The organism is Streptomyces sp. JLBT605 (assembly GCF_058215555.1).
The window spans coordinates 1924927-1981562 of the sequence record NZ_CM177087.1; the positions used below are offsets into that span (position 1 = coordinate 1924927).

Genomic DNA, 56636 nt, shown 5'->3' on the forward strand with positions numbered 1-56636 from the left:
CTCGGGCACCGGCACGCGCAGGGCACCCTCCGCGACCGCGCGATGCACGGCGTGCAGCACGGAACGGGACAGCTGAGCGGGGGTCACGGGACAAGCGTATGGGAGAGAGGGGGTACCTCCGCGAACCGGTTTCGCTCCTCGGGACGACTCGGGGACGCAGAGGCCGACCCGAACCTCAGCCGGTGGGGCCGACGACCGGGGCCGCGTCCCCCGCCGCGGCCGCACCGGGCAGCTCGCGCCCCTGCGCCCCGCTCATCAGCTCCCGCACCAGCCGGACCAGCGCGACCGGCTCGAACGGCTTCTCCAGGAACGCGTCCACCCCCGCCGCCCGGCCGCCCTCGAACTCCGGCGGCGAGCAAGCGCTGATGATCGCCACCGGGACGTGGCGGGTACGCGCGTCGGCGCGCAGCAGCGCGGCCGTGTGCCAGCCGCCGAGCCGCGGCATCACGACATCGAGGGTGATCACATCGGGCCGGACCTGGTGCACGATCTCCAGACACTCGGCACCATCGGCCGCGGTCACGACCTCGAAACCCTCAAGCTCAAGGTTGACCCTGATCAGCTGCCGGATGACCTTGTTGTCGTCGACCACAAGGACCCGGCCGGTCATGCCAGGCACACTCGAAGAGTAGGCGCGCCGCCAGGGCCGCGTCCGGGTTTTGCCCACTTCCGCCACGTGCGGGGGACCTTCGGCCGACCTCGGTCCGCAGCCGCCTCGGGTGCGGTAAAGAAAGCGCTCACTGTCCGGCGGCTGCCTGCCGCGGATACACGTTCCTGATCACCCCCGAGAAGCTGGTAGTGTTCTACCCGTCGCCGCGAGAAGCAGCGACGAAGCCCCCGTAGCTCAGGGGATAGAGCAACGGCCTCCGGAGCCGTGTGCGCAGGTTCGAATCCTGCCGGGGGCACCTCGTAGTAGGTGCCACAAGACCCCGCCGTCAGCGGAAACGCTGATCGCGGGGTCTTTGCGTATGTGCGCGGCGAGCCGGTGCGCCGAGGAGCCTTCCATCCCTTCCGGCCGGCTGTCGTTCGATGGCTGTCACACTCCGCCGCCGCGATACGTCATGGCGGTGAGGAGGGCATGACCCCTTGGTGTCGGGCCGGGGGTCGGCGGACGCTGGTCGGCGTCGTCGTCGCATGCGCGGGTCCGGATCCCCCGACCGGTTTCGCGGTCACATGGGTCGACGCCGACCAGTTTGTCCCGGTTCAAGGGGAACAGACGGGCCGTCAGGTGGCGGCCCACTCATCGAAGGGCCGAGGGCTTTGGGGTGGGTATGCGGGAGTTTGTCCGGGGCTCGATCACCCGGCACTCTCCAACTCATTGCCCAAATCGGACTTTTGGCACCTCATGCGCTTATGGCGGGCGCTGGTGACCGAGGTCACGGAATACCGAGTAAACCTGTGGCGGGTCGTGGCACCCCGGACACATTCCGTCAGTTTCGTCACGGGGCGCTTTTCCCTGGCGGCGGTCTGCAAGATCTCCATTTCGTTGCGGAAGAGATCCGGAGCGCAGCGTGACATAAAGCAGCGGTAATTTCCGGAATTGATCTGCGATGGATCTTCTGCCCATGTCACGCAGCTTGTGGCGGGGAAATTCTTCTGATTACGGTGGCGCCCGCTCCCACAGCAATCACTGCTCAGGGGCCCGAAGCCGGAGCGCCTAATCCTGCCGCCGGCGGAGGAGTAACCACGACGCATCACGGCGGGAGCGGGGGAACCAGGTAAGTGCCGAACCGCGCTTCAGTGCGGCCGGCTTGGGGTGAAGACGCGTTTGCGGCGTGCAGGTTGCCGCTCGTCACGCGGCCGGGCAACTCCAGCCCGAACCCGACAGCTCACCTCGCAGGCGTAGGAGAGGAAAACCCCTATGTCTGCACGCGGACGCCATCGTCGCTATAACCCGGGCCGAATTGCCAAGGTTTCCCTCGCACTTGCCGCGGGTGGCGCCGGTGTGGCCCTTCCGTTCGTCGGTGCCACCTCGGCGAACGCCGCCTCCGTCGACACCTGGGACAAGGTCGCGGAGTGCGAGAGCACCAACAACTGGAGCATCAACACCGGCAACGGTTTCTACGGTGGCCTGCAGTTCACGCAGTCCACCTGGGAGGCCTTCGGCGGCCTGGACTACGCGCCGCGCGCCGACCTGGCCACCAAGGACCAGCAGATCGCGATCGCCGAGAAGGTTCTCGCCGAGCAGGGCCCGGGTGCCTGGCCGGTGTGCTCGGTGAAGGCCGGTCTCGCCCAGGGCGGCCCCGCCCCCCTCATCGCCCCGGACGGCGCGAAGCAGGAGGCGGCCCCCGCCCCGGCGAAGCCCGCCGCCCCGGCCCCGGTGGCCGCGCCCAAGGCCGGTCCGAAGCACGCGAAGCCCGCCGCGCCGGCGCAGGAGAGCGCGTACACCGTGGTCAGCGGTGACAGCCTCTCCAAGATCGCCACCGCCCACGACGTGGACGGCGGCTGGGAGGCCGTGTACGAGGCCAACCGCGAGGTCGTCGGGGACGACCCGAACCTGATCTTCCCGGGCCAGCGGCTGTCGCTGAACGGCCAGGGTCCCAAGCACGCGGCTCCCAAGCACGCCGCGCCGCGGCACGCGGCCCCCAAGCAGGAGGCCCCGAAGCCCGCCGCGCCGGCGCAGACCGCGACCCCCTCCACCTCCGGCTTCACCGCCCCGGTGAACGCGCCCATGGGCACCCCGTACCACCAGGCCGGTAGCGCCTGGTCCAGCGGCTACCACACCGGCGTCGACTTCCCGGTCCCGACCGGCACCAGCATCAAGGCCATCGGTGCGGGCGAGGTCGTCTCCGCCGGCTGGGGAGGCGCCTACGGCAACCAGGTCGTCATCCGGCACGCCGACGGCAAGTACAGCCAGTACGCGCACCTGTCCTCGCTGACCGTCTCGGCCGGCCAGACCGTGACCGGCGGCCAGCAGATCGGCCTCTCCGGCACCACCGGAAACAGCAGCGGCCCGCACCTGCACTTCGAGGTCCGCACCAGCCCGGACTACGGCTCGGACATCGACCCGCTGGCGTACCTGCGCGCCCACGGCGTCAGCATCTGAGCACCGGCACGCGTCACGGCGCGGCTCGACCCTGAGCGTCGCTTCGTCGAGCCTGAGCGTCGCCTAGCAGCCGAGGTTTCCTCGTCGCCAGGGGTTCCTCATGGCCGAGGGCTCCTCATGGGCGAGGGTTCCTCATAGCCGAGAAGGTGCCCGGCTTCCCGCCATCGCGCGGGAGGCCGGGCACCTTCGGCGTTTCCGGGGCCTGACAGGGGGCGGCCGAGCGCGGGCGGTGGTCAGCCGTCCTCGGGGAGGCTCTCCCAGGCGTCGCCCTCGCCGCGCAGCTCGTACCCCTCCGCCTCCGCGATGGACCGGGCGTGCGCCCGGCTGCGGAGCGGGACCTCATGGCTCTCGCTCATGACCTCCGCGTGCACGCCGGCGCGATCGGCCACCGCCTCGATCGCGTGCGTCTCATAGATGACGCGCCCCGGCTCGGCGGTGCTCCAGACCACGTACATACTCACTGCCATCGGGCTCACTCCCCGGACACGAGTCCCCTGCCATCAGGATCCCACTCGGCAGGCCCGACCTCCCGCCCGTTGCGCCATCCAGGCGTTTCGCGGCCGGCCGGGCGGAGCGTCTGCGGCGCCCTCCTGCCGCCCTGCCCGGGGGCTGCGCCCTGCCCGGGGCCGGCGGCCTCCCCGGTGCCCGGCTGCCTCCCGGGGTCTGCGCCTGCGCGGGGTCTGCGCCCTCCGGGGCAGCGTCCGGCGAGGCGGCGTCCGGTGGCGACGATGCTGCCGGTACGGCCCGGAATGCGAGTGGATCACCACCCTGAGTGGCCTGCCGAGCGTCCGGCCCCGTACCGTCCGTCATGAACAGGCAAGTCCGGCCGGGCACATGGCACCGGGCCGGAGTGAGGGGGATGTACACGATGACGAGCAACGCCGGCGCGTGGCTGCAGCGATTCCAGCCGGCCGTGGAGAGCGACGTGCGGCTGGTCTGCTTCCCGTACGCGGGTGGGTCGGCCGGCTACTACCTGCCGATGGCGCGGGCACTGGCCCCGGAGATCGAGGTGCAGGCGGTGCAGTACCCGGGGCGGCTGGACCGCTACCGGGAGCCGTGCATCGGTGACCTCGGGGAGCTCGCCGACGCCGTCTTTCCCGCGATCAGTGGCCTGACCGACCGGCGCCTGGCGCTCTTCGGCCACAGCATGGGCGCGGTGCTGGCGTTCGAGGTAGCGCTGCGGCTGGAGGACCGGCTCGGGGTGAAGCCCGAGGTGATCTTCGCCTCCGGGCGCCGGGCGCCGTCCCGCTACCGGGACGACGAGGACGTCCATCTGCGCGACGACGCCGGTGTGGTGGAGGAGCTGAAGTCCCTGGGCGGGACCAACGCGGCGGTGCTGAAGAACCCGGAGCTGCTGGAGATGGCGCTGCCGCCGCTGCGCGCCGACTACCGGGCCATCGAGACCTACCGGTGCGCGCCCGGCGCGGCGGTGAGCTGCCCGGTGGTGACGGTGACCGGTGCGGAGGACCCGAAGGTCACCGCGGACGAGGCCCGCGACTGGGAGAAGCACACCACCGGTGAGTTCGAGCTGGTGACGCTGGAGGGCGGGCACTTCTTCCTCACCGAGCAGGTGCCCGCGGTCACCGAGCTGGTCGCCGCCAGGCTGCGGCAGCGCTGACCGCTCGCCTGGGGCGAGGCCGGCCTCGGGCCGGGGCATCAGGGACGGCCTGAGGCCGCCCCCGGGGCCCCGGCGCGGTCAGGCACCGTCCGCGGTGGGCGCAGTGGCCGCGGTGGGCGCGGTGGGCGCGGGGCGGCGGCTCGGGAGGGTCGCGATGAGGAGTGCCAGGGCGGCGAGCGCGCCGCCGCTCCACATCACGCCGGAAAGCGTCGTCCGGTCCGCGGCCTGCCCGCCCAGGAGCGCGCCGAGCGCGATCGCCAGGTTGAACACGCCGACGAAGAGGGCGGACGCCGCCTCGCGGGCCTGCGGGGCGGCGTCCAGCACCCAGGTCTGGCTGCTCACCGACACCCCTCCGTACGCCACCCCCCACAGCACCAGCAGCGCGGTGGCGCCGGCCGTGGTCCGGCCCGCCACCGGGACCAGCAGTTCGGCGGCGGCGACGAGCGCGCACAGGGCCATCATGGTGCGGCGCGGATCCCGGTGCGCCGTCGAGCCGGCCAGGAAGTTCCCGCCGATGCCGGCGACGCCGTAGCACAGCAGCAGCGTGCTGATCAGGCCGGAGCCCACCCCGGAGACGTCCTCCAGTACCGGCCGCACATAGGTGTAGGCGCCGAAGTGCCCGGTGACCAGCAGCAGGGTGACCAGCAGTCCGGCCCGCAGCCGAGGTATCCGGAACAGCCCGGGCACGTCCCGCAGCCGCACCGACGCCCCGGCGGGCAGCGGTGGGAGCAGCAGTGCCATGGCCACGAGCACGGCCAGGGCGAGCGCCCCGACCAGCGCGAAGGCGATCCGCCAGCCGACGAGGTCGCCGATCAGCGTCCCGGCGGGCACGCCGAGCACCGACGCGATCGCGACCCCGCTGAAGATCAGCGAGGTGGCGGTGGAGACCGACCGCTCGGGCACCAGCCGCACCGCGAGGCCGCCCGCGATCGACCACACGCCGCCGATGCTCACGCCCACCAGCACGCGGGCGAGGAGCAATACGGCGAAGCCGGGCGCGAGCGCGGAGACCAGGTTGGCGACGGCCAGCAGCCCCATCAGTCCGCAGAGCACCAGCTTCCGGTCCAGCCGGCCGACGGCCGCCGTCAGCAGCGGTGCGGAGAGGGCGGCCACGAGGCCCGGAACGGTGAGCGCGAGCCCGGCGGTGCCGTCCGAGACGTCGAGGGTGGAGCCGACGGAGGTGAGCAGGCCGACCGGCAGCATCTCGGTGGTGACGACGGAGAAGATCCCGACGGCCACGGCGAGGACGGCCGGCCAGCCGGGGGTTCCGGTGGGTCCGGTGGTCCCAGCGGACCCGGCGGACCCGGCGGACCCGGCGGTCCCCGCGGGGGATCCGGTGGGGGATCCGGCGGTCTGCGGGTGGTCGGAGTGCGGGAGCGGAGGGGTGACATGAGGGCTGTTGGGCATGTTTCCAGCGAACAGCCGTGCGTTGGGGGGAACAACGCCGAAGCTCTCACCCTTCTATGAGTGACACTCATCGATCGCGCGTGGCGGCTGAAAGTGCCACGCCGCACCAGGAACGGCGTGGCGCCGAGGAGTGGGCAGGGAGGGCGTGTGGCAGGCGGGGGCGGCGGTCTGGAGATCCGCGAGCTGGAGTGCTTTCTCGTGCTCAGTGAGGAGTTGCATTTCGGCCACGCCGCCGAGCGGCTGTATGTGTCGCAGAGCCGGGTGAGCCAGCTGCTGCGCTCGCTGGAGCGGCGGATCGGCGCCATGCTGGTGGAGCGCACCAGCCGCCGGGTGCGGCTGACCCCGCTCGGCGAGCGGTTCCTGGCCGAGGTGCGCCCCGCGTATGCCGCGCTGTGCCAGGCGGTGGAGTCGGCGCGCGGCTCGGCGCGCGGGCTGGAGGGGCGGCTGCGGCTCGGTTTCCAGGGCACCGCCGACGAGCGGGTGCTGGGCATGATCACGGACTTCCGTGACCGCTATCCCCACTGCGAGGTGGACACGGTGGAGATCCCGCTGGGCGATCCGTTCGGCTCGGTGCGCGGCGGGGCGGTGGACGCGGCCATCGTCTGTCTGCCGGTGGCCGAGCCGGACCTGGTCCTGGGCCCGTCGTTCTCCCGGCAGCCGCAGACGCTCGCGGTGTCGGTGCGGCACCCGTTCGCCGGCCTCCCCTCGGTCGACGCGGAGCAGCTCGCGGACTGCCGGCTGATATCCCCGGCGGGTCCCGCGCCGCGGTACTGGCGGGAGTTCATGGCCCCGACCCGCACTCCGGGCGGGCACCTGGTGGAGCGCGGGCCGGAGGTGCACACCGTGCAGGAGGGGCTGACCTCGGTCGCGGCGGGCCGGGGCGCGATGTTGTTCTGCGCGCCCACCGCGCTGTACCACGGGCGTCGCGACATCACGTTCGTGCCGGTGGAGGGGCTGCCGGAGTCCACGCTGGGGTTGGTGTGGCGGCGGGCGGACGAGACCGAGCGGGTACGCGCCTTCAGCCGGGTGGTGGCCGACCGGACCGCCCCGGCCCCGACCGCCTGACGGCCCGTACGGTGCACGGCCGTGCGGCACGCGGCCATGCCCTACGCGCCCGTGCCGTACGCCGCCGGACCACACGCGGCCCGTACGGTACGCGGACCACCCCGGCCCGGGCCCGTCCCGGCCGGGAATCTCCGCGGACGGCACGTCAAGCCGCTGCCCCTGCACAGACGGCACGTCAGGCCGTCGCCCGTACGCGGAAAGCACGTCAGGCCATGGCCCCTTTTCCCGGCATAGGTGCCCCGTTCCCCGCATAAAGGGACACACGCCGCACCGCTTGCTAAATTCCCGTCATGGGCGCCACGACCACCGACGCGACCGCCGACGCTCGCCCCGCACCGCTCCGGCTGCCGTCCCACCGCCGTGGTGTGGAGCTCGCGCTGATCGTCGGGGCCGTGCTGATCCCGGTCTGCGGCTATGCCGAGGTCGGCCTGGCGACCACCGGTGCCCTGCCGCCGGACGCCGCCCGGTACGGGGCCGGGCTCGGCGTGCTGGCGCTCATCGCCCATCTGGCGGTCCGCATCCGCGCCCCGCACGCCGATCCGCTGCTGCTGCCGATCGCCGTGCTGCTCAACGGCCTCGGGCTGGTGCTCATCTACCGCCTGGACCAGGCGACCCCCGGCGAGTCGGCGGCCCCCACCCAGCTGGTGTGGTCCACCCTCGGCGTGGCGCTGTTCATCGGGGTGGTGCTGGGGCTGGGCCACCACCGGGTGCTCCAGCGGTACGCCCATATCTGCGTGGCCACCGCGCTGGTGCTGCTGACCGTTCCGATCTTCTTCCCCGCCCTCAACGGCGCCAAGATCTGGGTGCGCTTCGCCGGGCTCTCCTTCCAGCCGGGTGAGTTCGCCAAGGTGCTGCTGGCCGTCTACTTCGCCGCCTATCTGGCCGCCGGGCGGCACGCGCTGGCGTACACCGGCCGCCGGGTCTGGGGGCTGCGGCTGCCGCCCGGCCGGGTGCTCGGGCCGGTGGTGGCGATCTGGCTGGTCAGCGTGGGGGTGCTGGTGCTGGAGCGGGATCTGGGCACCTCGCTCCTCTTCTTCGGCCTCTTCGTGATCATGCTGTACGTGGCGACCGGCCGGATCGGCTGGCTCGCGATCGGCCTGCTGCTGGCGTCCGCCGGCGCCGCCGCCGCGGCCGCCGTCGAACCGCACGTCCACGGGCGGGTACACGACTGGCTGCACCCGCTGGCCCACGCCGGCGCGGCCGGTGAGGGCGCGGGCCAGCTCGCCCAGTCGCTCTTCTCGTTCGCGGCCGGCGGGGTGCTGGGGGCGGGACTCGGCGAGGGGCACTCCTCCCTCATCGGCTTCGCCATGAAGTCGGACTTCATCCTGGCCACGGTCGGCGAGGAGCTGGGCCTGACCGGCCTGACCGCGCTCTTCTGGCTGTACGCGCTGCTGGTGGCCCGCGGCTACGGCGCCGGGCTCGCGCTGCGCGACCCGTTCGGCCGGCTGCTGGCGGTGGGCCTGGCGTCCATCCTGGCGCTCCAGGTCTTCGTGATCGCCGGCGGGGTGACCGGCCTGATCCCGCTGACCGGCATGGCCATGCCCTTCCTGGCGCAGGGCGGCTCGTCCGTGGTCACCAACTGGATCATCGTCGCGCTGCTCATCCGGGTGAGCGACAGCGCGGCGCGCGACCAGGACGAGCGCCTGCCCGGCCGGCGCGGTCGCCCGCCCGGCCCGCCCGGCCCGTCCGACCGGCGCGTCCGGCGCGTCCGGACGCCCGGGCCCGGCGGACCGGGCAGCGGTCCCGGTGACGGGCACGCCCCCGGCGGCCCGCAGGCCACGCGCGGCCCCCGCGACCGCTCGTCTGCCCAGGGCACCCTGCGTGACCGCTCGTCCGCCCGGCGCACCCTGCCCGACCGCGCGCCCGGCCCGCCCGACGACCCGCCCGGCCGGCGCGGCGGCCCCCGCCGCCCGGTCCGGAAGTCGCGCGCGTGAGCCGCTGCATCCGCCGCCTGCGGGCGTTCTGCCTGTTGCTGCTGATCGCGCTGCTGGTCTGCGTCGGCCGCATCCAGGCGTTCACCCCGGAGAGCTACGCCCACAACCCGGCCGACCGGCGGGCGGCGATCGCCCGCTACAGCCAGCCGCGCGGCGACATCCTGGCCGGCGAGAAGCCCGTCACCGGCTCCCTGGACACCGGGCAGCGGCTGCGCTTCGAGCGCACCTACCGCCAGGGCCCCCTCTACGCCCCGGTGACCGGCTACTCCTCGCAGCTGTACGGCACCTCGCAGCTGGAGGCCGCCGAGGACGCGGTGCTCTCCGGCTCCGATCCGCGGCTGGCCCTCCTCCCGCTGTGGTACACCCTCACCCGCACCCATCCCTCCGGCGGCAAGGTCCGCACCACCATCGACCCGGCGGTGCAGCGGGCCGCGTTCACCGCGCTGGGCCGCCGCACGGGTGCGGTGGCCGCCCTGGAACCGGCCACCGGAAGGATCCTGGCCCTGGTCAGCACCCCCTCGTACGACCCCGGGGAGCTGTCCGGCAACGGGCCGAGGACCACCCGGGCCTGGACCCGGCTGGCCTCCGACGCCGGGCAGCCCATGCTCAACCGTGCACTGCGGCAGACCTATCCGCCGGGCTCGACCTTCAAGGTCGTCACGGCGGCGGCCGCGCTGGAGCACGGCACGGTCACCGACGCGGGCGCGCCGACCGACACCGCGAGCCCCTACCGGCTGCCCGGCACTGCCACCCGCCTTCGCGACCTGCCGCGCGGCTGCGCGCGGGCCTCGCTGCGCCGGGCGTTCACCCGCTCCTGCAACTCGGTCTTCGCCCGCCTCGCGGTCCGCACCGGGCTGCGCCGGATGGTCGCCACCGCCGAGGAATTCGGTTTCAACGACTCCCGGCTGACCATTCCGTCCGGGGTCGCCCGCAGCACCTTCGACACCCGCATGGACGACGCCCAGCTGGCGCTGTCGGCGATCGGCCAGTACGACACCGCGGCCACCCCGCTGCAGATGGCGATGGTGGCCGCCGCCGTGGCCAACGGCGGCACGCTGATGCGGCCGCGTCTGGTGGACCGGCTCACCGATACGCGCGGCTTCCCGCTGGCGACCACCCCGGCCACCGTCTGGCACCGCCCGATGACCCGGCGGACCGCCGCCGAGCTGCGGCGGATGATGGTCGACGTGGTCACCCGGGGCGCCGGTGGCAGGGCCGCCGTGCCGGGCGCGGTCGTCGGCGGCAAGACGGGCACCGCCCAGCACGGCCCGCGCAACGCCGCCCCGCCGTACGCCTGGTTCATCGGCTGGGCGCAGCGCCAGGGCAGGTCCGCACCGGCGATCGCGGTCGCCGTGGTCGTGGAGCACGCCCACGTCCGCCGCGAGGACACCACCGGCGGGACGGAGGCGGCACCGATCGCCCGCGCGGTGCTCCGGGCCGGGCTGCACGACTAGAGGGTTCCCGCCAGGGCGCCTGGGGATGTCCGGTGGGCGTCCCGGCCAGGGATGTCCGGTGGGCGTCGGGCGCCGTCAGCGCTTGGCCGGCGTGATCTCCGGGAAGCTGAATCCGTAGCCCTGCTCCTTGAGCCACGGCAGGACCTGGCGCAGCGCCTCCACGGTCTCGGCGCGAGGGCCGCCGCCGTCGTGGAAGAGGATGGTCGGGCCGTTGGGCAGCTCGCTCTTGACGGTCGCCACGATCGCGGCGCTGCCGGGGAGTTCGAAGTCCTTGGTGTCGACGTTCCAGCCGAGCGGCCGCATGCCGTGGTCGGCGGCGATCCGGCGGCTGTCGGGGGTGAAGGCGCCGCCCGGGGCGCGGTAGTAGCGGACCTTGGCGCCGCCCGCCGCGTCCTCGATCATCTTCTTCGCCTCCAGGATCTGCCGCTCCTGGTAGTCGACGGGCTTGTGGTCCATGGTGACGTCGTGGCTGATGGTGTGGTCGCAGAGCCGGTGCCCGGCGGCGACGACCTGCTTGACGAGGTGCGGGTGGGCCTTGGCCTGCGGCCCGATCATGCAGAAGGTGGCCTTGACACCGTGTTCCTTCAGCACGTCCAGCACCTGCGGGGTCCAGACCGGGTCCGGCCCGTCGTCGATGGTGATGTTCACGGCCTTGCCGCCACTCTCCGTGGCGTGTGCGATGTCGCGTGGCACGGGTCCCAGCGGTCGCTCCTCGGGGTGCGGCTTGCTCCGCTCCACCGTCCGGTCGTGCGCCCGCGGCCGCTCGGGGCCGTCATCGTCACCGCTGAAGGCGAGGGTGCCGGCGAGGGCCGCTATCAGCGCCAGGGCCGAAGCGACGGCGAGAGCGATGCGCCGCTGCGAGTCGGTCAGTCGTGCCATGTCCGTGAAGAGGGCAAGGGCGGGAGGACGGTTCCGCTCAGCGGGCTGTGGCCCCGGTCACGGCGGGGTAACGGCGACCGGACCGACCGCGATCATCCCCGGTGCATTTGAACTCATCCACGGAACATGATTGTTGACCTGGATTCCTGTTCAGGCGCCGTGCCAGGATTCAAGACACCCCCGCCGCATTTCCGTGAATTGATTTGAGTATGGCAGGAATTCTTGTGCGCAAAATACCTTCATTTGCCGTTGCCGCTGTGGCCGCGCTGGCACTCACGCTGACCGGCTGCGGCGGTGATGACGACAAGGACTCGGGTTCGTCGGGCACCGCCGAGAAGGTCGTCGGCCGGCAGACCGGCAGCGCCCCCGCGACGAAGTCCCCCAGCCCGAGCGCCGGCCGCACGAAGCCCGCCCACTCCCCCAGCCCGCGCCCGAGCGCGCCCCGCACGAAGCCCGCCGCATCGCCGAAGCCGCCGGCGCCGAAGCCCAGCCGCACCGCCAGCACTCCCCGGCCGACCGCTCCCAGCGGCGGAAACAGCGGGACGGCGGGTGTTCAGGGCACCTGGTACGCCGTCGCCTACGGCCCGTACGTCATGAAGGTCAGCGGAACGTCCTTCACCATCACCTACGGCGCCAAGACGCTCAACGGGACGATCGACGCGAACATGCGGGTCTACGCCAGCTACCAGGGCAAGTCCGCGACCGGCAAGGCCGTGCTCGGCAACGGCGGCCAGCGGCTCACCCTCGACTGGGACGACGGCAGCGCCTCCGACGTCTTCGCCCGCACCAAGCCCACGGGCTGATCGGGCTGATGGAACGCCGCGGGCCGGGTACGTCGGGGTGACGTACCCGGCCTGCGGGCTGTTCATGAGGCCGCTGCCTTACGACTTCACGCCGGCTGCCTGCTGGAACGTGGCGATGTCGATGGACTCGGCCGCCGACGGCGTCTCGGCCGGCACCGGCTTGTCGTAGTCCGAGTACAGGATCGTCGCCGGCTCCTTGCCCTCTTCCACGGCCTTGAGCACATAGGGCTTGCCCTCGGTCGCGATGTAGAGCGTCGTCGGGTTGTCGTCCTTCGAGGTGCCCTTGAGGGTGATGACCTTCTGGCCGTCGACCTCAGCCGACTCGCCCTTGACCCACTTCCGGTCCTTGGAGTCGCTGGTGTCCTTCATGGCCTCTTTGAGGTCGCAGCCCTGGACCATGCTCTTGAGCTTTTCGTCGGCGGTGGTGCCGTGGATGTACTTGCCCTGGGAGGCGGTGGCACCCTTCGGGCCGAACAGGGAGTTCATGAGTCCCCCCTGCGGCTTCAGCCAGATCTGGTCGCCACGCTTCACCAACTGGTAGGAACCGGCGGTGGTGAACGTCATGGAGCTGCGGCAGTTGCCTTCGCGGTCCATGGTGAGGTCCGCGTTCATCTTCTGGCCGGTCAGCTGCCCATCGATCTTCACATGGACCGACGTGGCCGACTTCAGCTCCTTCTTCGCCTTGTCGGCGATCTGCTGGGCCGAGAGCGTCTCGATCCCGTTGCCGCCGGACGCCTTGTCGCCGGACTTGTCGTCGTCCCCGCCGCAGCCGGTCACACCAAGCGCCAGAGCCGCACACGCGGCCGTGGCCCACACCCCGTATTTCCTGTTCATAAGCGTGCACCCTAACCAGTGCGGTGGCCGGGCACGTCCGCCGGGCGTCTGGGTCAGTCCTCCGCCCCCTGCGCGATCGCCTCCGCCACCTCCGCCGTCCGTGCCGCCTCCTCGGCGGCGAACCGCTGCGCGTCCAGGTGTTCGGCCTGCTCCTCGTCCTGGGCCATCAGCAGATCGAGGTTGCCGTCGCCCAGCTCCAGGACGCCCATGTCGACGTAGGCGCGCTGCAGCCGCTCCCCCCACAGCCCGATGTCCTTGACGCACGGCACGATCCGGCTGAACAGCAGCTTCCGGAAGAGGTGCAGGTACTCCGACTGCTCGATGTACTCTTCCGCCTCCGTCGTGGGGATGCCGAAGTTCTCCAGCACCTCCACACCGCGCAGCCGGTCGCGCATCAGGTAGCAGCCCTCGATGATGAACTCCTCGCGCTCGCGCAGCTCCGCGTCGGTCAGCTGGCGGTAGTAGTCGCGCAGCGCCATGCGGCCGAAGGCGACGTGCCGGGCCTCGTCCTGCATCACATAGGTCAGGATCTGCTTGGGCAGCGGCTTGTTCGTGGTGTCGCGGATCAGACCGAAGGCGGCGAGGGCCAGCCCCTCGATCAGCACCTGCATGCCGAGGTAGGGCATGTCCCAGCGGGAGTCGCCGAGGGTGTCGCCGAGCAGGGTCTGGAAGTCGCCGTTGACCGGGTAGAGCATGCCGAGCTTCTCGTGCAGGAAGCGGCCGTAGATCTCGGCGTGCCGGGCCTCGTCCATGGTCTGGGTGGCGGAGTAGAACTTCGCGTCCAGGTCGGGGGCGGACTCCACGATGCGGGCCGCGCACACCATGGCGGCCTGCTCGCCGTGGAGGAACTGGCTGAACTGCCAGGAGGTGAAGTGCCGCCGCAGTTCACCCTTGTCCTTCTCGGTCATCTTCGACCAGTACTTGGTGCCGTAGAGGGCGAGCGCGTCGTCAGGGGTGCCGAGCGGATCGTAGGGGTCCACTTCCGACTCCCAGTCGATCCGGGTCACCGCGTCCCACTGCTTGTCCTTGCCCTTCTGGTAGAGCGCGAGGAGCCGGTCGCGGCCCTCGTCGTACTCCCAGTTGAAGCGGGCGGCGCCGGTGGCCGGTATCTGCCAGAGCGATTGCGGCGGCTGCTGGGTGTAGAGATCTCGCGTCGACACTGACGTGACTCCTTCGCCTGTCCAGGTCCCGATGGGCATTGCATGTACAGGTCACCAACATGGGCAGGCTCACACGCCCGCGAACAACGGTCAACAAGTCCGGCGAGAACCATTGACGGCCTTGCTGACAAGCAGTCTCATAAGGAGTCGAAGCCGGGAACTCCGACCACGAGGTGCTCATCGCCATGACTTCCACCATCGAACCCTCGGTCCTGCGGGACGCTCTCGGGCTGCTCAAAGACCGCGAACAGGTGGCGATGCGGCTGCTCGACTCCTCGGCGAAGCACTCCTTCGACCCCGACACCGAGCTGGACTGGGACGCGCCCTTCGAGGACGGCAAGTGGTTCTGGCCGCCGGAGCTGGTCTCGCTCTACGGCACCCCGCTGTGGCAGCGGATGTCCGAGGAGCAGCGGATGGCCCTTTCCCGGCACGAGGCGGCCGCGCTCGCCTCGCTCGGCATCTGGTTCGAGATCATCCTGATGCAGCTGCTGGTCCGGCACATCTACGACAAGGCGGCGACGAGCGCGCACGTGCGCTACGCCCTCACCGAGATCGAGGACGAGTGCCGGCACTCGAAGATGTTCGCCCGGGTGATCAGCAGCACCGGCACCCCGTACTACCCGGTCAGCCGGCTGCACATGAACCTGGGCCGGTTCTTCAAGACCGTCTCCACCACCCCCGGCTCCTTCACCGCCACGCTGCTCGGCGAGGAGATCCTGGACTGGATGCAGCGGCTGACCTTCCCGGACGAGCGTGTCCAGCCGCTGATACGCGGGGTCACGCGCATCCACGTGGTGGAGGAGGCACGCCATGTGCGGTACGCGCGCGAGGAGCTGCGCCGCCAGATGGTGACGGCCCCGCGCTGGTCGCAGGAGTTCACCCGGGTCACCTCGGGCGAGTTCGCCCGGGTCTTCTCGGTGGCCTTCGTCAACCCTGAGGTCTATACCAACGTGGGCCTGGACAAGCGGGAGGCCGTCGCGCAGGTGAAGGCGAGCGGCCACCGCCGCGAGGTCATGCAGACCGGCGCCAAGCGGCTGACCGACTTCCTTGACGACATCGGGGTGCTGCGCGGGGTCGGCCGCAGGCTGTGGCGCAGCTCGGGGCTGCTGGCCTGAGCGTCACCGCCGGCTCCGGAACGCGGCCCGGGACCGCCCGCCCGACCGCCGAGTCTGAGGGTCACCACCGGCTCTGGCGCGGCCCGGACCCGCCGACCTGATCATGCCCGCCGCGGCCGTGACGCGGCCGCGGCCGACTGGCCTGACCGGCCGTTTCCGGCCGTCGCACGGCTCGGTCCGCTCGCCTTCCCGCACGGCTGGACGGTTACGCTGCCTGTCATGACGACAGGCAGCGCCCCGGCGGCCGCGCGGCGCGGCTCGTACCGCAGGCTCAGCGTCGAGGAACGGCGCGCCCAGCTCATCTCCGCCGCCCTCGGGCTCTTCGCCCACCGCGCTCCGGAGGACGTCTCGCTGGACGACGTGGCCGCGGCGGCGGGGGCCTCCCGCCCGCTCGTCTACCGGTACTTCCCGGGCGGCAAGCCGCAGTTGTACGAGGCCGCGCTGCGCAGCGCGGCCAAGGAGCTGGACCGCTGCTTCAGCGAGGCGCCGGTGGGCCCGCTCAGCGAACGGCTGGGGCGCGCCCTGGACCGCTACCTCACCTTCGTGGACGGCCACGACACCGGATTCAGCGCGCTGCTGCAGGGCGGCACCGTCGCCGAGACCTCCCGGACCACCGCGATCGTCGACGAGGTGCGGCGCTCCGCGGCCGAGCAGATCCTCGTCCACTTCGAGGTACCGGAGCCCGGGCCGCGGCTGCGGATGGTGGTGCGCACCTGGATCGCGGCGGTCGAGGCGGCCTCGCTGATCTGGCTGGACGAGGAGAAGCAGCAGCCCGCGGAGGAGCTGCGGGACTGGCTGGTCGACCTCTTCGTCTCCTCGCTCATCGCCACCGCGGCGACGGACCCGCAGACCGCCGAGGTGACCCGGAGCGCGCTGGCCATGGAGCCCGCGGAGGGTCCGGTCGGGCGGCTGGCGCGGCGGGTGGTGCCGGTGGTCGCCGACGCCTCCCATCTGCTGGCCGAGCCCGGGCAGGAGGGCTAGCGCCCGGGGGGGGCGGGATGGACGGGGCCCCGCCGGGGCCCGTGCCCGCCCGCGCCGCCCGCCGCGCGCGGTCTGCGCCAGACTGGTGGGGTGAGAAGCGAGAACACGGCGTTCGTGGGCGGCCCGCTGGACGGGCGGGTCCTGCCGGTCCTGGTGGGCGCCACCGGGCAGCCGCCGAAGGTCTACGAGATCCCGGTGCCGAACGACGACGGCCGCCCGCCGACCGTCCACGTCTATCTGCGGGTGCCCGCGGGCACCAGCAAGCGGCTGGGGCTGGTGCGCGGCTGGCGGTACGAGTACCAGCCGGAGGGGAAGCCGCGAGGCGGGCCGAAGTGGCCGTGGACCAAGCCCACACCCCGGTCCGAGCCGACCCCGACGGAGCCGGCCCCGCCGCAGGCGACCCCACCGGAGGCGACCCCACCGGACGAGTGACCGCGTTCATCTGATCAACCCACTCGGATGGGGCGCTCCGCCTGCCCGTGTCACGATCCACCCGAGGCATCGAGCCGGAGGTGACCGTATGTCAGGGCGCATCGTCCGCATCGTCTGTGTGGCCTCACTGGCCGCCGCGGCCGTGACCCTGCCCCGGCCGGTGACCGCGGTGGCGCGGCCGCCCGCCGCCCCGCCACCGGCGGCCCCGCTGCCCGCCGCCCGGCCCTCCGTCGCCGAGCTGCTGGCCCGGCTGCGGGCGCTGTACGTCCAGGCCGAGGAGGCCACCGAGGCGTACAACGCGATCGAGGAGAGGCTGCGCGACCAGCGGGCCCACTCGGTCACCCTGGACCGGCGGCTGGCGCGCGCCCGCGGAGAGCTGGCCGGCGCCCGCGCCCAGGCCGGCAGGCTCGCGCGCCAGCAGTACCGGGGCACCGCCGGGCTGGCGATCCCGGTCCGCTCGCTGATCAGCGGCGACCTGCGGCTGATCGCCGACGAGCGGCACGAGCTGCGCCGCGCCGCCGACCGGCAGGGACTCACCGTGCGGCGGCTGACCGCGGCCGAGCGGCGGGCGGACACGCTGGCCGGCCAGGCCCGGGCCGCGCTGAAGAAGCGGCAGCGGCTGACCGCCAAACGGAAGAAGCAGCGGGACCGGGTCACCCGGCGGCTGGACACCATCGAGCGGACCCTCGCCACGCTGAGCGACGACGAACTGCTCGCGCTGCGCGAGCGCGAGCGCCGCGAGACGGAGGCCGCGCAGCAGGCACTGCTCCGCGCGATTCCGCTGCGCGTCACCGGCAGCGGCACCGATACCGGCCCGGGCACCGGCAGGGGCACCGACGCCGGGGGCGCCCCGTCCGTCGAGGGCGACAAGGCCCTGCGGTACGCGGTGCGGCAGATCGGCAAGCCGTACGCCTGGGGCGCCGAGGGGCCGACCGCGTTCGACTGCTCCGGACTGACGCAGAGCGCCTGGGCATACGCCGGGCGGGTCATCCCGCGCACCAGCCAGCAGCAGTGGCGGCAGCTGCCGCGGGTGCCGCTGGACGAGCTGCGCCCCGGCGACCTGGTGGTCTACTTCGCCAACGCCTCGCATGTGGCGATGTACGCGGGCGACGGTCAGGTGGTGCAGGCGCCGCGCCCGGGCAGCACGGTGCGGGTGACCCCGCTGGCCTGGAACCCGGTGCTGGGCGCGGTCCGGCCGGACGCCGGGAGCCCGCCGATGGAGGGGTACGTCCCGCCACCCCCGCTGAAGACCGCCCCGCCCCCGGTCAAGACCGCGCCACCGGCCATCTCGACCGGGCCGCCGCCGCTCAGGACCGCGCTGCCGCTGGTGACGAAGACGGCGGTCCGCTCCGGCTCCTGAGGGGTGCCCGGTGGGGCGCCGTCATGACGTGGCGGCGTCATGACGTGGCGGCGTGATCGCTTGGTGGCGTCAGAGGGCGCGCAGTCCGACGAGCACTCTCTCCAGCAACGCGTGGTCGGGCTGCGCCGGGACGCGCCCGGTGCCGCAGACGCGGATCCTGCCCTGGTCGGCCAGGTCGCTGAGGAGTACGCGGACCACGCCCAGCGGGATCCTGAGCAGCGCGGAGATCTCGGCGACCGAGCGCATCCGGCGGCACAGCTCCACGATCGCCTTTATCTCCGGCAGCAGCCGGGCCGCCCTCGGGCTGTCGGCGGACGGCTCGCGGCGCCCGTCCGGACCGTCCAGCGCGGCCACGAAGGTCTCGACCAGCAGGACATGGCCGGAGCGGGTACGGCCGCCGGTGAGCGAGTAGGGCCGGACGCGGGCGGCCCGGCGGCTCGCCGCGCCGCGCATCGGCAGACCGTGCGCGATGGTCACAGTGCCGACTCCATCGACAAGCGCAGCTCCGTGCGGAGTTCGGGGGTGAGGACGTGTCCGGCCCGGCCCACGAAGAGCGCCATGTGGTAAGCCACCACGGTCATGTCGCAGTCCGGGGTGGCGTGGACGCCGAGCAGCGAGCCGTCGCTGATCGACATGACGAACAGACTGCCCTCGTCCATCGCGACCATCGTCTGCTTGACCCCGCCGCCGTCCATCAGCTGGGACGCGCCCAGCGTCAGGCTGCCCAGGCCGGAGACGATGGTGGCCAGGTCCGCGCTGGAGCCCTTCGGCCCGTCCTGGGTCGTGGGATCGTGCGCCGGCCGGTCCTTGGCCTGCGGATCGGAGGAGAGCAGCAGCAGCCCGTCGGACGAGACCACGGCGACCGAGCGGACGCCCGGCACCTCCTCGACCAGATTGGCGAGCAGCCAGTGCAGATTCCGGGCCTCGGTGCTCAGCCCGTAGGTACTAGTGGGCGCATTCAATCGCGTGCCTCCTCAACAGTGCCACCCTCGTCCTGCGCCCCCGTTGGTTCCGTTACTCCGGTTCGCTCCGCCCGTTCCGCGCGTCCGGCTCGTTCCGCTCGTTCGGTTCGCTCGGTGCCCGGTGGCTGTTCCGCTCGCTGCCAGGCCGTCGTCCCGGACGCCTCGGTGGTGCGCCCCGCCTCGGTGAGCCTCTCGGTCAGCCCGGCCTCGACCGGAAGTCCGATCCCGGCCTCGGCGTCCCGGCGGCCCTCGCGGGCGCCGCGCTGGAAGCCGCCCAGCCGGCGGCGGAGTTCCTCGGCGTCCACGCCCCGGGCGCGCTCGCGCGGGGCGGGCGTCGGCCGTGACACGGCCCGCGGGGTGCGCTTGGGCAGCCCCGTGTCGGTCATCGGCCGCTCGCTGGTCGGCCCACCGGCCGGCTGCGGGCCCGGCTCGCCCGGAGCCTGCCGCCGCGCATGCCGCGGTACGCCGCCGGAGGGGGTGTCCTGCCGCAGATCGTGGCGGAGGACGCCGCCCGACGGCGTGTCCTGCCGCCGGTCGTGCCGCGGAAGTCCGCCCGACGGTGTGTCGTCCGGGCGGGGGGTTCCGCCGGGCGGTGTGCGCTCGCCGAGGCGGCCCGCGGCGGTGGGGCCGGGACGGTCGGCGCGCCGGGTGCCCGGCTTCGGCCGGGAGGGCAACGGAGGCGGCGTGAGCGGGGCCCCCGGCCTGGCGTGCTCGTCGGGCTCCAGGACGGAGTGCGGGCCACCGGACAGCCACCGGCCGCCCCCCGGCTCGCCGGACTCGCCGGGCTGTTGCCAGGCATGGCCCGCCACGGGCACGCCGCCGCCCGGCGTCGGCTCGGGGTCCTGGTACGCCGCACCGGCCCGGCTCGCCGAGTACGCGCCGAAGGGGCCCGGCTCCCGGTCCGGCCCGGCGCTCGGTCCGTCCGCCGCCCCACCGAGCGAGGCGCGTTCGGACGTGCCCGAGTGGGCGGGGCCCGAGCCCGGGGCGGCCGCCTCGGCGGAGGCGGGATCGTACGGTGCCGGGTCGGGCAGTGCCTCGTCGTTCGGCGCCAGGTCGTCCGATGCCAGGTCGTTCGGTGCCAGGTCCGGCAGTGTCGGTTCGCCCGACGCCGGTTCGCCCGACGCCGGTTCGTGCGATTGCGGTGCCGGGTCGTTCGGTGCCGAGCCGGGCGCACCGGAATCGGAGGGCGCCGTGGCAGCCGCGTCGGAGTCGTACGAGGCGGGGCCGAGGCCGGCCAGGTCGCCCGCCATCGGACCGTGTCCGGCACGGTCGGGCGGCACGGGGCCGGACGACACGGAGTCGGACGACAGGGAGTCGCTCCAGGAGCGGCCGGGCGCCGGCGCGGCCGCGTCGAGGCTGGGCCAGTCGTCCGGGACGCACAGGTCGTCGGCGGCGGGGAGGTCGTCCCCGGCGTTCGGGTCGGCCGGACCGCGCAGGCCGTCCTGGGCACTCGGGCCATCCGCGGCGGCCGGCTCCACTGAGCTGCGCCAGCCGTCCAGGCTCCGCACGTCCTCCGGGCCACGCACTCCGCCCGAGGCGCGCACGTCCTGGGCAGCGCCCACGTCGCCCGAGGCTCGCACATCCTCGGCGGCACGCACCTCGCCCGAATCGCGCACGTCCTCGGCAGCGCTCATGTCGCCCGGGCTGCGCGCCTCGTCGGGGACGCGCGAGTCCCCCGGGCCGCGCGAGTCCTCGGCGGCGCGCACCTCGCCCGCGTTGTTCACGCCGCCGGTGGTGTTCACGTCCCCGGAGGCAGGGGCATCGGCCGGGCCGCGCAGGTCGTCGGCGATGTCCAGGCTCCCCGAGGCGCGCACGTCGTCGGCTGCGGCCAGGTCGCTCAAGGCTCGCGCGTCGTCCGACGGCCTAGGCACAGCGGGAGACGGTGCCGTCTCGGAGGCACGCTCGTCGCCCCGGGGGGGCGTGTCGTCAGCAGGCGTCGGCGCGGCCGGTGACGGAGTGTCGGCTGCGGTGGTCCCGTCCTGCGGGTACTCGGGCTCGGGGTGGGGGCCGGGGCGCAGGTCGCCCCGGATGGCGGCCAGTTGGATGGTCCGCTCGGCGGCGACGACCAGCGGATCCGTGTCCGGCTCGTCGTCGATCTCGACGTCCGGGACGAACTCCGGCTCGTCGTCGGGGTCGCCCAGGCCGTCGACCGCGCCCGGGAGCCCGGCGCCGTCCATCGGGCCGGTTTCACCGGTTCCGGTGCTCCCGGTCGGGAGCCAGGACAGCCGGGGCTCCGGAATGGCCTCTTCCGCGGCCGGGCGGGCGTCCGGGCGCACCGGCTCGGCCGCGTGCGGGCCCCCGGCGGGGTCCGTGTCCCACGACCGGGCGGCAGTCGGCGGGGCCTGCCCATCCGCGGCGCCCGGCAGACCCTGAGTGCCCTCGGCACCCAGCGCACCATGCCCACCGGCCGCACTCGGCGCGCCCTGGGCGTTCGCCACATCCGGCACCGCCTGGGCACCCTCGATGCCTGGCGCGGCCTGCTCCTCCGGGGCGTTCTCGTCGGCGCCGGGCGCCGGGGCATCGGCTGCCGCCGCGGAGGCGGCGTCCGGCTCGGTCGTCGGGGTGGCCAGCGAGCGGGCCTGGCTCGGAAGGGCGTTGGAGTTGGCCTCGGCGACCACGCCCGGGAGGCTCTGGCCGACGCCGGCCGCTCCCGCGCCGGAGGCCGACGGCACCGGAGCGGGCCCGGCCTCGGCAACCCCCGACTCGGCGGACGCGGCCCCAGCAAACCCGGCCTCGACAGGCCCGGCCGCCGCAAACCCCGCCTCGACCGCCTCGACCGGCTCGACCGGCTCCGCCTCCGCGGGTGGGGCCGAGAGGATCCTGGCCGGGAGGAGCACCACGGCCGAGACGCCGCCCTGCGGCTGCTCCCGCAGCTGGACCCGGACACCGTGCTTGGCGGCGAGCCGGGTGACGACGTACAGGCCGAGGCCCAGCGGGTCGTCGGCGTTCGGCCCCTTGGAGGTGTCGGGGACCGGCTCGGCCAGCCGGTTGTTCAGCTCCTCGTACCGGGCGGGGGCCATGCCGATGCCCTGGTCCTGGACCGAGAGCATCAGCTCGCCGGTGTCCAGCAGCCAGCCGGAGACCTGGACGGGCGCCTCCGGCGGGGAGAAGGCGGTGGCGTTCTCCAGCAGCTCGGCGACGAGATGGCTGATGCTGTCGGCGGCGTGCCCGGTGAGGTAGGAGTTCGGCGGCAGGGACTCGATCCGCACCCGGTCGTACTTCTCGACTTCGCTGATCGAGGCGCGCAGCACATCCAGCAGCGGCACCGGCCCCGGGTGCGTGACCCGGTGCTCGGAACCGGCGATGACCAGGAGGTTCTCGCTGTAGCGGCGCATCCCGGTGGCGAGGTGGTCGAGCTGGAAGAGGGTCTCCAGGCGGTCCGGGTCGGTCTCGCGCTCCTCCAGGCCCTCGATCACGGCCAGCTGACGCTCGATGAGGCTGAGATTGCGCAGCGCCAGGCTGACGAAGCTGCCGTGCACCCGCTCGCGAAGGCCGTCCAGGCGGGCGACGGCCTGGTCCCGCTCGCGGCGCAGATCGGTGCGCTCGTCGGCGAGCCGGCGCCGTTCGCCGACCAGCCGGGTGCGGTCGGCGTCGAGCTTCTCGGACCGCTCCCGCTCGCGCCGCACGGCCTGCTGGAGATCGTTGACACTGCGCACCGCGTCCGCGAACTCGTCGTTTTTCCCGCGGTACGCCACCGGTTCCTCGGTGACCGGGTCGGCGGCGACGCGGCGCGCGCCCAGCCGCAGCGCGGCCAGCGGGCGGGTCATGGAGCGGCCGGTGGAGACGCTGGCGCCCAGCGCGAGGAGCAGGCAGGCGCCGACCAGGCCGATCTGGATCTCAAGATCTTCGACGTCGTCGTCGCGCAGCTGCTCCAGCCGCTCCAGCTCGGCGGTGGCAAGGGCGGACTCGACGCCGCGCATCCGGTCGATCCGGGCCGAGAGGGCGGCCGCCACGCGCTTGTCGTCCAGCAGCAGATCGGATGCGGACAGCCGGGAGGCGTCGGTGAGCCGGTCCAGGTAGCGGTCGGCCGCGGTGACCTCGGTGCCGTTGACGGTGCTGGCGAAGCGCTCCCGTACGTCGTCCGGCGCGAGCTGCTCGAAGTCGGCGAGGGCGGCCTGTTCGCGCAGGTCGGTGCGTTGGGCGGCGCCGCTCAGCTCGGTGCGGCCGCCGTCCCCGGAGAGCGCCCCGAGCAGCAGGCCGCGGGTGGCGGACGCCTGCTCACCGGCCCGGCCGAGGGCGGCGAGGGCGGCGGCGCTGCCGGTGTCGGCGCGCTCGGGCATGTCGCGGGCGAGGGCGCCGGAGAGGTCCTGGAGGGCCTGGAGGGTGCGGGTGTAGCCCTCGAAGACGTCCAGTGCCGAGCCGTGGCCGGTCAGCGCCTGCTGCCGCAGCCTGGGGAGTTCGTCGAGCAGCCGCCGCAGCGCGCCCGGGGCGTCCGGGCGCAACTCGGTGACCTGGCGGTCGACCCGGGCCCGCTGGCTCTCGGAGACGCCCGCGCCGGAGGCGGAGCTGCGGCCGGCGGCGACGAACTCGGTCATCGCGTCCCGCTCGTCGGCCAGCGAGTGGGCGAGGACCACGGCCTCGCGGTTGGCCTCGGCCAGCTCGACCAGGCGCTGTGAGCGGTGGGTGGTGTCGATGGCCGCCGCTATGGCGGGGGCACCGGCGGCCGCGACGGCGACGGAGACCATCGCGACGGAGAGGACGAGCCGGTTACGGACGCGTGTGGACCGGCGCGCCGGGGCGACACCCGTCTCGCGCGCCTCGCCGGGGATCGGTTCCCCGCTCTGCTCGTCGTTGCTGCCCCGAAGCCGCTTCTTCCGCACCGGTGCTCACAATCTTTTCTCGCCCGATCCGCTGAGGAACCAGAAGGTGACGGGAGTTCAACTTGTGTGTGGAGCTCCACCCCTGGCACGGAATCCGACCATTCCAGTACCACTGTGAGGCGGACGCGCAACACATGCCCGGCCACCTGAACGAGTGAACATCATTGCGAAGTTGACCTTCAACTTCCGCTTCATCCCACTCCTGCCCAATCCCTCCCCACGGCTGGAAAACACTTCCCGCTCCTGGCAATATTCGCACCCCCAACTGCCAGGAATCACCCATCTCGCCCTCAACCCGGCATCCAGGGCGCTGGTCCGTACCAGATCTACCCCGTGGCGCCCGGATCAGCACCCGACCGGCCCGACTCCGGCAGACTGCTTGAATGCGCATCGAACTCGCGACCGCCCCGGGTGATCCCCAACGCCCCAATGAGGACTATGCGTCAGTAGCGCTACCAGCGTCCGGGCACGGCGGAGCGCTGGTACTGCTGGACGGGGTCACCCCGCCCGAGGGGGAGGACGGCTGCGTACACGGGGTGCCGTGGTTCACCGCACGGCTCGGCGGGGCGCTTCTCGATCTGTCCGGTTCGCGGCGGGATATGCCTCTGGCGTCGTGTCTCTCCACCGCAATCGAACGAACCGCCGATACACACCGCGAGAGCTGTGACCTTTCTCACCAGCGCACCCCGCAGGCGACCGTGGTCGCCGCCCGCTGGGACGACCACCGGGTGGAATACCTGGTGCTCTCCGACTCCGTACTCCTGATCGAGGACGCGGCAGGCACCGTGTCGCCGGTGCTGGACGACCGGATCGACCGGCTGCGCGCCGCCGGCCGCCGGCTGGCCGAGCTGCGCAACACCGAGGACGGATTCTTCACCGCCGCAGCCGACCCCGCCGTCGCGGTCCGGGCGGTGACCGGCGTGCGCCCGCGCGCGGAGACCCGCGCCCTGGCCGCCCTGACCGACGGCGCCTCCCGCTGGGTGGAGGTGTTCGGCGCGGGCGACTGGACGGAGGCGTTCGCGGTGCTGCGCAAGGAGGGCCCGCAGGGGCTGATCGACAGGGTCCGGGCGGCCGAGAACGCGGACCCGGAGTCGGCCGGGGCCCCGTACGGGAAGATCCACGACGACGCGGCGGCGATCCTCGCGGAGCTCTGACCCCGCCGGCCCGCAGCGCTTCGCGCCTTCGCGGTTCACGCCGGCCGGGCCGGCCCGGCGCCCGGTGGCGCCGCCCCGGACCCGTCGCGCCGGGTTCACGCCGGACCCGGAGGCTGCTCCTCGGCCTCCTGGGCGCCGTTCAGCCGGTGCAGCAGCCGGGCCAGCTCGGCCACCTCGCTGCGCTCCCACGCCGCCAGCCGCCGCGCGTACTGCGCCCGCCGGGCCGTCCGGACCCGCCGGAAGCGCTCCCGGCCCTCGTCCGTCAGCTGCACCAGGAAGGCGCGCCCGTCCGCCGGATCCTGAGCCCGGGTCACCAGCCCCAGCGTCTCCAGGGCGCGCAACTGACGGCTCATCGTCGCCTTGCCGACCCCGAAATAGGCCGCCAGGTCCGTCGCCCGCTGCCGCCCGCCGTCCTCCAGACGCAGCAACAGCCCGTACGCCGCGGGTTCCAGATCGGGGTGCACCTCGCGGGCCATTTCCCCCGAGGACGCCCTGGCCCGGCGGAGAAATACCGCCAATTCGCGTTCGAGAGCCAGGAATGCGCGGTCCACACCCATGGAACCCTCGACGTGTGAGCCTCCCGGCCCGGGCGGCTCGATCCCGGTATTGTGCACGTCAGCGCCCTCTCCGGATTTTCAGCGATACGAAATTTTCCTTCAGTCGCGGTCGTCGCCGCAGCTGAGTCAGTATTTCGCAGGATTAGACCAACGGCAGCACCCGGACCCTCTTCTCCCCCGCTATCTACGCCCGTAGCGTCGAAGATGACATGGCCACACCAAAACCCTGGCCCAACCTCTCCCCCCTCGAGGCTCTCGGAGGCAAGCCATGCCTGTCCTCAGACCTGGATCCGCCCGGCGACCCGACCGGCGGTCCACCCGGCGCGCGCTGACCGCGATCGTCGCGACCCTCGCCGCGCTGCTGACCCTCTCCTTCGCCCTGTCCGGTACGGTCTCGGCCGCCGACCGGCGCCCGCTGCCCGGACCCGACGACCACTGGGCGGGCTCGCAGATCATCAAGCACGAAGGCGGCGCCCCCCGGGGCACCGGCACCGACGAGGACGCCGCCGCGGACCTCGCCTCGGTGGAAGGCGTCGACGTCAGCAGCCACAACGGAAACGTCGCCTGGTCGACCCTGTGGAACAGCGGCGTCCGGTTCGCCTATGTGAAGGCGACCGAGGGCACGACGTACGAGAACCCCTACTTCGCCCAGCAGTACAACGGGTCGTACAACGTCGGCATGATCCGCGGCTCGTACCACTTCGCACTGCCGAACGTCTCCAGCGGCGCCGCCCAGGCCAACTTCTTCGTCGACAACGGCGGCGGCTGGTCGCGGGACGGCAGGACGCTGCCCGGCGCGCTGGACATCGAGTACAACCCCTACGGCTCGACCTGCTACGGCAAGAGCCAGAGCGCCATGGTCAGCTGGCTGAAGGACTTCACCAACACCTACCGGGCACGCACCGGACGCGACCCGGTGATCTACACCTCCACCGGCTGGTGGAAGACCTGCACCGGCAACAGCGGCAGCTTCGGCAGCATCAACCCGCTGTGGATCCCGCGCTACGGCACCTCGGTCGGCGAACTCCCGGCCGGCTGGGGCTTCCACACCATCTGGCAGTACACCTCCACCGGCCCGACCGTGGGTGACCACGACCGCTTCAACGGGGCCTACGACCGGCTGCAGGCCCTCGCCTACGGCTGAGCCGCTCCTCCGCACCGAACCCCCCACACCGTCAGAGCGCCGCGCCTCCCCGGCGGGCATCGAGCCCACCGGGGAGGCGCGGCGCGCGGCCCGCGTCAGGCCGCCAGCGGGACCTCGCGCTCCACGGCCGCGGGCTGCAGCGCCAGCTGAAGCACCTGCCGGACGTCCGAGACCGGGTGGACGGAGAGCTTCTCCAGCACCTCGGCCGGGACGTCGTCCAGATCCGGCTCGTTCCGCTTGGGGATGATCACCTCGGTGATGCCCGCCCGGTGCGCGGCCAGCAGCTTCTGCTTGACCCCGCCGATCGGCAGCACCCGGCCGGTCAGCGAGACCTCACCGGTCATCGCCACCTCCGGCCGCACCTGACGGCCCGACAGCAGCGAGGCCAGCGCGGTCGTCATGGTGATGCCGGCGCTCGGACCGTCCTTGGGCACCGCGCCCGCCGGTACGTGCAGATGGATGCCGCGCTCCTTGAGATCGGCCACCGGCAGCTCCAGCTCCGCGCCGTGGCTGCGGAGGAAGGAGAGGGCGATCTGCGCGGACTCCTTCATCACATCGCCCAGCTGGCCGGTGAGGGTCAGCCCCGCGCCGCCGGTCTCCGGGTCGGCCAGCGACGCCTCGACGAAGAGCACATCGCCACCCGCGCCGGTGACCGCCAGGCCGGTGGCCACGCCCGGCACCGCGGTGCGCCGCTCGGCCGGGTCCTGCGCCGACTCCGGGGTGTGGTGCGGCCGCCCGATGAGCGGGCGCAGCTCGTCCACCCCGATGGTGGACGGCAGCTCGCGCTCGCCGAGCTCGGCCTCCGCCGCCACCTTGCGCAGCAGCCGCGCGAGGGAACGCTCCAGGGTGCGTACGCCCGCCTCGCGGGTGTACTCCCCGGCGAGCTTGCGCAGCGCGGCCTCCTCCACCACGACCTCGCCGGGCTCCAGGCCAGCCCGCTCCAGCTGGCGCGGGAGCAGGTGGCCACGGGCGATGGTGACCTTCTCGTCCTCGGTGTAGCCGTCGAGGCGGACCAGCTCCATCCGGTCCAGCAGGGCCTCGGGGATGGCCTCCAGGACGTTGGCGGTGGCCAGGAAGACCACGTCGGACAGGTCCAGTTCCACCTCCAGGTAGTGGTCCCGGAAGGTGTGGTTCTGCGCCGGGTCCAGGACCTCCAGCAGGGCGGCGGCCGGGTCGCCGCGGAAGTCCGAGCCGACCTTGTCGATCTCGTCGAGGAGGACGACCGGGTTCATCGAGCCGGCCTCCTTGACAGCCCGGACGATCCGGCCGGGCAGCGCGCCGACATAGGTGCGCCGGTGGCCGCGGATCTCCGCCTCGTCACGGACGCCGCCGAGCGCCACCCGGACGAACTTGCGCCCCATGGCGCGGGCCACGGACTCACCCAGCGAGGTCTTGCCGACGCCGGGCGGGCCGACCAGGGCCAGCACCGCGCCCCCGCGCCGCCCGCCGACCACGCCGAGCCCGCGGTCGGCGCGCCGCTTGCGCACCGCCAGGTACTCGGTGATGCGCTCCTTGACGTCCTCCAGGCCGGCGTGGTCGGCGTCCAGCACCGCCTTGGCGCCCTGGATGTCGTAGGCGTCCTCGGTCCGCTCCTGCCAGGGCAGCTCCAGCACGGTGTCGAGCCAGGTGCGGATCCAACCGCCCTCCGGGCTCTGGTCGCTGGCCCGCTCCAGCTTGTCGACCTCCTTCAGCGCCGCCTGGCGGACCTTCTCCGGCAGGTCGGCGGCCTCCACCCGAGCCCGGTAGTCATCGGACTCGTCCTCCGGATCGCCGTTGAGCTCCGCCAGCTCCTTGCGCACCGCCTCCAGCTGACGGCGCAGCAGGAACTCGCGCTGCTGCTTGTCGACGCCTTCCTGGACGTCCTTGGCGATCGACTCCGCCACGTCCTGCTCGGCGAGATGGTCGCTGAGCATGCGGACGGCGAGCTTGAGGCGGGCGACCGGGTCGGCGGTCTCCAGCAGCTCGATGCGCTGCTGGACGGTGAGGAAGGGGGAGTACCCGGAGTTGTCCGCGAGCTGCGAGACGTCGTCGATCTGCTGGACGCGGTCGACGACCTGCCAGGCGCCGCGCTTGCGGAGCCAGCTGGTGGCCAGGGCCTTGTACTCCTTGACCAGCTCGGTCACCGAACCGGGCAGCCCCGTCTGTGAATCGGGCGCAGTGGGGGTGACCTCCTCGATACGGGTGCCCTCCACCCAGAGCGCGGCACCGGGGCCGGTGGTCCCGGCGCCGATGCGCACCCGGCTCACGCCCCGGATGAGCGCGCCGGGGTCGCCGTCGGAGAGCCGGCCCACCTGCTCGACGGTGCCGAGCACGCCGACCGCCGTGTACGTCCCGTCGATGCGCGGCACGAGCAGCACCCGTGGCTTGCCGGTGCCACCCCGCGCGGCGGCCTGCGCGGCCTCCACCGCGGCGCGTACATCCGGGTCGGAAAGGTCCAGCGGCACCACCATGCCGGGCAGTACCACCTCGTCGTCGAGGGGCAGCACGGGCAGGGTGAGCGGTGTGGACGTCGAAGCCATGATCTCCCCTTCGGCAGGCAAGTTGAGCTATGCCGACTCAATGCTTCGGAGCCGCCTGATGTTCCCGAGGGCGTGTTCGCTCTGAGCGATCAACCGTGACGGGAGGGGAGACACAAAGCCGGGCGGTCGACGGCCGCCGAGGTCAGCGACCCGCCGCGCCCTGAGCGGCCGCACCCTGGGCGGCCGCGCGCCGGGCGGCCGTGCCGCGGACGTACGGCCAGCAGGCCAGGCCGGTGAGCAGGGCCAGCAGATGGCCCCAGTCGGTGAGGGGGTCGTTCAGCCGCACCAGGGCGACGGCCAGCACCGCCCCGACGGCGACGAGCAGCGGCAGCCGAGCGCGGGGGCGCAGCAGCGCGGCGAGGGCGGCGGTGCAGGCCAGCAGGCCGTAGCTGATGCCGTAGTCCAGCCTGCGCAGCGAGCTGCCGGGCAGATGCCCCACGGCGACGGAGACCGCGACCGGCAGCTCGGTGAGCATGGTGGCGGTGACATGACCGAGCAGGAAGACCCCGGCCGCGCGCAGCCCGCCCACGCGGCGCTCCAGTGCCCCGACCACCAGCACGAAGAGCGCGATGAACGGCAGGAACATCCCGCCCGCGACCCAGACGGCACTCGCCGGCAGCACCACCAGCGGCCGCTCGGCCAGATGCGAGACATCGGTACTCGATCCGTTCAGCGCGGAGTCCACCGTGCCCGGGTCGCCGAACCCCACGAAGAGCGAGGTGGCGATCAGCACCAGGGCGTAGCCGACGGCGAACGGCGTCGCGGCACAGGCGGCCGTCAACCGCGCCGGCACCCGGCCGGGGCGCGGCAGCCTCCACCGCCGGCGGGCCGCGCCCGCGCCCAGCTGCGGGGTGCCGGCATCCGGTGCGGTGGCGGCATGGCCGGGCGCGGTGGCGGCATGGCAGCGGGCGGTGGCCACCGCGGCCCTGGGGAGATCGCACGCCGCACGGGCCTCGCCAGCCGTGGCGCCGGTGGCCGCGCGCGAGGTGGTGCGCCATTCCGTGACCGTGCCGCTCATCGCTCCCCAGCTCCCTCCCGAGGCCGGCGCCCTTCCCGGGGCCGCCCCCTGACGAAGATCATCCCCACGGTCGACAATCGACCATGAAGCCGCACGGCGACGCATGACCGGTGTGTGATTGCTCTCACATCGCACAACCGATCAGCCGTCACACTCGTCCATGTACACCTCCCGGAGGTCATTCATGCACGCGCCGCACCAGATCGCCGCCGGTCACCAGCGGGTACCCCGGCCGGTGGTCCTCGATCGCAGGGACGGACCGCACGGCGAGGTGGTGCTGCGGCGGCGCGGCGAGGACCCCTCGGCGGTGTTCGAGATCATCGCCAACGGCTGCTTCCTGATGGACACCTCCGACGGCCGCTCGGAGCGGCTGCTGATCCGTGCCGCGCTGGAGGCGCTGCCCGCCGGCCGCCTGGCCCCCGCCGTGCTCATCGGCGGGCTGGGGGTGGGCTTCTCGCTGGCCGAGGCCGCCGCGGAGCCGCGCTGGGGCCGGATCGCGGTGGTCGAGCGCGAGCAGGCGGTCATCGACTGGCACCGCGACGGGCCGCTGTCGGCGGTGTCCGCCCGGGCCCTGACCGATCCGCGCGCCGAAATCATCCCGGCCGACCTGGTGACTTACGTCCATGAGACGAGCGACACCTACGACGCGCTGTGCCTGGACATCGACAACGGTCCCGGCTGGACCGTCACCGAGGACAACGGCGGCCTCTACTCCCCCGCCGGACTGGCCGCCTGCGCGGACCGGCTGTCACCCGGTGGAGTGCTCGCCGTGTGGTCCGCGCAGCCCTCGTCCGTGTTCGAGGAAGCCCTCCGGAATGCCGGGTTCACTGGGGTACGGACCGAAGAGATCCCTGTTGCCCGGGGTGTCCCGGACGTGGTCCACCTCGCGACTCGGGCTGCGTAGCCGAGCTACGCACGGTGCCTTTACGCTGCCTTCTTACGAAAGGCGGCCGGGGCACGTGACCAGGCCCGGGCCGCGGCAGCAAGGACGACGCAGGGGCGGGCGTATGGATCAGACTCACACCACCCAGAACGGCGCCGCCGCGACCACCCCGGGTGCGCAGCGCCGGGTCCTGGTCGTCGAGGACGATCCCACGATCGCGGAGGCCATCGCGGCCCGGCTGCGGGCCGAGGGCTTCCAGGTGCAGACCGCCGGCGACGGCCCGGCCGCGGTGGACACCGCGGAGGCGTGGCAGCCCGACCTGCTGGTGCTGGACGTGATGCTGCCGGGCTTCGACGGCCTGGAGGTGTGCCGGCGGGTGCAGGCCAGACGCCCGGTCCCGGTGCTGATGCTCACCGCGCGCGACGACGAGACCGACATGCTGGTCGGTCTCGGCGTCGGCGCGGACGACTACATGACCAAGCCGTTCTCCATGCGGGAGCTGGCGGCCCGGGTGCACGTCCTGCTGCGGCGGGTGGAGCGGGCCGCGCTGGCCGCGCACACCCCGCGCAGCGGCATCCTCCGCCTGGGTGAGCTGGAGATCGACCACGCGCAGCGCCGGGTGCGGGTCCGGGGCAGTGACGTGCACCTCACTCCGACCGAGTTCGACCTGCTGGTCTGCCTGGCCAACACCCCGCGCGCGGTGCTCTCCCGGGAGCAGCTGCTGGCCGAGGTGTGGGACTGGGCGGACGCCTCCGGCACCCGGACCGTGGACAGCCACATCAAGGCGCTGCGGCGCAAGATCGGCGCGGAGCGCATCCGTACGGTGCACGGCGTCGGCTACGCGCTGGAGACCCCCGCGGCATGAGGTCGGCATGAAGCCGGTGCCCTGGCGGGCCGCGTGGAGCCGGCTGTGGGAGGCGCTGCGGCCCATCGACCCGTTCCGCTCGGTGAAGGCCGCGCTCGGCGCGCTGGTGATCGGATCCGTGATCATCACCACCCTGCTGGTGTTCGTGGCCGTGCACTCCGACACCGAGCTGCGCATCATCACGGTCTTCTCCATCATCGCCTCGCTGCTGATCACGCAGTTCGTGGCGCACGGGCTGTCCGCCCCGCTGGACGAGATGACCGAGGTCACCCAGGCGATGGCGCACGGTGACTACACCCGGCGCGTGCGGGCCGCGGAGCGGCGGGACGAGTTCGGCGACCTGGCCACCGCCTTCAACCGCATGGCGGCCGACCTGGAGGCGGTGGACACCCACCGCAAGGAGCTGGTCGCCAATGTCTCGCACGAGCTGCGCACCCCGATCGCGGCGCTGCGGGCCGTGCTGGAGAACGTCGTGGACGGCGTCTCGGAGGCCGACCCGGAGACGATGCGGGTCGCGCTGCGCCAGACCCAGCGGCTGGGCCGGCTGGTCGAGCAGCTGCTGGACCTGTCCCGGCTGGACAACGGCGTGGTGCCGCTGCACGCCAGGCGCTTCGAGGTGTGGCCGTACCTGGCCGGGATCCTCAAGGAGGCGAGCATGGCCCGCAGCGCCGCCTCCGACGCCCGCTCGGGCGCCCATTCGCGCACGGACGTGCATCTGAAACTCGATGTCTTCCCGTCCGACCTGACCGCCCACGCGGACGCCGAGCGGCTGCACCAGGTGGTCGCCAACCTCATCGACAACGCGGTCAAGCACAGCCCCATGCACGGCCGGGTCACGCTGCGGGCCCGGCGCGGCGAGGGCCCGCAGAGCCTGGAGCTGGAGGTGCTGGACGAGGGCCCCGGCATCCCGGAGGCGGAGCGCTACCGGGTCTTCGAGCGCTTCAACCGGGGCGGGCCGAAGGCCAAGGGGCCGGGCGGGGACGGCGGCACCGGTCTGGGGCTGGCGATCGCCCGCTGGGCGGTCGATCTGCACGGCGGGCGCATCCGGGTGGCTGAATCCCCACGCGGATGCCGGATCAAGGTCAGCCTTCCGGGGACCGCTCGCGACCGGTGTTGACGTAGGGTCGGGGGCGGAAGCACACAGTGGGCGTGTGGGCGCTGCGCGGCGTCATCCGGCGTCGGCGGAACCAGGGGTGTTTCCCGCCAAGTCATACCCCGAAACCCGCCGATCAATGTGACTTGCGCGACGATGACCGGTGCGGCCTGCACGTAAGGTGCGGATAGGCGTAGCCTTTATTCCCGCTGTCCACCACCTTAGGAAGCGGAAGAGGGCGGTTGCCGCCGTGTCGCCACAGTCCCCCAACACCTCGAGCGTCTCGACCGAACAGGACGGGCAAGGGAAGAACCCTGCCGCCGCGTTCGGTGCCAATGAGTGGCTCGTCGACGAGATCTACCAGCAGTACCTCCAGGACCCGAACTCGGTCGACCGAGCCTGGTGGGACTTCTTCGCCGACTACAAGCCCGGCCAGGACACCAGCTCTGCGGTAGCCGCACCGCCGCAGGCAGGGGCCCAGGCTCCGGGCGTCGCCGCCGCGGACGCCGCCGAGACCCCGATCGTCCCGCCGGCCGCCGCGCCGAGCGCCCCGAAGCCGGCCGTCCAGGCCGCGCCCGCGGCGCAGGCCCCGGCCGCTCCGGCCGTCGCCCCCGCGGCGAAGCCGGCGGCTCCGGTGGCGGCGAAGCCCGCCGCGCAGGCGCCGGCCGCCCCGGCCGCGGCCGCGAAGAAGGCCGAGCCGGCCGCTGCGCCCACGTCCGCGGAGTTCATCACGCTGCGTGGCCCCGGTGCCGCCGTCGCGAAGAACATGAACGCCTCGCTGGAGATCCCCACGGCCACGTCCGTGCGCGCCGTCCCGGTGAAGCTGCTGTTCGACAACCGGATCGTCATCAACAACCACCTCAAGCGGGCCCGGGGCGGGAAGGTCTCCTTCACCCACCTCATCGGCTACGCCATGGTGCAGGCGATCAAGACCATGCCGTCGATGAACTGGTCCTTCGCGGAGAAGGACGGCAAGCCGACGCTGGTCAAGCCGCCGCACATCAACCTCGGCCTGGCCATCGACCTGGTCAAGCCCAACGGTGAGCGGCAGCTGGTCGTCGCGGCCATCAAGAAGGCCGAGACGCTCAACTTCTTCGAGTTCTGGCAGGCGTACGAGGACATCGTCCGCCGCGCCCGGGCCAACAAGCTCACCATGGACGACTTCACCGGGGTCACGGTCTCGCTGACCAACCCGGGTGGCATCGGCACCGTCCACTCGGTGCCCCGCCTGATGCCCGGCCAGTCGGTGATCATGGGCGTGGGCTCGATGGAGTACCCGGCCGAGTTCCAGGGCACCTCCCAGGACACCCTGAACAAGCTGGGCGTCTCCAAGGTCATGACGCTGACCTCGACCTACGACCACCGCACCATCCAGGGCGCCGCCTCCGGCGAGTTCCTGCGGATCGTCTCGAACCTCCTCCTCGGTGAGAACGGCTTCTACGACGACATCTTCGAGGCGCTGCGCATCCCCTACGAGCCGGTGCGCTGGCTGCGGGACATCGACGTCAGCCACGACGACGACGTCACCAAGGCGGCCCGGGTCTTCGACCTGATCCACTCCTACCGGGTCCGCGGCCACGTCATGGCCGACACCGACCCGCTGGAGTACCGCCAGCGCAAGCACCCCGACCTGGACATCGTCGAGCACGGCCTCACCCTGTGGGACCTGGAGCGCGAGTTCGCGGTCGGCGGCTTCGCCGGCAAGTCCATGATGAAGCTGCGCGACATCCTCGGCGTGCTGCGCGACTCGTACTGCCGCACCACCGGCATCGAGTTCATGCACATCCAGGACCCCAAGCAGCGCAAGTGGATCCAGGACCGGGTGGAGCGCCAGCACACCAGCCCGGAGCGCGACGAGCAGCTGCGGATCCTGCGCCGGCTCAACGCGGCCGAGGCGTTCGAAACCTTCCTGCAGACCAAGTACGTCGGTCAGAAGCGCTTCTCGCTGGAGGGCGGCGAGTCCGTCATCCCGCTGCTGGACGCGGTGATCGACGCGGCCGCCGAGTCCCGTCTGGACGAGGTCGTCATCGGCATGGCCCACCGCGGCCGGCTGAACGTCCTGGCCAACATCGTCGGCAAGTCCTACGCGCAGATCTTCCGGGAGTTCGAGGGCAACCTCGACCCGAAGTCGATGCACGGCTCCGGCGACGTGAAGTACCACCTGGGCGCCGAGGGCACCTTCACCGGTCTGGACGGCGAGCAGATCCAGGTCTCGCTGGTCGCCAACCCCTCCCACCTGGAGGCGGTGGACCCGGTCCTGGAGGGCGTCGCCCGCGCCAAGCAGGACATCATCGGCAAGGCGGGCACGGACTTCACCGTCCTGCCCATCGCGCTCCACGGCGACGCGGCCTTCGCGGGCCAGGGCGTGGTCGCGGAGACGCTGAACATGTCGCAGCTGCGCGGCTACCGCACCGGCGGCACCGTGCACATCGTGATCAACAACCAGGTCGGCTTCACCGCCGCCCCGACCGCGTCCCGCTCCTCGATGTACGCCACCGACGTGGCGCGCATGATCGAGGCGCCGATCTTCCACGTGAACGGTGACGACCCGGAGGCCGTGGTCCGCGTCGGACGACTCGCCTTCGAGTTCCGCCAGGCGTTCAACAAGGACGTGGTCATCGACCTCATCTGCTACCGCCGCCGCGGCCACAACGAGACCGACAACCCCGGTTTCACCCAGCCGCTGATGTACGACCTGATCGACAAGAAGCGCTCGGTGCGCAAGCTGTACACCGAGTCGCTGATCGGCCGGGGCGACATCACCCTGGAAGAGGCCGAGCAGGCGCTGCAGGACTTCCAGGGCCAGCTGGAGAAGGTCTTCACCGAGGTCCGCGAGGCCACCGCGCAGCCGGCCCCGGCCGAGGTGCCCGAGCCGCAGCCCAAGTTCCCGGTGGCCGTGCAGACCGCGGTCAGCGCGGAGGTCGTCAAGCGGATCGCCGAGTCCCAGGTCAACGTCCCCGAGCGGGTCACCGTGCACCCGCGGCTGCTGCCGCAGCTCCAGCGCCGTGCGGCGATGGTCGAGGACGGCACGATCGACTGGGGCATGGGCGAGACGCTCGCCATCGGTTCCCTGCTGATGGAGGGCACCCCGGTCCGGCTCGCCGGCCAGGACTCCCGCCGCGGCACCTTCGGCCAGCGCCACGCGGTGCTGGTGGACCGGGAGACCGGCGAGGACTACACCCCGCTGCTCTACCTGTCCGAGGACCAGGCCCGCTACACCGTCTACGACTCGCTGCTCAGCGAGTACGCGGCGATGGGCTTCGAGTACGGCTACTCCCTCGCCCGGCCGGACGCGCTGGTGATGTGGGAGGCCCAGTTCGGTGACTTCGTCAACGGCGCGCAGACCGTCGTGGACGAGTTCATCTCCTCGGCCGAGCAGAAGTGGAGCCAGCACTCCGGCGTCACCCTGCTGCTGCCGCACGGCTACGAGGGCCAGGGCCCGGACCACAGCTCCGCCCGCCCGGAGCGCTTCCTCCAGCTGTGCGCGCAGGACAACATGACGGTCGCCATGCCGACCCTGCCATCGAACTACTTCCACCTGCTGCGCTGGCAGGTGCACAACCCGCACCACAAGCCGCTGATCGTCTTCACCCCGAAGTCGATGCTCCGGCTCAAGGCCGCGGCCTCCAAGGCGGAGGAGTTCACCACGGGCGGGTTCCGGCCGGTCATCGGGGATGACAAGGTCGACCCGGCGGCGGTCCGCAAGGTCGTCTTCACCTCCGGCAAGGTCTACTACGACCTCGACGCCGAGCGGGACAAGCGCGGTGTGACCGACACGGCGATCATCCGGCTGGAGCGGCTGTACCCGCTGCCGGGTGCGGAGCTGCAGGCCGAGATCGCCAAGTACGAGAACGCGGCGAAGTTCGTGTGGGCCCAGGAGGAGCCGGCGAACCAGGGTGCCTGGCCGTTCATCGCGCTCAACCTGATCGACCACCTCGACCTGGCGGTCGGGGCGGACGTCCCGGCGGCCGACCGGCTGGTGCGGGTCTCCCGCCCGCACTCCTCCTCGCCGGCGGTCGGTTCCAACAAGCGCCACCAGGCCGAGCAGCAGGCCCTGGTCAGCGAGGTCTTCGACATCTGAGGCCGCTGACTCGGCCAGGCCGAGCGGGCATGTGAGACAAGGCCCGGTCCCGTACGCGGGGCCGGGCCTTGCCGCGTGCGCGTACTAGGCTGTTCGCATGTACTTCACCGACCGTGGCATCGAGGAGCTGGAGAAGCGACGCGGCGAGGAGGAGGTCACCTTCGAGTGGCTCGCCGAGCAGCTGCGGACCTTCGTCGACCTGAATCCGGACTTCGAGGTACCGGTGGAGCGGCTGGCGACCTGGCTGGCCCGCCTCGACGACGAGGACGAGGACTGATCCCCCGGCCGGCCGACTCCGGCGGGGGCGTTACGCCACCTCCGGGCCGCGGCCCGGAGCCTGGGCCTCGGTGTCGAGCCGGGGATCGGCGGCCAGCACCGCCTGCTGGAGGCGCTGGAGCCTGACCGAGGGTTCCAGCCCGAGCTGCTCGGTCATGGTCTGCCGCAGCCGCTGGTAGGCCGCGAGGGCGCGGACGCGCTGGCCGGACCGGTGCAGCGCGAGCATGTACTGGCCGTGGATCCCTTCGTGGAAGGGGTGCTCGACCACCAGTGAGGCCAGGTCGCTGAGCGCCTCCTGATGACCGCCGAGCCGCAGCCTGAGATCGATGCTCCGCTCGGTGACGGTGAGCCGGGACTGCTCCAGCCGGGCGACCTCCGCCTGGAGCGGACGCCCGTGGACCACGTCGGCCAGGGCGCGGCCCTGCCAGACGGCCAGCGCGCGGCGGTAGGCGGTGTCCGCGGCGCGTTCGTCACCGGCCTGAAGGGCGCGGTCGGCATCGGCGACCCGATCGCGGTACTCGTGCACGTCGAACCGGCCGGAGGACAGCAGGAAGCGGTAGCCGCCGGAGGTGGTCCGCAGGATGTCACGGGCCACCACGGAGCCGGGGACCTCCATCACCCGGGCGAGTTCTTTGCGCAGGCGCAGGATGTAGGTCTGCAGGGTCGTCGGGCCGGTGCGCGGTGGGTCGTCACCCCACAGCTCGGTCATCAGGGTCGCCGCGGGCACCACCCGGCCGTCGTGGAGCAGCAGCAGGGCGAGGGCTTTCCGCGGCTTCATCGCGCTCGGCACGGCGGAGTGCGTGCCGTGGCGCAGTGTCAGCGTTCCGAGGACGTTCGCGTAGATGGTGGCCACCTCCTCAGAGTTCACCCGCGGTGGTTGCGCACAAACGGTTCGGCGGCCTTCTCGTGGCGGACCGCGGGCCGGGCCGCCGGGCCCCGGCTCGGTGGGGGCCCGGCGGTCCGGTGACGCGGCTCAGCTTCCGACCAGCGCCGGGGTCGGCTCGTGGCTCGGCTCGTGGCTCGGCGCCAGGCCCGGCTCGCGGACCGCTCGCGCGTCGCTCTCGATCAGCTCGTGGAAGGCCACGGTGTCGAAGATGTCCTCCATCCGCGTCGCCTTCCCGTCCCGCATGGTCCAGGAGTGGACGAAGTTCAGCGTGGCGGTGTTGCCGCCGCGGCTGGTCACCTCGCGGGTGCCGAAGACCACGACCCGGTCGCCCTGCTCGATGAACTCCCGCGGGTTGAGCCTCATCCCGCCCAGTACGCTCGGCACCCGAGCCAGGAACTCCCTGATCCCGGCGTGGCCCAGCTTGGTGCCGCCCAGGCCGTAGGCGGCCATCCCGTCCGGGTGGACCCACTCCACCTCGGGGTGCATGACCGACAGCACGGCCGCCACGTCCCGCTCCCGGAACCCCGCGTAACTCCGCTGGATCGCCGCGATGTTCGCGGAGGTGGTGGCGGTGCTCGCGGAGGTGTCGGCGGTGCTCGTGGGGGTGTTCTCGGACGCCATCGTCCTCGCTCCTCAGTTCTTGATGTGCTCGGGGTACAGCGCCTCGACGGTACGGCGGATGCCCTCCCGCCAGTCCACCCGGCAGGGGCCGGTGAGCTCCAGCCGGCGGGCCGGGTCGAACCGGTAGGTCTCCCGGGTGACCTCGCGTCGCACCAGATTGGCTCGGACCCCGGTCAGCTCCTCCAGGTAGCGCACGCAGTCGGTGATGCCGACCGCCTCGTCGCCGCCCCAGTTGACGACGGTGGCCGGCACCGACGCGGCCTCCCACAGCCGCGGGACCTGCCGGACCAGGTCGTCGGTGTACAGCGGGGAGCACCAGTTCTGGCCCTGCATGGGTACCGGGATCGGCTCACCGGCGAGCATCCGCTGGAAGTAGAGCATGGGGACTCCGCCGTAGCCGCTGGGGCCATAGGCGATGTTGAGCCGGGCGATGGTGGTCGGCAGATTGAGCACGCCGGCGAAGGCGCGGACCGCGCCCTCGGCGGCGATCTTCCCGACCGGGTAGGCCGGAAGCCAGTCGGCGACCCCGTCGATCGGGTCCGACTCGGTGTACGGGTGGTCCAGGGTCCGGCGCTTGTACAGCGCTCCGGTGGAGACGAACAGAAACGCCTCCGCGCTCCGGCAGTGGGTCATCAGCCGGCCGCAGGCCACCGAGTTGATCTCGACGGCGGCGTGGAAGTCACCGTCCTCGCCGCGCCGCACGGCGGAGTGCAGGACATGGGTGAAGTCGGTGGGCAGCCCCTCGTACGCCGATTCGCCCTGGTCCGCCATGTCCCACCGGAAGGTGGTGATCCCGTGGGCTTGGAGCGCCTTCTCGGAACCGGGCTTGCCGAACCGGCCCAGGCACCACACCTCGTTCTGCTCGGCCAGTGCCTCGGCCACCGGCCCGGCCACCTGGCCGGTGGCGCCGGTGACCAGGATCTTCTTCCCTCTCAAACTGTTACTCCCCCTCGTCGGCCTCATCTTCGGCCGGCCGGTCTGCCGTCACCCAGCGCGCGGTCGAGTTCCTTGCGCAGGATCGCCTGGAAGGCCGCGACGTGTTGCGGACTCATCATCGTGTAGTGCTCCCCCGGTACCTCGACGTATCGGTTGGTCTCCGTGGTGTGCTCGTCCCACCTGCGGAGTTCCTTCTCCAGCCAGTCCTCCTTGGTGCCCCGCAGCGGAATGGCGTGGAAGACCGTCATCGAACGGACGGTGCCGCTGGGAGTGTAGGCGCGCCCCAATGAGGTGAGCCCATGGGCCAGCTCCGCCCAGGCGGTGAACTTCGCCTGGTCCAGGTCGAGATCGGTCAGCCGGTCCGGGCGGGCCGCCCGCATGAAGTGCGCCATCTGCTCACGCCGGGGCAGCGGCCGCAGCCGCGCGGGGAGGTCCATCGCCTCCTTCTTGCCGATGAGGTCCAGGAAGTGGGCGAGGTTGGCCGCGGTCTCGACGAAGTCCAGCTCCTCCATCCGGTATCTGATGTGCGGCGGGATGTTGAAACTACCGATGAAGTCCACCCGCTCGCCCTGGGCCTGGAGCGCCTTGGCTATCTCGAAGGCCACCACGCCGCCGTAGGAGTAGCCCGCGACGGCGTACGGGCCCTGCGGCTGCCGCTCGCGGATGGCCGACACATAGGTGGCCACCATCTCCTCGAAACTGCCGAAGGGCCGCTCGCCCTCGTCGAAGCCGCGGGCGCGCAGCGCGTAGAACGGGCGGTCGCCGGCGAAGTACTTGGCGAGGTTGACGAAGACCAGGACCTCCCCCACGCCGGGATGGACGCAGAACAGCGGGGTCTTCTCCCCGCCCGTCTGGAGCGGCACCACCGGGTCGTACGCACCGGGTGCGGCGGTGCCGCGGTCCAGCGCCCGGGCCAGCTCCCGCACGGTCGGGGCGGTCAGCACGGTGATGACGGGCAGGCCCGGCACGCCGAGGCGCCGGTCGACCTGGCCGCGCAGCCGCAGGATGTCCAGCGAGGTGCCGCCGAGGTCGAAGAAGCCGGCGGTGACGCTGATGTCCTGGGGTGCCGCGTCGAACAGCTCGGCGTAGATCTCGGTGAGCACCCGCTCGGTGCGGGTCGCCGGCGGGGTGTATCCGCCCAGCCGCCGGCGGGTCAGCTCGGCGACGCGCGCGATGGCGTCGTCGTAGCCGCCGGCCTCCAGCCGCTCCCGCATCCGGTGGCGCAGCGTCTTGCCGAGGCTGGTCTTGGGGAAGGCGTCCTGGGGCAGCGGCAGGATGTGGGCCGGGCGGAAACCCCAGGCCATCACCACGGTGGCGCGCACCGCGGTCAGCAGCCGGTACAGGCCGTCCTCGTCCTCCTCCGCCACCTCCGGGCTGACCGCGATGACCAGCTGCTCGGTGTCGCTGCCGGGCCGGCGGGTGGGGAATGCCGCGACGTACCCGCAGGCCACGTCGGACAGCTGGGCCAGCTCGGCCTCGATCTCGTGGCTGAGGTAGCTGGTGCCGTTGACGATGATGCTGTCCTTGCTGCGCCCCACCAGGGTGAGCCGACCGTCGGTGAGCCGCCCCAGGTCGCCGCTGCGGAACCAGCCGTCGGGGGTGAGGGACTGCCGGGTGGCCGCCTCGTCGCGGTAGTAACCGCTGGTGACCATGGGGCCGTTGAGCTGGAGTTCGCCGACCCGCCCCGCCGGCAGCGGGGTGTTGTCGCGGCCGGCGATCCGGATCCGCAGCCCCTCCACCGGCGTCCCGACACTGGCGAAGTCGCGGCCCGCGTCGGCGGCCGGGAAGTCGCCGCTGTAGACGCTGCCGGCGCAGGTCTCGGTCATCCCGAAGGCGGGCCAGAGGGCCCCGGGGCGCAGTCCGTAGCGGGCGTAGGTGGTGAGGAAGCTCTCACCGGTGGCGACCACATTGGGCTCCCCGCCGCTGACGATGTGCCGCAGCGCACGGAGATCCAGGCTCTCGCCGCCCGCCTCGATTTCCCTTTCGAGCACCTGTGCTGCGGAATTCAGTTTGCCGATGAGAAAATTCGGCGCGAAGGTCATGGTGACCCGGTGGCGGGATATCAGGCGCAGAAACTGCAGCGGCTCGCCGACGATGACCTCGTCTCGCGCGTGCAATTGATCGGCGCCCACGCTCAGTGGCAGCAGATGTGCTTCGAGCAGGGCGGCCACATGGTCGAAGGATATCCAGTTGAGCGTGGTGTCGGCAGCGCTCAGGCGCTGCTTGTCCGCCTTTCCGGCCATGGCGGCGAGCAGGTTGGCATTGCTCAGCATGACCGCTTTGGCATGCCCGGTGGATCCGGAGGTGAGGACCAGCAGGGCGAGGTCGCCGGGGTCCGCGCGGTGGATCCGTGTCGCGGGCCGGGCGCCGCGCAGCCGCTCCAGGAGCGCGATCCGCAAGCCCTTCACGTCCGGCAGTTCGGCCCGCATGGCCTCGGTGGTCACCAGCAGCGGGTGGTCGAGCAGCCGGTTCACGTGGCCGAGCTGGGCCGCCCAGCGCGCCGGGTCGCCGGGCACCGGGACCATCGGGCAGGGGACGAGGCCGCCGAGCAGGCAGGCCCACAGGACGCCGAGGAAGTCCCGCTGGTCGCCGATGAGCAGCGCCACCTTGTCCCCCGGGCGCAGGCCCAGTCGGCGCAGACCGCCGAGGAATTCCCGTGCCGTGTCCAGCAGTTCACCGTGGGACTGGAATACGGACGGGTCGTCGACTCCGCCGCTGAAGTAACGGAGCCCGGCGCTCGGATGGTCCCTGGCCGCCCTCACCAGAATATGGGCGACAGACCAGAAGTCCTGTATGTCTTCCGGCAGCGAAAGCTCCGAAGGTTCAACCGTCATCGGTCGCACCGACCTCTTCCCCTCCCGATTCCGAGGCCATGAAGGTAACAGTCGCGAACATGGGCATCCACGGCCTGCTCGCCACGCTCTAGTCAGGCTCTAGCAGCAACCGCTAGACGACATTAATACGCTGGAATTCCCAACTCCGCTACTTCGGCGGTCCGCTTCGGACACCAGCCAAAGACCCCTGCCGGAGCAGTCCGGCAGGGGTCTTGACGTGAAGCCGAGTCGAGTGTTGCGGTCAGGACGTCACTTTCGTGAGTGAGCGTCAGACGGTCAGGACGATCTTTCCGAAGAGGTCGCCGCCGGCCATCTTCTCGAAGCCCTCGCGGGCCCGGTCCAGCGGCAGCACCGAGTCGATGACCGGCCGCACGCCGCGCGCGGCGCAGAAGCTGAGCAGATCCTCCAGTTCCTCCTTGGTGCCCATGGTCGAGCCGACGACCTTGAGCTCCAGGAAGAAGATGCGGTTCAGCTCGGTGGCCTTGGGGTTGGGTCCGGAGGTGGCGCCCGAGATGACCAGGGTGCCGCCCGGCCGCAGCGCCTTCACCGAATGCGACCAGGTCGCCGCGCCGACCGTCTCGATCACCGCGTCCACCCGGTGCGGCAGCCGCTCCCCCGGCTCGTACGCCGCCTCGGCGCCCAGCTCGACGGCCCGCTTCCGCTTGGCCTCGTCCCGGCTGGTGGCGAAGACCCGCAAGCCCGCGGCGGCGCCCAGCACGATGGCCGCGGTGGCGACCCCGCCGCCGGCGCCCTGCACCAGCACGGTGTCACCGGGGCGCACCGAGGCGTTGGTGAACAGCATGCGGTAGGCGGTCAGCCACGCCGTCGGCAGGCAGGCCGCCTCCTCGAAGCTCAGCTCCTTGGGCTTGGGCAGCAGGTTCCAGGTGGGGACGGCGACCCGCTCGGCGAAGGTGCCCTGGTAGCGCTCGGTCAGGATGGAGCGCGGCTCGCGCGGGCCGACGCCGTGGCCGGTCTGCCCGATGACGGAGTGCAGGACGACCTCGTTGCCGTCCTCGTCGATCCCGGCCGCGTCGCAGCCCAGGATCATGGGAAGCGACTCCTCGCCGAGACCGACGCCGCGCAGCGACCACAGGTCGTGGTGGTTGAGCGAGGCGGCCTTGACGGTGACGGTCGTCCAGCCGGGCCGGGGCTCCGGGGCGGGCCGTTCACCCAATTCGAGCCCGTTGAGCGGCTGGTCACGGTCGATACGTGCGGCGTAGGCAGCGAACATGATCCTGACCCTAGGACCGGGTGGAGCGCCGCGGAACCACACCCGGCTGTGACACACCCCCCTTTTGCCCGTGCGCTCGCAAGGAGGCGGCAAGGAGGCGACGACGAGGCACAGGAGGGGGCGGAAACGCCGAAGGCGGTACGGGCCATCCGGCCGGTACCGCCTTCGTCATGCCCCTTGGGGTTCCGCTCAGCGGCGGGCGACGCCCTCCGCGCGGGCGGCCGCGGCGACCGCGGCGGTGACCGCGGGGGCCACCCGGTCGTCGAACGGGGACGGGATCACCTTGTCCGCGCTCAGCTCGTCGGCGACCACGGCCGCCAGAGCCTCGGCGGCGGCGAGCTTCATGCCCTCGGTGATCCGCGAGGCGCGGACCTGGAGGGCGCCGGCGAAGATGCCGGGGAAGGCGAGGACGTTGTTGATCTGGTTCGGGTAGTCGCTGCGCCCGGTGGCCACGACCGCCGCGTACTTGTGCGCGACGTCCGGGTGGATCTCCGGGGTCGGGTTGGCCATCGCGAAGATGAAGGCGCCGGGGGCCATCTTGGCGACCGCGGGCTCGGGGACCGTGCCGCCGCTGACGCCGATGAAGACGTCGGCGCCGTCCAGGGCGGTCTCCAGGGAACCGGTCAGCCCGGCCTTGTTGGTGAAGCCGGCCAGCTCGCGCTTGACGGAGTTCAGGTTGTCGCGGTCCGGGGAGACGATGCCCTTGCTGTCGCAGACGGTCACGTCACCGATGCCGGCCTCGACGAGGATCTTGGCGATGGCGACCCCGGCGGCCCCGGCGCCGGAGATCACGGCGCGCAGCGAGCCGATCGAGCGGTCGGTGAGCTTGGCGGCGTTGCGCAGGGCGGCGAGGGTGACCACCGCGGTGCCGTGCTGGTCGTCGTGGAAGATCGGGATGTCCACGCGCTCCTGGAGCTTGCGCTCGATCTCGAAGCAGCGGGGGGCGGAGATGTCCTCCAGGTTCACGCCGCCGAAGGAGGGGGCGAGGCGGGCGACGGTCTCCACGATCTCGTCGACGTCGCGGCAGTCGAGGGCGATCGGCACCGCGTCCACGCCGCCGAACTGCTTGAAGAGGATCGCCTTGCCCTCCATGACCGGCAGGGACGCCTCCGGGCCGATGTCGCCGAGCCCGAGCACCGCGCTGCCGTCCGTGACGACCGCGACGACCTGGGACTTCCAGGTGTAGTCGTGGACCAGGTCGGGCTGCTCCGCGATGGCGCTGCAGACCTTGGCGACGCCCGGCGTGTAGGCGAGGGACAGGTCGTCCTTGTCCCGGACGGGAACGGTCGCCTGGACGGCCATCTTGCCGCCCCGGTGCAGCGCGAAGGCAGGATCGAAGGGCTCGTCCTGATCACTGCCGGTTGCGCTCTCGCTGACACTGCGAGGATTAACGATCTCCGCTGACACTGTGTGACCCCTTTGTCGTTTCAGGTGAGGGTAATAGCCGTCCCTGGTTGAGGAACGGGCGGGCACCGCGTCCGCTTCCCCCCGCCGGCAGTCGGCTGCCACGCGGGGGACGACGTACGCCGGGCGCGCCGCACACGCGCCCTGAGCCCCTGGTGAGGGGTGTAACGGTCTGTTCTACCGGAAGAAGGTTTCCGGGGACGAGCGAGTTCTGTCGCGGTTGATGTCGCGGTGCCATACAGATGCTTGGCGTCCGCGCTAAAGCGCGGGTCCAGCCGCCGCCGGACATCCACATGCTGGGACGCCGCGGGGTGAGGAAGCCCTCATTCCGCTTTCGCACCAATGGTCCGGCTCGGTGTTCCGGCCTCGTGCGTTACCGGGGGTCGCCCGTTATCCGATTTTGACATGAGAGGCCCTCGGATCGAACCCGTCCGGATGGCAAGATGCCCAAATCACACGAGGTCGCGACACTCAAAGGTGTGTGCCCCGACCCTCCAGCCTCACCTCACCCCGCAGGAGGACCCGCATGACCGCAAGCACCACCCGTCGCTCTACTACGGCCAGGACACGGCTGGCCGCTGCCGGAGCGCTCGCGGTCACCGGCGCCTTGCTGCTCACGGGCTGTGGCGACCAGCGCGACAAGGCCACCGGAGGGACGAGCAACGGCGCCCCCCTCTTCGGCCTCCTGCCCAAGGAGATCCAGGGCCAGAAGGTCATCAATGTCGGCACGGACGCCAGCTACCCGCCGGTCGAGTTCCGCGAGAAGGGCGACATCCTGGGCCTGGACGTGGACCTGGCGAACGCGATGGGCAAGAAGCTCGGCGTGGAGTTCGAGTTCTCCAACAGCGACTTCAACGGTCTGCTGACCGGTATGAAGGGCGGCCGGTACAACATCGCGATGTCCGCGATGACGGACAACAAGAGCCGCCAGACCGGTGTCGACGCGGACAGCGGCAAGAAGGTCGGCGAGGGTGTCGACTTCGTCGACTACCTGACCGCCGGTGTCTCCATCTACACCCGCAAGGGCGAGGACCAGTCCATCCAGACCTGGGACGACCTGTGCGGCAAGAAGATCGCCGTGCAGCGCAACACCGTCTCGCACGACCTGGCCAAGGCCCAGTCGAAGGAGTGCGGGAAGAAGGGGAAGATCGAGATCGAGGCCTTCGCCAAGGACAGCGAGGCCCAGACCCGGCTGAAGGGCGGCGGCGTCGACGCCGCCTCCAGTGACTTCCCGGTCGCGGCCTACGCGGTGAACACCTCCGGTGGCGGCAACGACTTCGAGCTGGTCGGCGACCAGGTCGAGGCCGCGCCGTACGGCATCGCGGTCGGCAAGGACGACACGCAGCTGCGGAACGCCCTCAAGGCAGCGCTCGACGAGATCATCCGCACCGGCGAGTACCAGAGGATCCTCAAGAAGTGGGGCGCCGAGGACGGCGCGGTGGAACAGGCCATCGTCAACGGTGGCAAGTGATCCCGCCCCTTCCTGCTCGCTCTTGAAAGGCACATTCCGTGACTGTTGACATCGACAAGTCGGGGCCGGAGGACAAGCCGCCGGCCACCGCGCCCGAGGAGATCAAGGCCATCCCGGTCCGGCACTACGGGCGCTGGGTCTCCGCCGTGATCGTCCTCGCCCTGCTGGGGATGCTGGTCGTGGCCTTCTCCCAGGGCAACGTGAACTGGGACGCCATCCCGGACAACTTCTTCAACGAAGAGATCCTCAAGGGCGTCGGCAAGACCATGTGGATCACCATCGCCTCGATGGTGCTCGGTGTGGTCCTCGGCATCCTCCTCGCCGTGATGCGGCTCTCCAAGAACCCGGTGACCCAGGCCGTGGCCTGGGGCTACATCTGGTTCTTCCGCGGCACCCCGGTCTATGTGCAGCTGGTGCTCTGGTTCAACCTGGGCCTGGTCTTCAAGTACATCAACCTGGGCCCGATCTACCAGGACGAGTGGCGCGACTTCATGACCCCGTTCCTGGCCGCCCTGCTGGGCCTGGGCCTCAACGAGGCCGCGTACATGGCGGAGATCTGCCGGGCCGGCCTGCAGTCGGTCGACGAGGGCCAGACCGAGGCGGCGCACGCGCTGGGCATGAGCCACGCCAAGACCCTGCGCCGGGTCGTCCTGCCGCAGGCGATGCGGGTGATCGTGCCGCCGACCGGCAACGAGTTCATCAACATGTTGAAGACCAGCTCGCTGGTGTTCGCCGTGCAGTACTGGGACCTGCTCCAGGGCGCGGACGAGGTCGGCAGCAACACCGGCGCCACGGCGGAGATGCTCTTCCTCGCCGCCGCCTGGTACCTGATCCTGACCTCGGTGCTCAGCGTCGGTCAGTACTACCTCGAGCGGTACTACGCCCGTGGCTCCAGCCGCAGCCTGCCGCCGACCGTGTTCCAGCGTCTCCGTGCGAACGTTCTCTCGCTCGGCCGTCCCCGAGGAGGGATCGCATGACCGCCATGGTGAAGGCCGAGGGCGTTCACAAGTCCTACGGCGCCGTCCAGGTGCTCAAGGGCATCGACCTGGAGGTCGCGCCCGGTGAGGTGTTCTGCCTGATCGGCCCCTCCGGCTCGGGGAAGTCCACCTTCCTGCGCTGTATCAACCACCTGGAGAAGATCAACTCCGGGCGGCTGTACGTCGACGGCGAGCTGGTCGGCTACCGGCAGAAGGGCGACAAGCTCTACGAGCTCAAGGACCGCGAGGTCGCCGCCAAGCGCCGCGACATCGGCATGGTCTTCCAGCGCTTCAACCTCTTCCCGCACATGACCGCGGTGGAGAACGTCATGGAGGCGCCGATCCAGGTCAAGGGCGAGTCCAAGGCGGCGGCGCGGGAGCGCGCACAGAAGCTGCTGGACCGGGTGGGCCTGGCCGACAAGGCCGGCAACTACCCCTCGCAGCTGTCCGGCGGACAGCAGCAGCGGGTGGCCATCGCCCGCGCGCTGGCCATGGAGCCCAAGCTGATGCTCTTCGACGAGCCCACCTCGGCGCTCGACCCGGAGCTGGTCGGCGACGTCCTCGACGTGATGCGGGACCTGGCCGAGGACGGCATGACCATGGTGGTGGTCACCCACGAGATGGGCTTCGCCCGCGAGGTCGGCGACTCGGTCGTCTTCATGGACCAGGGTGTGGTCGTGGAGTCCGGTCACCCGCGTGAGGTGCTGACCAACCCCCAGCACGAGAGGACGAAGTCGTTCCTGTCCAAGGTGCTTTAGTCGGTACGCGGAGGCGGTACGGGCCCACGGGGTCCGTACCGCCTCCGCGCTGTTCGCCGGTGCGGTCAGGCAGCGGTCGCGGGCGCGCGGCTCGCCGGCGGGGATTTCAGGGGTGTCCGAGGGGTCTCCGCGGCGGCGCGGCGACCCACCGGACACCCCTTGGCGCGCGCCCGTCAGCGGCGCGCGGTCCGGAGCCACCTCGTCGCGCTCCGGAACGTAATACCCTCGAAGACGCGGCAGCCATTACCCCTCGGTTCGCCGCGCTGACGTGGGGAGACCCCGGCCACCCGCCGACCGCAGACCGCCCTCATAAGGACCACAAGTGGAACTGGCTTATTACTCGGATCTCGCCGTGCGCCTGGTGAACAGTGAGGAGCCCGTACGCGGCACCGACACGCTGACCTCGGTGGAGGCCGTGCGCGAGCTGTTCGGTCCCCGTCAGCAGGCGGCCCGCCGGGCGACCGACGCCGACGTCACCCGGCTGCGGGCCGTCCGGGGCCGGCTGCGCGCGGTCTTCGAGGCGGCCGCGGCCGGGGACGAGGTGCTCGCCGTGGACCTGCTCAACGCGCTGCTGCTGGAGTTCCCGGTGAGCCCGCAGGTCTCCGGGCACGAGCCGCGCGACGCGGACGGCCGCCCCAACTGGCATCTGCACATCGCCGACCACGCCGCCAACGCGAGCGCCGGCTACACCGCGACCGCCTGTATGGGCCTCGCCTTCCAGCTCACCGAGCTCGGTGTCGACCGGCTGGGCATCTGCGAGGCGCCGCCCTGCCGGAACGTCTATCTCGACACATCGACAAATCGCTCACGGCGCTACTGCTCCGACCGCTGCGCCACCCGCGCGAACGTCGCCGCCTACCGCGCCCGCAAGCGCCTGGGCGCGGACCGGTCGGAGCGCGCCGAGGGACCCGCGGAGACCCGGCGCACCGCGGAAGCCGCCCAGGCCAGCCGCCCGGGCCGGGATTCCTGACCACCCCCGGCGGCTCCGGGCGGCGGGCGCAGCCGCAGCCACACCCGGGCCACCACCAGTTCGTCCGGCACCGCGCCGAACTGTCTGCTGTCGGGCTCGGCGAACGGGTTGTCGCCCAGTACCCACCAGCCGCCCGCCCGCCGCTCGACGGCCCGCTTGACGATCTGCAGGTCCTGCCGGAACGGGTGCTTCACCACCACCACGTCACCCACCCGCACCGACGCGCCATAGCGCAGGACAAGGCGGTCGCCGGGGTACAACGTGGGCACCATCGACGGCCCGCTCACCACCGCCAGCCCGAACGGCAGCAGCCCGCGTTGCTCGCGGTCCTGCTCCGGCCCGCGGTCGCGTACCTGCTCTGGCATCCGGCACCTCCGGTTTCTTCCTCCACCAGGCCCAGGCAGCCCCTGGACTTTTGACCTAAGCCCCCCGGGGCGCCCGAGAAAAGCCTTCCCTCACGGAGTAATCTCGCACCTGAGAAGACGATCACGAGGAAGGACAGCTCTATGCTCTCCCGCCTGTTCGCCCCCAAGGTGAAGGTCAGCGCCCACTGCGACCTTCCCTGCGGCGTCTACGACCCGGCCCAGGCTCGCATCGAGGCCGAGTCGGTCAAGGCAGTCCAGGAGAAGTACCAGGCCAACACGGACCAGGACTTCCGCACCCGCGCCCTCATCATCAAGGAGCAGCGCGCCGAGCTGGCCAAGCACCACGTCTCGGTGCTGTGGAGCGACTACTTCAAGCCGCCGCACTTCGAGAAGTACCCGGAGCTGCACCAGCTGATCAACGACACGCTCAAGGCCCTGAGCGCGGCCAAGGCGTCCAACGACCCGGCCACCGGTCAGAAGGCGCTGGACTACATCGCCCAGATCGACAAGATCTTCTGGGAGACCAAGCAGGCCTGACCCGGCCGCTGTCTCCTGGGGCACGCGCGGCCACCCCGCGCGACGCCGGATGTTCCCGCACCCGGTCCGCACGGCTTCCCCTCCGGGGAGCCACCGCGGGCCGGGTGCGGCCGTCTTCGGCCGCGTGCCCGTCCGCCCGGGGCCGCGGTGGCGGTATCGGGGCGCGCGGCCGCCGGGAAGAACTCAGAACCGCCAGCGGGTCTGGCTGTAGGCGCCCTTGCGGAAGCCGAACACGGTGGTCGGGGTGACCCCGAAGACCAGGGCCCGGCCGCCGGCCTCGCCGTGGAAGGCTCCGTCGCGCACCTCGAAATGCCACTCGCTGCCGTACTTCGCCTCATACGCCGCGGCCAGCCGGCGCAGCGCGGTCTCCTCGGCGACCGGGAGGGCGGCGCCCTCGACGACGAGGTCCAGCCCGTGGCCGAGGGCGTTGGTTCCGGTGGTGACGGCGGCATTGGGGTTGACGCTGAGGTTGTGGGCCTTGCGCTCCCCGGGGCCGGTGCAGAAGTGCAGTGCCCCGTCCAGCCAGACCGCGATCAGCGGGGTGACGTGCGGGCGGCCGTCGGGCCGTACGGTCGACAGCCAGTACAGCTCCGCGCTCTCCAGCAGCTCCAGCGCCTCGGACCAGGCGGTCGGCTCGGCGCCCTCGCTGCTGTACCGGGGGTCAAGCTCGGCCACCGGCTTCCTGTGCGGCATCTGCCTCTCCCTTCCCAGGTGCTGCGCAGCCTAGGAGGGGGGTGGCGGTCGCTGCCGCAGGCGTGCCGCGCGGCCCTGCGGATGGCGCTGCCCCGATGGTCCGGTCGGACGCCCCTACAGCGGGACCGGCTCCCGCTCGGGGGCCCGGACGGGCGGCAGCGGGCTGTCGTTGCGCACCAGCCACTGCCGGTACGCGGGGCTGGCCCAGGCGATCTCCCGGTAGGCGGCGGCCAGCTCGCCGAAGACCGCGTCGATCCCGGGCGGGGCGCCGGGCCCCGCCCGGCAGGCCAGCAGCAGCCGGACCGCGAGCGGATCGCCCACCAGCGGGCGGATGGCGGTGCCGGGCCGGGCGCGGGCGGTGGGCTGGCACGGGCAGACCACCTCACCCGCGGCGACCAGGTCCCCGGCGGTGAGGTAATCGCCGTAGACCACCCGCGGGTTCACCCCGGCGAGCGAGAACATCCGGCGCAGGCCCGCCAGTTCACCGTCCACGGCCGGGTCGACCATCCACTGGTCGCCGGCCAGGTCGGCCAGCCGCACCACCGGCTCGCGGGCGGCCGGATGGGTCTCGGGGAGCACCACGAACTGCGGCTCGCGGGCGACCAGCACGCGCAGCTCCACCCCCTCGGGGAAGCGGAGCGGAGCACCGGCCACCTCGTGTACGAAGGCGACGTCCAGCTGGTGGCCCACCACCATCTGCAACAGAGTGTTCGCGGAGGGGTCGGTGCGGATCGTGGTCTCCGCGTCGGGGAAGCGGAGCCGCAGCCGCCGCAGCCAGCCGGGCACCGCGCGGCTGAGGGTGGAGCCGATCCACAGCCGGGTGGCGTGGCCCTGGCCGACCGCTCTGCGTGCCTCGTCGATCAGGGCGTTCATCTCCGCCACGATCGGCCGGGCCCGGCACAGCACCGACCGGCCCAGCGGGGTGAGCCGACTGCCGGTGCGTTCGCGGGAGAACAACTCGCCGCCGATGGCGTTCTCGATCCGTCTGAGCTGTGTGGTCAGGGAGGGCTGGGTCATGCCCAGCTGCCGCGCGGCCTTGCGCACGCTGCCGCTGTCGGCGATAGCGCACAACGCACGAAGGTGCCTGACTTCGAGCTCCACGGCGGGAGCATAACGGCGCCTTAACACATCGCACCAGGGGATCAAAAGGGCGCGAAACGCGCATCGTCGACCGTTCGCTCGAGGGGCGATAGCCCCGTGCTATCACCCCCTGACATCTCGGCAACAGGGGCTGTTCGGCCAACACTCAGCGGCACCAACAGTTCATCCTTCAAGCCCTCGGGGCACCGCGACGCGACGCCGGGTCGCATCGCTCCGGGGGCCGAACGGACGATGAGGAGCCCCCCACATGAGCTTCCCCAAGCTGGCGGTCGCGGCCACGGCCGGCCTCGCTCTCGCGGCCGGACTGTCCGCACTGCCCGCCTCCGCGGCCACAGCCGAACACAGCACCTCCGTCACCGGCTCCGCCACCACCTCGGGATACACCTCGGACGCGGCCGACCGGGCCGACGCCAAGGCGTTCTTCCGGGCGGTGATGGAGTCGGCCCTCGCCAAGAAGGCCAACCACCGCGGTGCCGAGGCCGTCACCGTCACCTACGACGCCAGTGGCGCGCCGACCTTCCAGGCCCAGATAGCGCGCAGCGCGCAGATCTGGAACGCCTCGGTCGCCAACGTCCGGCTCGTCGAAGGCGGCAACGCCGACTTCGAGTACCGCGAGGGCAACGACCCGCGCGGTTCGTACGCCAGCACCGACGGCCACGGCGGCGGCTACATATTCCTGGACTACGCGCAGAACCAGGAGTACGACTCGACCCGGGTCACCGCGCACGAGACCGGGCATGTGCTCGGCCTGCCGGACCACTACGAGGGTCCGTGCAGCGAGCTGATGTCCGGTGGCGGCCCGGGCCCGTCCTGCACCAACGCGCAGCCCGACCAGAACGAGACGGCCCGCGTGGACCAGCTGTGGCAGAACGGCGTCCGCGCCTTCGACAAGGCGGCCTTCGACAAGGCGGCGTATCGCACGGCCGCCTCCGGCGAGGCCCGCTGACCGACGGCTCAGCCCGTCACTGACGTCCGGTCCGAACCACCCGCGTCAACCGCCGGACCCTCTCCGGCCGGTCATCCCGCTGCCGCACCCGCTCAGCCGAGCAGGTGCGGCAGCGGCATTTCCTCCGCCGTGGCGGCCACCATCCGGCCGTCGGCCGCCACGGCCAGCGCCCCGCCGTCGGCCACCGCCGGATCCTCGACAGCCGGCCCGAGCGCCGCCGCCAGGGTGGGCACCGGTCGCAGCAACTCCACTGCTCCGCAGGCCCGTAGGGTGCGCAGCACCCTCGTGTCGGGGCAGACCAGCCGCAGCAGACCGCCGCGCTCGCGCATCCGCCGGTGGGCGCGGCAGAGCAGAGCCAGACCGGCGCAGTCCAGGAAGGTGACCGCAGTCAGGTCGATGACGACGGCCGGGTCCGGGCCGCCGGTCGCCGCGTCCAGCGACGGGCCGATATCCAGAGTGCCGCACATGTCGATCTCGCCACGGATCTCGACGACGGTGCACAGACCGGCCCGGTAGGTACGGGCGTAGGACGTCGGCGCGCCCTGCCACATCGCGCTGTCAGTTCGGAACGACACGCTGCCCCTCTCCCCCGGTGACATGCTTTGTGAGCGTAAGGACCGAAATCCGCCGGCGACAGCGCAGAAACCATTCACATCAGAAGAAATGCCCTCGTTGGGGTGAACGCGGCCGGAAGCTCATTGACGCGGACCCCGCGGCCGGGTGACGCACGCCGCCCGGGACGGGGCGACGCGTGCGCCCCTCAGCCGGGCCAGGCAGCAGCCGGGTCAGGCAGCCGAGGCCAGATCGTCGAAGACCTCGAAAGCGTCTTCCAGCCGCACGATCCGCAGCAGCCGCCGCAGCCATGGATCGTCGATCACCAGGCGCAGCCTGCCGTCTCGCTCCAGGACCCGGTTGCGGGCCCGGCACAGCACCGACAGCCCCGCGCAGTCCAGAAAGGTGACCCGGCGCAGATCCAGGATGATATCCGGGTGCCCGGTGCGCATCATGCCGTCGAGAACCGGCCGGGCTTGGCCGGCCCCGACGATGTCCAGTTCGCCCGCGATCTCCACGAGCGTCATCCCGCCCAGCGTCCGCTCCCGGATGCCGAAGGCGGACCGTTCCTCCACCATGTCGAACCCCCTACTCGGGGCAGCGTCTTCGCTTGATGTCATACCCACTTATCAACCCAGTCAGTCACACTCCGTCGTGACTCCTTTCCAAACCCCCTGCGTTACCAGCAGGTAATCCGCCCGCAATCCGGCAATCGTGACTGAGCGTAATAATTTCCGATCGTGGACACCGGGTCGGGCACCCCGTCCGGCCGAGTCGTCGGGGGCCGGAAGGGAAGGGTGAAAGCTCCAGATCTTCCGCCGCAAGATTGGTGGATGCCCGCCCATCCGGCTCGGGATCGGCGGCCAAGACTGGAGCCACCGAATCACTGGGTGCGCCGACACACCCGCAGAGGGGGATCGTCCGATGACCGGATCACGTGTGGTGGCGCTCGGCCACTACCAGCCCGCACAGGTCCTCACCAACGACGACCTCGCGGGCATGGTGGACACCAGCGACGAGTGGATCCGCAGCCGGGTCGGCATCCGCACCCGGCACATCGCCCGGCCCGACGAGACGGTGGACGAGATGGCCGCCGCGGCGGCCGCCAAGGCGCTGGCGCACAGCGGGCTGAGCGCCGAGGACATCGATCTGGTGCTGGTCGCCACCTCCACGGCGGTCGACCGGAGCCCCAACATGGCCGCGCGCGTCGCCGCCCGGCTCGGCCTGCGCAGCCCCGCCGCGATGGACCTCAACGTCGTGTGCGCCGGCTTCACCCACGCTCTGGCCACCGCGGACCACACCCTCCGGGCAGGTGCTGCCCGCCGCGCCCTGGTGATCGGCGCGGACAAGTTCACCGAGGCCGCCGACTGGACGGACCGGTCGACCTGCGTCCTGCTCGGGGACGGCGCCGGAGCGGCCGTGGTGGTGGCGACGGACGACGCCGAGGGGGAACGGGCGCCGGGGATCGGTCCGGTGGTCTGGGGTTCGGTGCCGGAGATGGGGCACGCGGTCCGCATCGAGGGCACCCCGCTCCGCTTCGCCCAGGAGGGCCAGGCCGTCTACCGCTGGGCCACCACCCAGCTGCCGCCGATCACCCGCGCGGTCTGCGAACGGGCCGGGGTGCTGCCCGAGGAACTCGCCGCGGTCGTGCTGCACCAGGCCAACCTGCGGATCATCGAGCCGGTGGCGCGCAAGCTCGGCGCGGTCAACGCGGTGATCGCCCGGGACGTCGTCGACTCCGGCAACACCTCCGCGGCGAGCATCCCGCTGGCGCTGTCCAAGCTGGTGGAGCGCGGCGAGATCGAGTCGGGCGCCCCGGTGCTGCTCTTCGGCTTCGGCGGCAACCTCTCCTACGCGGGCCAGGTCATCCGCTGCCCCTGAGCGGCGCCGCCCGCGGCCCGACCCCGCCCCACGCACGCCCTACGGATGCCCCACGGATGCCCCACGCGCGGCGGGAGAGCGCCCGCCGCGCACGTCCCGCGCCGGCCCGTGGAGCCCGCCGGCGCGCGTCCGATTCGTTCAAGACCGGGCGCCACCCGGCTGCCTACGCTGCCGGTATGACACCTCGATTCGACGCCATCGGAATGGTCGCGGCCGACCTGCCCGCGACCCTCGCCTTCTACCGCCGGCTCGGCCTGGACATCCCCGCCGAGGCCGACACCGCACCGCACGTCGAGGCGATGGGACCGGGCGGGGTGCGCCTGATGTGGGACACCGAGAAGACCATCCGCTCCTTCGACCCCGACTGGACGCCGGGCTCCGGGCCGGGCCGTGTCCACCTGGCCTTCGCCTGCGACAGCCCGGCGGACGTGGACAAGGTCCACGCCGAACTGGTCGCGGCCGGAGCCACCAGCGGCAAGGAGCCCTGGGACGCGGTCTGGGGTCAGCGGTACGCCGTCGTTCACGACCCGGACGGCAACGGCGTCGACCTCTTCGCGCCGCTCGCCCCGGCCGGCTGACGCACCGGTCCGGTCAGCTGGCCCAGCGGGACCCCGGTCAGGGCGCGCACCTCGCGCGCCAGGTGCGCCTGGTCGGCGTACCCGCAGGCCGCCGCCACCTCGGCGTACGGCCTGCCCGCGCGGGCCGCCGTCAGGGCCCGGTTCAGCCGCAGCACCCGTGCCAGGGCCTTGGGGCCGTAGCCGAACGCCGCCCGCGACCGGCGGTGCAACTGCCGCTCGCTGAGCCCCACCCGGGCCGCCACCGCGGCGACCGGTGCCCCGCCGGCCAGCCCGGCCAGCACCTCGGCGATCACCGGGTCGGGCGGCGGGGCGGCGCGCAGCCGGGCGAGCGCGGCCTCCTCCAGCACCCCGGCCAAGCCACCCGTGCCACCGGCCTGCCGCGCCCCGCCCCCGTCCCAGTTGCCGCGCAGGCCCTCCGCCCGCTCCGCGGCCGCC

49 protein-coding genes, 1 tRNA gene, 1 pseudogene and 1 riboswitch (2 of these 52 only partly in view) are annotated in these 56636 nt (G+C 72.1%); of the genes and pseudogenes, 26 read left to right on the forward strand and 25 right to left on the reverse strand.

All coding sequences use genetic code 11. The features are described 5' to 3' along the window. Positions 1-87: the start of an ArgS-related anticodon-binding protein NrtL gene (gene nrtL / locus AC4BDD_RS08610; RefSeq protein WP_490690387.1), read on the reverse strand. The gene continues 999 nt to the left of window position 1, outside the view; only the first 87 of its 1086 coding nucleotides appear in the window; it begins with the start codon at positions 85-87; the stop codon falls past the left edge of the window. A gap of 88 nt (positions 88-175) precedes the next feature. Continuing rightward, the gene (locus tag AC4BDD_RS08615; protein WP_490691710.1) at positions 176-610 is read right to left on the reverse strand and encodes a response regulator; all 435 of its coding nucleotides are present in this window, start codon (positions 608-610) and stop codon (positions 176-178) included. A gap of 223 nt (positions 611-833) precedes the next feature. On the opposite strand from AC4BDD_RS08615, the gene AC4BDD_RS08620 reads away from it, so the two are divergent. After that, positions 834-905: transfer RNA gene (locus AC4BDD_RS08620), tRNA-Arg, on the forward strand. 772 nt (positions 906-1677) lie between these two features. Continuing rightward, positions 1678-1858: riboswitch (cyclic di-AMP (ydaO/yuaA leader) on the forward strand. A gap of 3 nt (positions 1859-1861) precedes the next feature. Further along, positions 1862-3046, forward strand: a complete 1185-nt coding sequence (locus tag AC4BDD_RS08625) for a transglycosylase family protein (protein ID WP_490690388.1) — start codon at positions 1862-1864, stop codon at positions 3044-3046. Between the two features lie 233 nt (positions 3047-3279). Here AC4BDD_RS08625 and AC4BDD_RS08630 read toward each other — a convergent pair whose 3' ends face one another. Further along, a complete protein-coding gene (locus AC4BDD_RS08630) occupies positions 3280-3513 on the reverse strand; it encodes a hypothetical protein (RefSeq protein ID WP_490690389.1) in 234 nt (77 codons plus the stop codon). Positions 3514-3914: 401 nt separating this feature from the next. Here AC4BDD_RS08630 and AC4BDD_RS08635 point away from each other — a divergent pair, with 401 nt between their 5' ends. Beyond that, positions 3915-4664 (forward strand): thioesterase II family protein, encoded by a 750-nt coding sequence (locus tag AC4BDD_RS08635; RefSeq protein ID WP_490690390.1) that lies wholly within the window; start codon positions 3915-3917, stop codon positions 4662-4664. A 78-nt stretch (positions 4665-4742) separates the two neighbouring features. On the opposite strand, the gene AC4BDD_RS08640 is transcribed toward AC4BDD_RS08635, so the two are convergent. Further along, positions 4743-6071 carry an MFS transporter gene (locus tag AC4BDD_RS08640; RefSeq protein WP_490690391.1) on the reverse strand — a complete coding sequence of 443 codons (1329 nt, stop codon included), beginning with the start codon at positions 6069-6071 and terminating at the stop codon, positions 4743-4745. A gap of 147 nt (positions 6072-6218) precedes the next feature. On the opposite strand from AC4BDD_RS08640, the gene AC4BDD_RS08645 reads away from it, so the two are divergent. The 3 genes and pseudogenes from AC4BDD_RS08645 to AC4BDD_RS08655 all read left to right on the forward strand — a co-directional run bounded on the left by AC4BDD_RS08645 (position 6219) and on the right by AC4BDD_RS08655 (position 10524). Beyond that, positions 6219-7136 (forward strand): LysR family transcriptional regulator, encoded by a 918-nt coding sequence (locus AC4BDD_RS08645; protein ID WP_490690392.1) that lies wholly within the window; start codon positions 6219-6221, stop codon positions 7134-7136. Between the two features lie 290 nt (positions 7137-7426). Beyond that, a pseudogene (locus AC4BDD_RS08650) lies at positions 7427-8782 on the forward strand (FtsW/RodA/SpoVE family cell cycle protein); the annotation flags it as partial. A gap of 284 nt (positions 8783-9066) precedes the next feature. Next, positions 9067-10524, forward strand: coding sequence for a penicillin-binding transpeptidase domain-containing protein (locus AC4BDD_RS08655; RefSeq protein WP_490690393.1), 1458 nt, complete (start codon positions 9067-9069; stop codon positions 10522-10524). A 75-nt stretch (positions 10525-10599) separates the two neighbouring features. Here the strand turns inward: AC4BDD_RS08655 and AC4BDD_RS08660 are convergent, their stop codons facing one another. Beyond that, on the reverse strand, positions 10600-11403 hold the full coding sequence (locus AC4BDD_RS08660; protein WP_490690394.1) for a polysaccharide deacetylase family protein: 804 nt from the start codon (positions 11401-11403) through the stop codon (positions 10600-10602). A gap of 257 nt (positions 11404-11660) precedes the next feature. Here AC4BDD_RS08660 and AC4BDD_RS08665 point away from each other — a divergent pair, with 257 nt between their 5' ends. After that, on the forward strand, positions 11661-12206 hold the full coding sequence (locus AC4BDD_RS08665) for a hypothetical protein (RefSeq protein ID WP_490690395.1): 546 nt from the start codon (positions 11661-11663) through the stop codon (positions 12204-12206). Positions 12207-12284: 78 nt separating this feature from the next. Here the strand turns inward: AC4BDD_RS08665 and AC4BDD_RS08670 are convergent, their stop codons facing one another. Together AC4BDD_RS08670 and AC4BDD_RS08675 are read right to left on the reverse strand one after the other, a co-directional pair. Beyond that, positions 12285-13040 carry a LolA-like protein gene (locus AC4BDD_RS08670; RefSeq protein ID WP_490690396.1) on the reverse strand — a complete coding sequence of 252 codons (756 nt, stop codon included), beginning with the start codon at positions 13038-13040 and terminating at the stop codon, positions 12285-12287. A 53-nt stretch (positions 13041-13093) separates the two neighbouring features. Further along, entirely contained in the window at positions 13094-14200 is a 1107-nt protein-coding gene (locus AC4BDD_RS08675; RefSeq protein WP_490690397.1) for a ferritin-like domain-containing protein, read from the reverse strand. A 185-nt stretch (positions 14201-14385) separates the two neighbouring features. Between AC4BDD_RS08675 and AC4BDD_RS08680 the strand changes: the two genes are divergently transcribed. The 4 genes from AC4BDD_RS08680 (at position 14386) to AC4BDD_RS08695 (ending at position 18088) form a co-directional block, all read left to right on the forward strand. Further along, entirely contained in the window at positions 14386-15315 is a 930-nt protein-coding gene (locus AC4BDD_RS08680; protein WP_490690398.1) for an AurF N-oxygenase family protein, read from the forward strand. 219 nt (positions 15316-15534) lie between these two features. Beyond that, entirely contained in the window at positions 15535-16296 is a 762-nt protein-coding gene (locus AC4BDD_RS08685) for a TetR/AcrR family transcriptional regulator (RefSeq protein ID WP_490690399.1), read from the forward strand. A 90-nt stretch (positions 16297-16386) separates the two neighbouring features. Further along, complete coding sequence (locus AC4BDD_RS08690; RefSeq protein WP_490690400.1) at positions 16387-16728, forward strand: DUF8847 domain-containing protein; 342 nt, start codon at positions 16387-16389, stop codon at positions 16726-16728. An 88-nt stretch (positions 16729-16816) separates the two neighbouring features. After that, on the forward strand, positions 16817-18088 hold the full coding sequence (locus AC4BDD_RS08695) for a C40 family peptidase (RefSeq protein WP_490690401.1): 1272 nt from the start codon (positions 16817-16819) through the stop codon (positions 18086-18088). A 69-nt stretch (positions 18089-18157) separates the two neighbouring features. On the opposite strand, the gene AC4BDD_RS08700 is transcribed toward AC4BDD_RS08695, so the two are convergent. The 3 genes from AC4BDD_RS08700 to AC4BDD_RS08710 are packed head-to-tail and all read right to left on the reverse strand — an operon-like array spanning position 18158 to position 23870. Further along, positions 18158-18541: a DUF742 domain-containing protein gene (locus AC4BDD_RS08700; protein WP_490691711.1), complete on the reverse strand. Its 384-nt coding sequence runs from the start codon at positions 18539-18541 to the stop codon at positions 18158-18160. 20 nt (positions 18542-18561) lie between these two features. Beyond that, positions 18562-19050, reverse strand: a complete 489-nt coding sequence (locus AC4BDD_RS08705; protein ID WP_490690402.1) for a roadblock/LC7 domain-containing protein — start codon at positions 19048-19050, stop codon at positions 18562-18564. Next, positions 19047-23870 carry a sensor histidine kinase gene (locus AC4BDD_RS08710; protein ID WP_490690403.1) on the reverse strand — a complete coding sequence of 1608 codons (4824 nt, stop codon included), beginning with the start codon at positions 23868-23870 and terminating at the stop codon, positions 19047-19049. Before AC4BDD_RS08710 ends, AC4BDD_RS08705 begins: the two co-directional genes overlap by 4 nt. Positions 23871-24253: 383 nt before the next feature. Between AC4BDD_RS08710 and AC4BDD_RS08715 the strand changes: the two genes are divergently transcribed. Beyond that, a complete protein-coding gene (locus AC4BDD_RS08715) occupies positions 24254-25024 on the forward strand; it encodes a hypothetical protein (protein ID WP_490690404.1) in 771 nt (256 codons plus the stop codon). Between the two features lie 95 nt (positions 25025-25119). On the opposite strand, the gene AC4BDD_RS08720 is transcribed toward AC4BDD_RS08715, so the two are convergent. Continuing rightward, positions 25120-25581, reverse strand: coding sequence for a MarR family winged helix-turn-helix transcriptional regulator (locus AC4BDD_RS08720; RefSeq protein ID WP_490691712.1), 462 nt, complete (start codon positions 25579-25581; stop codon positions 25120-25122). Between the two features lie 268 nt (positions 25582-25849). Between AC4BDD_RS08720 and AC4BDD_RS08725 the strand changes: the two genes are divergently transcribed. Further along, positions 25850-26725 (forward strand): lysozyme, encoded by an 876-nt coding sequence (locus AC4BDD_RS08725; RefSeq protein WP_490690405.1) that lies wholly within the window; start codon positions 25850-25852, stop codon positions 26723-26725. 95 nt (positions 26726-26820) lie between these two features. Here AC4BDD_RS08725 and lon read toward each other — a convergent pair whose 3' ends face one another. Together lon and AC4BDD_RS08735 are read right to left on the reverse strand one after the other, a co-directional pair. Further along, entirely contained in the window at positions 26821-29244 is a 2424-nt protein-coding gene (lon, locus tag AC4BDD_RS08730; protein WP_490690406.1) for an endopeptidase La, read from the reverse strand. 142 nt (positions 29245-29386) lie between these two features. Further along, positions 29387-30262, reverse strand: coding sequence for a rhomboid-like protein (locus AC4BDD_RS08735; protein ID WP_490690407.1), 876 nt, complete (start codon positions 30260-30262; stop codon positions 29387-29389). Positions 30263-30446: 184 nt separating this feature from the next. On the opposite strand from AC4BDD_RS08735, the gene AC4BDD_RS08740 reads away from it, so the two are divergent. The 5 genes from AC4BDD_RS08740 (at position 30447) to AC4BDD_RS08760 (ending at position 37461) form a co-directional block, all read left to right on the forward strand. Continuing rightward, positions 30447-31166, forward strand: a complete 720-nt coding sequence (locus AC4BDD_RS08740) for a spermidine synthase family protein (protein ID WP_490690408.1) — start codon at positions 30447-30449, stop codon at positions 31164-31166. A 103-nt stretch (positions 31167-31269) separates the two neighbouring features. Continuing rightward, entirely contained in the window at positions 31270-32010 is a 741-nt protein-coding gene (locus AC4BDD_RS08745; protein WP_490690409.1) for a response regulator transcription factor, read from the forward strand. Positions 32011-32017: 7 nt separating this feature from the next. Further along, positions 32018-33127 (forward strand): HAMP domain-containing sensor histidine kinase, encoded by a 1110-nt coding sequence (locus AC4BDD_RS08750; RefSeq protein ID WP_490690410.1) that lies wholly within the window; start codon positions 32018-32020, stop codon positions 33125-33127. A gap of 226 nt (positions 33128-33353) precedes the next feature. Beyond that, on the forward strand, positions 33354-37184 hold the full coding sequence (locus tag AC4BDD_RS08755) for a multifunctional oxoglutarate decarboxylase/oxoglutarate dehydrogenase thiamine pyrophosphate-binding subunit/dihydrolipoyllysine-residue succinyltransferase subunit (RefSeq protein WP_490690411.1): 3831 nt from the start codon (positions 33354-33356) through the stop codon (positions 37182-37184). A 97-nt stretch (positions 37185-37281) separates the two neighbouring features. Continuing rightward, complete coding sequence (locus tag AC4BDD_RS08760; protein WP_128557595.1) at positions 37282-37461, forward strand: DUF6104 family protein; 180 nt, start codon at positions 37282-37284, stop codon at positions 37459-37461. Between the two features lie 30 nt (positions 37462-37491). Here AC4BDD_RS08760 and AC4BDD_RS08765 read toward each other — a convergent pair whose 3' ends face one another. The 6 genes from AC4BDD_RS08765 to AC4BDD_RS08790 form a co-directional block, all read right to left on the reverse strand. Beyond that, on the reverse strand, positions 37492-38328 hold the full coding sequence (locus AC4BDD_RS08765; RefSeq protein ID WP_490690412.1) for an AfsR/SARP family transcriptional regulator: 837 nt from the start codon (positions 38326-38328) through the stop codon (positions 37492-37494). Between the two features lie 105 nt (positions 38329-38433). Next, complete coding sequence (locus AC4BDD_RS08770; protein WP_490690413.1) at positions 38434-38967, reverse strand: nuclear transport factor 2 family protein; 534 nt, start codon at positions 38965-38967, stop codon at positions 38434-38436. 12 nt (positions 38968-38979) lie between these two features. Then, the gene (locus tag AC4BDD_RS08775) at positions 38980-39903 is read right to left on the reverse strand and encodes an NAD-dependent epimerase/dehydratase family protein (RefSeq protein WP_490690414.1); all 924 of its coding nucleotides are present in this window, start codon (positions 39901-39903) and stop codon (positions 38980-38982) included. Between the two features lie 23 nt (positions 39904-39926). After that, positions 39927-42737 (reverse strand): alpha/beta fold hydrolase, encoded by a 2811-nt coding sequence (locus AC4BDD_RS08780; RefSeq protein WP_490690415.1) that lies wholly within the window; start codon positions 42735-42737, stop codon positions 39927-39929. A 268-nt stretch (positions 42738-43005) separates the two neighbouring features. Then, positions 43006-43968: a zinc-binding dehydrogenase gene (locus AC4BDD_RS08785; protein ID WP_490690416.1), complete on the reverse strand. Its 963-nt coding sequence runs from the start codon at positions 43966-43968 to the stop codon at positions 43006-43008. A gap of 189 nt (positions 43969-44157) precedes the next feature. Beyond that, the gene (locus AC4BDD_RS08790) at positions 44158-45375 is read right to left on the reverse strand and encodes an NAD(P)-dependent malic enzyme (protein WP_490690417.1); all 1218 of its coding nucleotides are present in this window, start codon (positions 45373-45375) and stop codon (positions 44158-44160) included. 523 nt (positions 45376-45898) lie between these two features. Here AC4BDD_RS08790 and AC4BDD_RS08795 point away from each other — a divergent pair. The 4 genes from AC4BDD_RS08795 (at position 45899) to AC4BDD_RS08810 (ending at position 49548) form a co-directional block, all read left to right on the forward strand. Beyond that, positions 45899-46843, forward strand: a complete 945-nt coding sequence (locus AC4BDD_RS08795) for an ABC transporter substrate-binding protein (RefSeq protein ID WP_490690418.1) — start codon at positions 45899-45901, stop codon at positions 46841-46843. Between the two features lie 38 nt (positions 46844-46881). Next, the gene (locus AC4BDD_RS08800; protein ID WP_490690419.1) at positions 46882-47820 is read left to right on the forward strand and encodes an amino acid ABC transporter permease; all 939 of its coding nucleotides are present in this window, start codon (positions 46882-46884) and stop codon (positions 47818-47820) included. Further along, positions 47817-48578 (forward strand): amino acid ABC transporter ATP-binding protein, encoded by a 762-nt coding sequence (locus AC4BDD_RS08805; RefSeq protein WP_490690420.1) that lies wholly within the window; start codon positions 47817-47819, stop codon positions 48576-48578. The genes AC4BDD_RS08800 and AC4BDD_RS08805 overlap by 4 nt, the downstream gene beginning before the upstream one ends. A 322-nt stretch (positions 48579-48900) precedes the next feature. Further along, positions 48901-49548: a CGNR zinc finger domain-containing protein gene (locus AC4BDD_RS08810; RefSeq protein WP_490690421.1), complete on the forward strand. Its 648-nt coding sequence runs from the start codon at positions 48901-48903 to the stop codon at positions 49546-49548. On the opposite strand, the gene sodX is transcribed toward AC4BDD_RS08810, so the two are convergent. Further along, positions 49434-49913 carry a nickel-type superoxide dismutase maturation protease gene (gene sodX / locus AC4BDD_RS08815; RefSeq protein ID WP_490690422.1) on the reverse strand — a complete coding sequence of 160 codons (480 nt, stop codon included), beginning with the start codon at positions 49911-49913 and terminating at the stop codon, positions 49434-49436. The genes AC4BDD_RS08810 and sodX overlap by 115 nt on opposite strands. Before the next feature lie 141 nt (positions 49914-50054). On the opposite strand from sodX, the gene sodN reads away from it, so the two are divergent. Continuing rightward, the gene (sodN, locus tag AC4BDD_RS08820; RefSeq protein WP_490690423.1) at positions 50055-50450 is read left to right on the forward strand and encodes a superoxide dismutase, Ni; all 396 of its coding nucleotides are present in this window, start codon (positions 50055-50057) and stop codon (positions 50448-50450) included. Between the two features lie 183 nt (positions 50451-50633). On the opposite strand, the gene AC4BDD_RS08825 is transcribed toward sodN, so the two are convergent. Together AC4BDD_RS08825 and AC4BDD_RS08830 are read right to left on the reverse strand one after the other, a co-directional pair. Then, a complete protein-coding gene (locus AC4BDD_RS08825; protein ID WP_490690424.1) occupies positions 50634-51143 on the reverse strand; it encodes a pyridoxamine 5'-phosphate oxidase family protein in 510 nt (169 codons plus the stop codon). A 114-nt stretch (positions 51144-51257) separates the two neighbouring features. Continuing rightward, on the reverse strand, positions 51258-52244 hold the full coding sequence (locus AC4BDD_RS08830; RefSeq protein ID WP_490690425.1) for a LysR family transcriptional regulator: 987 nt from the start codon (positions 52242-52244) through the stop codon (positions 51258-51260). Positions 52245-52491: 247 nt separating this feature from the next. Between AC4BDD_RS08830 and snpA the strand changes: the two genes are divergently transcribed. After that, positions 52492-53190, forward strand: coding sequence for a snapalysin (gene snpA / locus AC4BDD_RS08835; RefSeq protein WP_490690426.1), 699 nt, complete (start codon positions 52492-52494; stop codon positions 53188-53190). A gap of 92 nt (positions 53191-53282) precedes the next feature. On the opposite strand, the gene AC4BDD_RS08840 is transcribed toward snpA, so the two are convergent. Then, positions 53283-53765, reverse strand: coding sequence for an STAS domain-containing protein (locus AC4BDD_RS08840; protein ID WP_490690427.1), 483 nt, complete (start codon positions 53763-53765; stop codon positions 53283-53285). Positions 53766-53975: 210 nt separating this feature from the next. Then, a complete protein-coding gene (locus tag AC4BDD_RS08845; RefSeq protein WP_490690428.1) occupies positions 53976-54320 on the reverse strand; it encodes an STAS domain-containing protein in 345 nt (114 codons plus the stop codon). Positions 54321-54666: 346 nt separating this feature from the next. Here AC4BDD_RS08845 and AC4BDD_RS08850 point away from each other — a divergent pair, with 346 nt between their 5' ends. Both AC4BDD_RS08850 and AC4BDD_RS08855 read left to right on the forward strand, forming a co-directional pair. Then, positions 54667-55623: a beta-ketoacyl-ACP synthase III gene (locus AC4BDD_RS08850; protein WP_490690429.1), complete on the forward strand. Its 957-nt coding sequence runs from the start codon at positions 54667-54669 to the stop codon at positions 55621-55623. A gap of 176 nt (positions 55624-55799) precedes the next feature. After that, on the forward strand, positions 55800-56201 hold the full coding sequence (locus AC4BDD_RS08855) for a VOC family protein (protein ID WP_490690430.1): 402 nt from the start codon (positions 55800-55802) through the stop codon (positions 56199-56201). Here AC4BDD_RS08855 and AC4BDD_RS08860 read toward each other — a convergent pair. Continuing rightward, positions 56144-56636 carry the 3' portion of a helix-turn-helix domain-containing protein gene (locus tag AC4BDD_RS08860; protein ID WP_490690431.1) on the reverse strand. The gene runs 350 nt beyond the window's last position, so 493 of the gene's 843 nt are visible here — the last part of the coding sequence; its start codon lies off the right edge, out of view; the stop codon is at positions 56144-56146. The two genes, AC4BDD_RS08855 and AC4BDD_RS08860, sit on opposite strands and share 58 nt — an antisense overlap.

Excerpts from the sequence above, each read along its gene's own strand:
- AC4BDD_RS08615 (WP_490691710.1), bottom strand. The coding sequence starts at position 610 with ATGACCGGCCGGGTCCTTGTGGTCGACGACAACAAGGTCATCCGGCAG.
- AC4BDD_RS08625 (WP_490690388.1), top strand. The coding sequence starts at position 1,862 with ATGTCTGCACGCGGACGCCATCGTCGCTATAACCCGGGCCGAATTGCC.
- AC4BDD_RS08630 (WP_490690389.1), bottom strand. The coding sequence starts at position 3,513 with ATGGCAGTGAGTATGTACGTGGTCTGGAGCACCGCCGAGCCGGGGCGC.
- AC4BDD_RS08635 (WP_490690390.1), top strand. The coding sequence starts at position 3,915 with ATGACGAGCAACGCCGGCGCGTGGCTGCAGCGATTCCAGCCGGCCGTG.
- AC4BDD_RS08640 (WP_490690391.1), bottom strand. The coding sequence starts at position 6,071 with ATGCCCAACAGCCCTCATGTCACCCCTCCGCTCCCGCACTCCGACCAC.
- AC4BDD_RS08660 (WP_490690394.1), bottom strand. The coding sequence starts at position 11,403 with ATGGCACGACTGACCGACTCGCAGCGGCGCATCGCTCTCGCCGTCGCT.
- AC4BDD_RS08670 (WP_490690396.1), bottom strand. The coding sequence starts at position 13,040 with ATGAACAGGAAATACGGGGTGTGGGCCACGGCCGCGTGTGCGGCTCTG.
- AC4BDD_RS08680 (WP_490690398.1), top strand. The coding sequence starts at position 14,386 with ATGACTTCCACCATCGAACCCTCGGTCCTGCGGGACGCTCTCGGGCTG.
- AC4BDD_RS08685 (WP_490690399.1), top strand. The coding sequence starts at position 15,535 with ATGACGACAGGCAGCGCCCCGGCGGCCGCGCGGCGCGGCTCGTACCGC.
- AC4BDD_RS08695 (WP_490690401.1), top strand. The coding sequence starts at position 16,817 with ATGTCAGGGCGCATCGTCCGCATCGTCTGTGTGGCCTCACTGGCCGCC.
- AC4BDD_RS08700 (WP_490691711.1), bottom strand. The coding sequence starts at position 18,541 with ATGCGCGGCGCGGCGAGCCGCCGGGCCGCCCGCGTCCGGCCCTACTCG.
- AC4BDD_RS08715 (WP_490690404.1), top strand. The coding sequence starts at position 24,254 with ATGCGCATCGAACTCGCGACCGCCCCGGGTGATCCCCAACGCCCCAAT.
- AC4BDD_RS08720 (WP_490691712.1), bottom strand. The coding sequence starts at position 25,581 with ATGGGTGTGGACCGCGCATTCCTGGCTCTCGAACGCGAATTGGCGGTA.
- AC4BDD_RS08725 (WP_490690405.1), top strand. The coding sequence starts at position 25,850 with ATGCCTGTCCTCAGACCTGGATCCGCCCGGCGACCCGACCGGCGGTCC.
- lon (WP_490690406.1), bottom strand. The coding sequence starts at position 29,244 with ATGGCTTCGACGTCCACACCGCTCACCCTGCCCGTGCTGCCCCTCGAC.
- AC4BDD_RS08735 (WP_490690407.1), bottom strand. The coding sequence starts at position 30,262 with ATGAGCGGCACGGTCACGGAATGGCGCACCACCTCGCGCGCGGCCACC.
- AC4BDD_RS08740 (WP_490690408.1), top strand. The coding sequence starts at position 30,447 with ATGCACGCGCCGCACCAGATCGCCGCCGGTCACCAGCGGGTACCCCGG.
- AC4BDD_RS08745 (WP_490690409.1), top strand. The coding sequence starts at position 31,270 with ATGGATCAGACTCACACCACCCAGAACGGCGCCGCCGCGACCACCCCG.
- AC4BDD_RS08750 (WP_490690410.1), top strand. The coding sequence starts at position 32,018 with ATGAAGCCGGTGCCCTGGCGGGCCGCGTGGAGCCGGCTGTGGGAGGCG.
- AC4BDD_RS08760 (WP_128557595.1), top strand. The coding sequence starts at position 37,282 with ATGTACTTCACCGACCGTGGCATCGAGGAGCTGGAGAAGCGACGCGGC.
- AC4BDD_RS08770 (WP_490690413.1), bottom strand. The coding sequence starts at position 38,967 with ATGGCGTCCGAGAACACCCCCACGAGCACCGCCGACACCTCCGCGAGC.
- AC4BDD_RS08780 (WP_490690415.1), bottom strand. The coding sequence starts at position 42,737 with ATGACGGTTGAACCTTCGGAGCTTTCGCTGCCGGAAGACATACAGGAC.
- AC4BDD_RS08785 (WP_490690416.1), bottom strand. The coding sequence starts at position 43,968 with ATGTTCGCTGCCTACGCCGCACGTATCGACCGTGACCAGCCGCTCAAC.
- AC4BDD_RS08795 (WP_490690418.1), top strand. The coding sequence starts at position 45,899 with ATGACCGCAAGCACCACCCGTCGCTCTACTACGGCCAGGACACGGCTG.
- AC4BDD_RS08805 (WP_490690420.1), top strand. The coding sequence starts at position 47,817 with ATGACCGCCATGGTGAAGGCCGAGGGCGTTCACAAGTCCTACGGCGCC.
- sodX (WP_490690422.1), bottom strand. The coding sequence starts at position 49,913 with ATGCCAGAGCAGGTACGCGACCGCGGGCCGGAGCAGGACCGCGAGCAA.
- sodN (WP_490690423.1), top strand. The coding sequence starts at position 50,055 with ATGCTCTCCCGCCTGTTCGCCCCCAAGGTGAAGGTCAGCGCCCACTGC.
- AC4BDD_RS08825 (WP_490690424.1), bottom strand. The coding sequence starts at position 51,143 with ATGCCGCACAGGAAGCCGGTGGCCGAGCTTGACCCCCGGTACAGCAGC.
- snpA (WP_490690426.1), top strand. The coding sequence starts at position 52,492 with ATGAGCTTCCCCAAGCTGGCGGTCGCGGCCACGGCCGGCCTCGCTCTC.
- AC4BDD_RS08845 (WP_490690428.1), bottom strand. The coding sequence starts at position 54,320 with ATGGTGGAGGAACGGTCCGCCTTCGGCATCCGGGAGCGGACGCTGGGC.
- AC4BDD_RS08850 (WP_490690429.1), top strand. The coding sequence starts at position 54,667 with ATGACCGGATCACGTGTGGTGGCGCTCGGCCACTACCAGCCCGCACAG.
- AC4BDD_RS08855 (WP_490690430.1), top strand. The coding sequence starts at position 55,800 with ATGACACCTCGATTCGACGCCATCGGAATGGTCGCGGCCGACCTGCCC.